The organism is Paracoccus thiocyanatus, assembly GCF_900156255.1.
Taxonomy (GTDB): Bacteria; Pseudomonadota; Alphaproteobacteria; order Rhodobacterales; family Rhodobacteraceae; genus Paracoccus; species Paracoccus thiocyanatus.
Genome location: NZ_FTMK01000021.1, coordinates 1 through 51,600, shown reverse-complemented (window position 1 = coordinate 51,600; position 51,600 = coordinate 1). Strand labels below are relative to the sequence as shown.

Annotated in this window: 64 protein-coding genes; 12 read left to right on the top strand and 52 right to left on the bottom strand. The window is 66.2% G+C overall.

The window, feature by feature from the left end:
* Positions 1-128: 128 nt before the first annotated feature.
* Positions 129-464 (top strand): STAS domain-containing protein, encoded by a 336-nt coding sequence (locus tag F3H32_RS14045; RefSeq protein ID WP_149766377.1) that lies wholly within the window; start codon positions 129-131, stop codon positions 462-464.
* Complete coding sequence (locus tag F3H32_RS14040) at positions 461-1,051, top strand: ATP-binding protein (protein WP_149766376.1); 591 nt, start codon at positions 461-463, stop codon at positions 1,049-1,051. Before F3H32_RS14045 ends, F3H32_RS14040 begins: the two co-directional genes overlap by 4 nt.
* Here F3H32_RS14040 and hspQ read toward each other — a convergent pair.
* The 5 genes from hspQ to F3H32_RS14015 form a co-directional block, all read right to left on the bottom strand.
* Complete coding sequence (gene hspQ, locus F3H32_RS14035; protein WP_149766375.1) at positions 1,024-1,356, bottom strand: heat shock protein HspQ; 333 nt, start codon at positions 1,354-1,356, stop codon at positions 1,024-1,026. The genes F3H32_RS14040 and hspQ overlap by 28 nt on opposite strands.
* A gap of 297 nt (positions 1,357-1,653) precedes the next feature.
* A complete protein-coding gene (locus tag F3H32_RS14030; RefSeq protein WP_149766374.1) occupies positions 1,654-3,282 on the bottom strand; it encodes a Na/Pi cotransporter family protein in 1,629 nt (542 codons plus the stop codon).
* A gap of 145 nt (positions 3,283-3,427) precedes the next feature.
* On the bottom strand, positions 3,428-4,156 hold the full coding sequence (locus tag F3H32_RS14025; protein WP_149766373.1) for a metallophosphoesterase: 729 nt from the start codon (positions 4,154-4,156) through the stop codon (positions 3,428-3,430).
* A gap of 52 nt (positions 4,157-4,208) precedes the next feature.
* Positions 4,209-5,798, bottom strand: coding sequence for a phosphoglycerate dehydrogenase (gene serA / locus F3H32_RS14020; RefSeq protein ID WP_149766372.1), 1,590 nt, complete (start codon positions 5,796-5,798; stop codon positions 4,209-4,211).
* Between the two features lie 115 nt (positions 5,799-5,913).
* A complete protein-coding gene (locus F3H32_RS14015; protein ID WP_149766371.1) occupies positions 5,914-7,068 on the bottom strand; it encodes a phosphoserine transaminase in 1,155 nt (384 codons plus the stop codon).
* Positions 7,069-7,261: 193 nt separating this feature from the next.
* On the opposite strand from F3H32_RS14015, the gene serB reads away from it, so the two are divergent.
* The 3 genes from serB (at position 7,262) to F3H32_RS14000 (ending at position 10,457) form a co-directional block, all read left to right on the top strand.
* The gene (gene serB / locus F3H32_RS14010) at positions 7,262-8,137 is read left to right on the top strand and encodes a phosphoserine phosphatase SerB (RefSeq protein WP_149766370.1); all 876 of its coding nucleotides are present in this window, start codon (positions 7,262-7,264) and stop codon (positions 8,135-8,137) included.
* Positions 8,138-8,241: 104 nt separating this feature from the next.
* The gene (locus F3H32_RS14005; RefSeq protein ID WP_115754160.1) at positions 8,242-8,934 is read left to right on the top strand and encodes a CDP-alcohol phosphatidyltransferase family protein; all 693 of its coding nucleotides are present in this window, start codon (positions 8,242-8,244) and stop codon (positions 8,932-8,934) included.
* 53 nt (positions 8,935-8,987) lie between these two features.
* Positions 8,988-10,457 carry an ABC transporter substrate-binding protein gene (locus F3H32_RS14000; protein ID WP_149766369.1) on the top strand — a complete coding sequence of 490 codons (1,470 nt, stop codon included), beginning with the start codon at positions 8,988-8,990 and terminating at the stop codon, positions 10,455-10,457.
* Between the two features lie 62 nt (positions 10,458-10,519).
* Here the strand turns inward: F3H32_RS14000 and F3H32_RS13995 are convergent, their stop codons facing one another.
* The 3 genes from F3H32_RS13995 to F3H32_RS13985 all read right to left on the bottom strand — a co-directional run bounded on the left by F3H32_RS13995 (position 10,520) and on the right by F3H32_RS13985 (position 12,925).
* A complete protein-coding gene (locus F3H32_RS13995) occupies positions 10,520-11,431 on the bottom strand; it encodes a lytic transglycosylase domain-containing protein (RefSeq protein WP_149766368.1) in 912 nt (303 codons plus the stop codon).
* Positions 11,432-11,473: 42 nt separating this feature from the next.
* Positions 11,474-12,067, bottom strand: a complete 594-nt coding sequence (locus tag F3H32_RS13990) for a hypothetical protein (protein WP_149766367.1) — start codon at positions 12,065-12,067, stop codon at positions 11,474-11,476.
* A gap of 114 nt (positions 12,068-12,181) precedes the next feature.
* Complete coding sequence (locus F3H32_RS13985; RefSeq protein ID WP_149766366.1) at positions 12,182-12,925, bottom strand: L,D-transpeptidase; 744 nt, start codon at positions 12,923-12,925, stop codon at positions 12,182-12,184.
* A 312-nt stretch (positions 12,926-13,237) separates the two neighbouring features.
* Between F3H32_RS13985 and F3H32_RS13980 the strand changes: the two genes are divergently transcribed.
* Positions 13,238-13,498 (top strand): GlsB/YeaQ/YmgE family stress response membrane protein, encoded by a 261-nt coding sequence (locus F3H32_RS13980; RefSeq protein WP_149766365.1) that lies wholly within the window; start codon positions 13,238-13,240, stop codon positions 13,496-13,498.
* A 59-nt stretch (positions 13,499-13,557) separates the two neighbouring features.
* Here the strand turns inward: F3H32_RS13980 and F3H32_RS13975 are convergent, their stop codons facing one another.
* Positions 13,558-14,859 (bottom strand): D-amino acid dehydrogenase, encoded by a 1,302-nt coding sequence (locus F3H32_RS13975; RefSeq protein WP_149766364.1) that lies wholly within the window; start codon positions 14,857-14,859, stop codon positions 13,558-13,560.
* 281 nt (positions 14,860-15,140) lie between these two features.
* Between F3H32_RS13975 and F3H32_RS13970 the strand changes: the two genes are divergently transcribed.
* From F3H32_RS13970 to F3H32_RS13955, 4 genes are read left to right on the top strand one after another with little or no spacing between them, the layout of a single operon-like run.
* The gene (locus F3H32_RS13970) at positions 15,141-16,775 is read left to right on the top strand and encodes an MFS transporter (protein WP_149766363.1); all 1,635 of its coding nucleotides are present in this window, start codon (positions 15,141-15,143) and stop codon (positions 16,773-16,775) included.
* 48 nt (positions 16,776-16,823) lie between these two features.
* On the top strand, positions 16,824-17,762 hold the full coding sequence (locus F3H32_RS13965; RefSeq protein ID WP_149766362.1) for an ABC transporter permease: 939 nt from the start codon (positions 16,824-16,826) through the stop codon (positions 17,760-17,762).
* On the top strand, positions 17,759-18,568 hold the full coding sequence (locus F3H32_RS13960; protein ID WP_149766361.1) for an ABC transporter permease: 810 nt from the start codon (positions 17,759-17,761) through the stop codon (positions 18,566-18,568). The genes F3H32_RS13965 and F3H32_RS13960 overlap by 4 nt, the downstream gene beginning before the upstream one ends.
* On the top strand, positions 18,565-20,187 hold the full coding sequence (locus tag F3H32_RS13955) for an ABC transporter ATP-binding protein (protein WP_149766360.1): 1,623 nt from the start codon (positions 18,565-18,567) through the stop codon (positions 20,185-20,187). Before F3H32_RS13960 ends, F3H32_RS13955 begins: the two co-directional genes overlap by 4 nt.
* 204 nt (positions 20,188-20,391) lie before the next feature.
* On the opposite strand, the gene F3H32_RS13950 is transcribed toward F3H32_RS13955, so the two are convergent.
* Entirely contained in the window at positions 20,392-21,312 is a 921-nt protein-coding gene (locus tag F3H32_RS13950) for an L-malyl-CoA/beta-methylmalyl-CoA lyase (RefSeq protein ID WP_223191459.1), read from the bottom strand.
* Positions 21,218-21,529 carry a hypothetical protein gene (locus F3H32_RS17945; RefSeq protein WP_223191460.1) on the bottom strand — a complete coding sequence of 104 codons (312 nt, stop codon included), beginning with the start codon at positions 21,527-21,529 and terminating at the stop codon, positions 21,218-21,220. The genes F3H32_RS13950 and F3H32_RS17945 overlap by 95 nt, the downstream gene beginning before the upstream one ends.
* On the opposite strand from F3H32_RS17945, the gene F3H32_RS13945 reads away from it, so the two are divergent.
* Positions 21,528-22,388: a D-amino-acid transaminase gene (locus F3H32_RS13945; protein ID WP_149766358.1), complete on the top strand. Its 861-nt coding sequence runs from the start codon at positions 21,528-21,530 to the stop codon at positions 22,386-22,388. The genes F3H32_RS17945 and F3H32_RS13945 overlap by 2 nt on opposite strands.
* An 87-nt stretch (positions 22,389-22,475) precedes the next feature.
* On the opposite strand, the gene F3H32_RS13940 is transcribed toward F3H32_RS13945, so the two are convergent.
* From F3H32_RS13940 to rpsJ, 40 genes are all read right to left on the bottom strand, one after another.
* Positions 22,476-23,408: a calcium-binding protein gene (locus F3H32_RS13940; protein ID WP_223191458.1), complete on the bottom strand. Its 933-nt coding sequence runs from the start codon at positions 23,406-23,408 to the stop codon at positions 22,476-22,478.
* A 156-nt stretch (positions 23,409-23,564) separates the two neighbouring features.
* Positions 23,565-24,332, bottom strand: a complete 768-nt coding sequence (locus tag F3H32_RS13935) for an amino acid ABC transporter ATP-binding protein (RefSeq protein ID WP_149766356.1) — start codon at positions 24,330-24,332, stop codon at positions 23,565-23,567.
* A gap of 12 nt (positions 24,333-24,344) precedes the next feature.
* On the bottom strand, positions 24,345-25,796 hold the full coding sequence (locus tag F3H32_RS13930) for an amino acid ABC transporter permease (protein WP_149766355.1): 1,452 nt from the start codon (positions 25,794-25,796) through the stop codon (positions 24,345-24,347).
* A gap of 1 nt (position 25,797) precedes the next feature.
* Positions 25,798-27,051, bottom strand: a complete 1,254-nt coding sequence (locus F3H32_RS13925) for an amino acid ABC transporter permease (RefSeq protein WP_149766354.1) — start codon at positions 27,049-27,051, stop codon at positions 25,798-25,800.
* 115 nt (positions 27,052-27,166) lie between these two features.
* Positions 27,167-28,192 carry an amino acid ABC transporter substrate-binding protein gene (locus F3H32_RS13920; RefSeq protein WP_115754144.1) on the bottom strand — a complete coding sequence of 342 codons (1,026 nt, stop codon included), beginning with the start codon at positions 28,190-28,192 and terminating at the stop codon, positions 27,167-27,169.
* A gap of 152 nt (positions 28,193-28,344) precedes the next feature.
* Positions 28,345-29,055, bottom strand: coding sequence for an ATP12 family chaperone protein (locus F3H32_RS13915; RefSeq protein WP_149766353.1), 711 nt, complete (start codon positions 29,053-29,055; stop codon positions 28,345-28,347).
* Complete coding sequence (locus tag F3H32_RS13910; protein WP_149766352.1) at positions 29,048-29,710, bottom strand: HAD-IA family hydrolase; 663 nt, start codon at positions 29,708-29,710, stop codon at positions 29,048-29,050. The genes F3H32_RS13915 and F3H32_RS13910 overlap by 8 nt, the downstream gene beginning before the upstream one ends.
* Positions 29,711-29,717: 7 nt before the next feature.
* Entirely contained in the window at positions 29,718-30,764 is a 1,047-nt protein-coding gene (locus F3H32_RS13905; protein WP_149766351.1) for an RluA family pseudouridine synthase, read from the bottom strand.
* The gene (crcB, locus tag F3H32_RS13900) at positions 30,761-31,135 is read right to left on the bottom strand and encodes a fluoride efflux transporter CrcB (RefSeq protein ID WP_149766350.1); all 375 of its coding nucleotides are present in this window, start codon (positions 31,133-31,135) and stop codon (positions 30,761-30,763) included. Before crcB ends, F3H32_RS13905 begins: the two co-directional genes overlap by 4 nt.
* Positions 31,132-32,460 (bottom strand): replication-associated recombination protein A, encoded by a 1,329-nt coding sequence (locus tag F3H32_RS13895; protein ID WP_149766349.1) that lies wholly within the window; start codon positions 32,458-32,460, stop codon positions 31,132-31,134. Before F3H32_RS13895 ends, crcB begins: the two co-directional genes overlap by 4 nt.
* Positions 32,461-32,521: 61 nt before the next feature.
* Complete coding sequence (locus tag F3H32_RS13890; RefSeq protein ID WP_115754138.1) at positions 32,522-33,112, bottom strand: acyl-homoserine-lactone synthase; 591 nt, start codon at positions 33,110-33,112, stop codon at positions 32,522-32,524.
* Positions 33,113-33,179: 67 nt separating this feature from the next.
* Complete coding sequence (locus F3H32_RS13885; protein ID WP_115754137.1) at positions 33,180-33,791, bottom strand: autoinducer binding domain-containing protein; 612 nt, start codon at positions 33,789-33,791, stop codon at positions 33,180-33,182.
* A gap of 346 nt (positions 33,792-34,137) precedes the next feature.
* Complete coding sequence (gene rplQ / locus F3H32_RS13880; RefSeq protein WP_115754136.1) at positions 34,138-34,560, bottom strand: 50S ribosomal protein L17; 423 nt, start codon at positions 34,558-34,560, stop codon at positions 34,138-34,140.
* Positions 34,561-34,669: 109 nt separating this feature from the next.
* A complete protein-coding gene (locus F3H32_RS13875) occupies positions 34,670-35,686 on the bottom strand; it encodes a DNA-directed RNA polymerase subunit alpha (protein ID WP_115754135.1) in 1,017 nt (338 codons plus the stop codon).
* Positions 35,687-35,807: 121 nt separating this feature from the next.
* On the bottom strand, positions 35,808-36,197 hold the full coding sequence (rpsK, locus tag F3H32_RS13870) for a 30S ribosomal protein S11 (RefSeq protein WP_011747123.1): 390 nt from the start codon (positions 36,195-36,197) through the stop codon (positions 35,808-35,810).
* Between the two features lie 12 nt (positions 36,198-36,209).
* A complete protein-coding gene (gene rpsM / locus F3H32_RS13865) occupies positions 36,210-36,578 on the bottom strand; it encodes a 30S ribosomal protein S13 (protein WP_149766348.1) in 369 nt (122 codons plus the stop codon).
* Positions 36,579-36,735: 157 nt separating this feature from the next.
* Positions 36,736-37,398 (bottom strand): adenylate kinase, encoded by a 663-nt coding sequence (locus F3H32_RS13860; RefSeq protein WP_115754133.1) that lies wholly within the window; start codon positions 37,396-37,398, stop codon positions 36,736-36,738.
* Positions 37,399-37,434: 36 nt separating this feature from the next.
* Positions 37,435-38,808 carry a preprotein translocase subunit SecY gene (secY, locus tag F3H32_RS13855; protein WP_149766347.1) on the bottom strand — a complete coding sequence of 458 codons (1,374 nt, stop codon included), beginning with the start codon at positions 38,806-38,808 and terminating at the stop codon, positions 37,435-37,437.
* Positions 38,809-38,913: 105 nt separating this feature from the next.
* Positions 38,914-39,411: a 50S ribosomal protein L15 gene (rplO, locus tag F3H32_RS13850; RefSeq protein WP_115754131.1), complete on the bottom strand. Its 498-nt coding sequence runs from the start codon at positions 39,409-39,411 to the stop codon at positions 38,914-38,916.
* 188 nt (positions 39,412-39,599) lie between these two features.
* On the bottom strand, positions 39,600-40,340 hold the full coding sequence (locus F3H32_RS13845; RefSeq protein ID WP_223191457.1) for a hypothetical protein: 741 nt from the start codon (positions 40,338-40,340) through the stop codon (positions 39,600-39,602).
* Between the two features lie 128 nt (positions 40,341-40,468).
* Positions 40,469-40,657 carry a 50S ribosomal protein L30 gene (gene rpmD / locus F3H32_RS13840; RefSeq protein ID WP_115754130.1) on the bottom strand — a complete coding sequence of 63 codons (189 nt, stop codon included), beginning with the start codon at positions 40,655-40,657 and terminating at the stop codon, positions 40,469-40,471.
* 12 nt (positions 40,658-40,669) lie between these two features.
* Positions 40,670-41,236: a 30S ribosomal protein S5 gene (gene rpsE, locus F3H32_RS13835; protein WP_115754129.1), complete on the bottom strand. Its 567-nt coding sequence runs from the start codon at positions 41,234-41,236 to the stop codon at positions 40,670-40,672.
* 117 nt (positions 41,237-41,353) lie between these two features.
* Positions 41,354-41,713, bottom strand: coding sequence for a 50S ribosomal protein L18 (gene rplR, locus F3H32_RS13830; RefSeq protein ID WP_115754128.1), 360 nt, complete (start codon positions 41,711-41,713; stop codon positions 41,354-41,356).
* A gap of 11 nt (positions 41,714-41,724) precedes the next feature.
* Positions 41,725-42,258 (bottom strand): 50S ribosomal protein L6, encoded by a 534-nt coding sequence (gene rplF / locus F3H32_RS13825; RefSeq protein WP_149766346.1) that lies wholly within the window; start codon positions 42,256-42,258, stop codon positions 41,725-41,727.
* Between the two features lie 11 nt (positions 42,259-42,269).
* Positions 42,270-42,668, bottom strand: a complete 399-nt coding sequence (gene rpsH / locus F3H32_RS13820) for a 30S ribosomal protein S8 (protein WP_115754126.1) — start codon at positions 42,666-42,668, stop codon at positions 42,270-42,272.
* A 9-nt stretch (positions 42,669-42,677) separates the two neighbouring features.
* Positions 42,678-42,983 (bottom strand): 30S ribosomal protein S14, encoded by a 306-nt coding sequence (rpsN, locus tag F3H32_RS13815; protein WP_149766345.1) that lies wholly within the window; start codon positions 42,981-42,983, stop codon positions 42,678-42,680.
* Positions 42,984-43,001: 18 nt separating this feature from the next.
* Positions 43,002-43,562 carry a 50S ribosomal protein L5 gene (rplE, locus tag F3H32_RS13810; protein ID WP_115754125.1) on the bottom strand — a complete coding sequence of 187 codons (561 nt, stop codon included), beginning with the start codon at positions 43,560-43,562 and terminating at the stop codon, positions 43,002-43,004.
* Complete coding sequence (gene rplX, locus F3H32_RS13805) at positions 43,562-43,867, bottom strand: 50S ribosomal protein L24 (protein ID WP_115754124.1); 306 nt, start codon at positions 43,865-43,867, stop codon at positions 43,562-43,564. Before rplX ends, rplE begins: the two co-directional genes overlap by 1 nt.
* The gene (gene rplN / locus F3H32_RS13800) at positions 43,867-44,235 is read right to left on the bottom strand and encodes a 50S ribosomal protein L14 (RefSeq protein ID WP_010400243.1); all 369 of its coding nucleotides are present in this window, start codon (positions 44,233-44,235) and stop codon (positions 43,867-43,869) included. The genes rplX and rplN overlap by 1 nt, the downstream gene beginning before the upstream one ends.
* 63 nt (positions 44,236-44,298) lie before the next feature.
* Positions 44,299-44,547, bottom strand: a complete 249-nt coding sequence (gene rpsQ, locus F3H32_RS13795) for a 30S ribosomal protein S17 (protein ID WP_115754123.1) — start codon at positions 44,545-44,547, stop codon at positions 44,299-44,301.
* Between the two features lie 12 nt (positions 44,548-44,559).
* Positions 44,560-44,766 (bottom strand): 50S ribosomal protein L29, encoded by a 207-nt coding sequence (gene rpmC, locus F3H32_RS13790; RefSeq protein WP_115754122.1) that lies wholly within the window; start codon positions 44,764-44,766, stop codon positions 44,560-44,562.
* Positions 44,767-44,958: 192 nt separating this feature from the next.
* Positions 44,959-45,372: a 50S ribosomal protein L16 gene (gene rplP / locus F3H32_RS13785; RefSeq protein ID WP_115754121.1), complete on the bottom strand. Its 414-nt coding sequence runs from the start codon at positions 45,370-45,372 to the stop codon at positions 44,959-44,961.
* Between the two features lie 12 nt (positions 45,373-45,384).
* Positions 45,385-46,101 carry a 30S ribosomal protein S3 gene (rpsC, locus tag F3H32_RS13780; protein ID WP_115754120.1) on the bottom strand — a complete coding sequence of 239 codons (717 nt, stop codon included), beginning with the start codon at positions 46,099-46,101 and terminating at the stop codon, positions 45,385-45,387.
* Entirely contained in the window at positions 46,101-46,496 is a 396-nt protein-coding gene (gene rplV, locus F3H32_RS13775; RefSeq protein ID WP_115754119.1) for a 50S ribosomal protein L22, read from the bottom strand. The genes rpsC and rplV overlap by 1 nt, the downstream gene beginning before the upstream one ends.
* A 5-nt stretch (positions 46,497-46,501) precedes the next feature.
* A complete protein-coding gene (rpsS, locus tag F3H32_RS13770; protein WP_010400236.1) occupies positions 46,502-46,780 on the bottom strand; it encodes a 30S ribosomal protein S19 in 279 nt (92 codons plus the stop codon).
* Between the two features lie 3 nt (positions 46,781-46,783).
* Positions 46,784-47,620: a 50S ribosomal protein L2 gene (gene rplB, locus F3H32_RS13765; protein WP_115754117.1), complete on the bottom strand. Its 837-nt coding sequence runs from the start codon at positions 47,618-47,620 to the stop codon at positions 46,784-46,786.
* Between the two features lie 95 nt (positions 47,621-47,715).
* Positions 47,716-48,012 (bottom strand): 50S ribosomal protein L23, encoded by a 297-nt coding sequence (locus F3H32_RS13760; RefSeq protein ID WP_115754116.1) that lies wholly within the window; start codon positions 48,010-48,012, stop codon positions 47,716-47,718.
* Entirely contained in the window at positions 48,009-48,629 is a 621-nt protein-coding gene (gene rplD, locus F3H32_RS13755; RefSeq protein ID WP_115754115.1) for a 50S ribosomal protein L4, read from the bottom strand. Before rplD ends, F3H32_RS13760 begins: the two co-directional genes overlap by 4 nt.
* Positions 48,629-49,366 carry a 50S ribosomal protein L3 gene (gene rplC, locus F3H32_RS13750; RefSeq protein WP_115754114.1) on the bottom strand — a complete coding sequence of 246 codons (738 nt, stop codon included), beginning with the start codon at positions 49,364-49,366 and terminating at the stop codon, positions 48,629-48,631. The genes rplD and rplC overlap by 1 nt, the downstream gene beginning before the upstream one ends.
* A gap of 10 nt (positions 49,367-49,376) precedes the next feature.
* Positions 49,377-49,685, bottom strand: coding sequence for a 30S ribosomal protein S10 (gene rpsJ, locus F3H32_RS13745; RefSeq protein ID WP_010400227.1), 309 nt, complete (start codon positions 49,683-49,685; stop codon positions 49,377-49,379).
* A gap of 272 nt (positions 49,686-49,957) precedes the next feature.
* Between rpsJ and F3H32_RS13740 the strand changes: the two genes are divergently transcribed.
* Positions 49,958-50,872, top strand: a complete 915-nt coding sequence (locus F3H32_RS13740; RefSeq protein WP_149766344.1) for a hypothetical protein — start codon at positions 49,958-49,960, stop codon at positions 50,870-50,872.
* Between the two features lie 31 nt (positions 50,873-50,903).
* Here F3H32_RS13740 and F3H32_RS13735 read toward each other — a convergent pair.
* A partial coding sequence (locus F3H32_RS13735; RefSeq protein ID WP_262494990.1) for an EF-Tu C-terminal domain-related protein occupies positions 50,904-51,600 on the bottom strand: 697 nt, incomplete at its 5' end.

Below are 51,600 nucleotides of genomic sequence, written 5' to 3'. Positions count from 1 at the left end.
GCCATGCGGTCCGAAAAGACCGATACATCCTTTGAGGCCATGATCTACGCTGTGGCAGCCCTGATCAACTCACGATGAATCTCAACAGACCCTAAAACGGATGCAGACCGAAACAGCGGAAAGCCAAGATGCAACTGACATTGCTGCCCCAGCCGGATGGGCTGACGATCCGCGTCGACGAAAAACGCCTCGACGCCGCCATTGCCACCGCCTTCAAGGACAGCGTGCGCAGCATGATTGCCGGCGGCGGGCCACAGGTGACGCTGGACCTGTCCGGGGTGGACTTCCTGGACAGTTCCGGCCTTGGCGCGGTGATCGCCATCTACAAGGCGATGCCGGCGGGGCGAACGCTGACGCTGGCCGGCCTGACGCCGAATGTCGAGCGGGTCTTTCAACTGACGCGGATGGATACGGTGCTGACCATCCGCAAGGCCGACCCCAGACAGCAGGACCCGCAAGGATGACCGCCGCCTCTGAACAGGCCGCAAAGCGGCTTCGCCAGCCGCCGCCCGGCCGCAAGCCGATGGTGCACCGCATCTTCCGCGCCGATCCCGCGACCGTGCGCGCCGCCTTGCAGTTCCTGCGCGAAAGATTCGACGGCAGCGCCGAGGACGAGGTGATCTCGAAGCTGGAACTGGCGCTGGCCGAGGTTCTGAACAATATCTGCGAACATGGCACCCGGCACGAGGCCGTGCGCCTTGGCGGCCGGCCCCATGCGCCGCTGATCCATCTTTGCGTGGCGCGCCACGTGGGCGGCATCGCCTGTGCGGTGACGGATGACGGCCGGCCGCTGCCGGCCTCTTGCCTGGAAAGCCACAGCCTGCCCTGGACCGGCCCGCCGCCCCAGGATGCCGAGGCGATCCTGCTGCTGCCCGAAGGCGGCTTCGGCTGGTTCCTGATCCAGGAACTGACCGCCTCGCTCAGCTATTTCCGCGAAGGGCGGCGCAATTTCCTGGCCTTCATCGTCCCCGTGACCGAGCCGCTGCTGACCGCCGGCGCAGCCCCGCAGCAGGGCGAAGGCGATCAGTTCAGCCCGAATTGCAGCGGATAGCGGCCATCCTGGAATTCGCCGAACATCTCGGTGACTTCAGGATGCTCCAGCGGCTCGCCGGAATGGTCGGCGACCAGGTTCTGTTCCGATACATAGGCGACGTAAAACGTGGCCTCGGTTTCGGCATAAAGATGATAAAAAGGCTGGTTGCGCGACGGGCGCGCATCCTCGGGAATGGATTCGTACCATTCCTCGGTATTGGCGAATTCCGGGTCCACGTCAAAGACCACCCCGCGGAACGGATGTTCGCGGTGGCGCACGACCTGGCCCAGATTGTATTTCGCGGTCTTGGACGGAATCCGCATCTCACCGTTCCTGTTTGGCGGGGCTCTTACAACCCTTGGACGCCACTGTCCACCGCCCGGCGGCAAACTGCCGGCACGGCACGAGCCGAAGGGGCATCAGTTCCCCCCGGACAGACCGCGCGCCCGCTGCATTTCTGCGCGGCCCCCCGGCGCGGCACCCTTGCGCCGCCCATCGGCGCGGAGCGGGCCGAATTGTCAGCGGCGCGGCCGGTGGACGCCCGGCATCCCGGCGTCTTCGTTGCGGCGGCGCGCATCACGTCCCGCCATCACCGGCGGATATGGCTGCGACGCAGCCGCCTAGCCGCTTTTCAGCCGGCTTTCGTTCAGCAGGTCGGCTTCGTCCAGGATCGGATGCGCGACCGAGGCGATATGCGCGTTCACCCGCTTCAGGTCGCGCAGGATGTCCAGATGCAGCGACGAGGTTTGCTGGCTTTCCGCGCGCCCCTCGCGCAGCCGCGTCAGGTGGCGCTGCGCCGACAGCCGCTCCAGCCGCCGGATCTCGACCTTTTCCTCCATCAATTGCCGCGCCAGGTCGCGGTCGCGGGTCATGAACACGGTCTGGGCAAGGCGCAGGTTCTCGATGGTCATCAGGAACAGCCCGTCCAGTTCGCGATAGCCCTCGTCGGAAAAGCGCAGCGACAGCGCCGCTTTCTTGCGGATCTCGGGGGCCAGCCCCTTGTCGATGATGTCGCCCACATGTTCCAGGTTGATCACATAGTCCAGGATGGTGATCGCTTGGCGGCGCTGATCCTCGCCCGCTTCGCGGCCCAGGCGGGACAGGAAGCTTTTCACCTCCTGCTGCATGCGATCCACGCGCTCTTCCAGGACCGCGACCTCGGCCAGGGGGGCATCGTCGCCGCGGGCAAAGGCGGTGCGGCCCTGGTGCAGCATCCGTTCGACAACGTCGCCGACCGCCAGCGCCGCGCGGCCGGCCCGCGCCAGCGCCACGGCGGGCGTGTCCAGCGCCTGACCGTCCAGAAGCTGCGCCTCGATCGGCGGCGGCGCCTCCTGCGGGGGCAGGATCAGCGCGGAAAGCCGGGTGATCAGCCCCGAAAACGGCCAGATCGCCGCGGCAAGCGCCAGGTTGAAGGCCAGATGCGCCTCGACCGCCAGCCCGGTCTCGGGCAGGGGGACGGCGGTCAGAAGCTGTGCCGCCTGGCCGGCCAGGGGCAAGGCGACAAGGCAGCCCAGGCCCCGCACGATCAGGTTGCCCAGCGCGACGCGGCGCGCCGGCATGCCCTGCCCCGCCGTCGCCAGCACCGGCGGAACCGCGCCGCCCAGATTGGCGCCCAGCACCAGCACCACGGTCAGCGCCGGCTCCACCCCCAGGGACAGGACCAGCATCACCACGGCAAGCGAGGAGGAACAGATCACCGCCAGCCCCGCCGCGATGGCCAGCGCCACCGGCCAGGCATCCCCCAGCATGGCCAGAAAGGCCGCCATGGCCGCCGAATCTCGCAGGGGCTGGGTCGCCTGGCCCAGCAGGCCCAGCGACATCAGCATCAATGCGATGCCGATCAACGCCAGCCCGCCGCCCGACCAGCCCCGGCCGTCGCGCCGGCGCATGCCATAGCCCGCCAGCAGCAGCACCGGCACCAGCGCCTCGATCCCCGAAGCGACGATCCAGGCGGTCAGCGCCGTGCCCAGGTTGGCGCCCAGCAACACGACCTGGGCCATCCGCGGCCGGATCATGCCGCGATCGACGAACGAGGCCGTCATCAGCGCCGTCGCGGTCGAGCTTTGCAGCCCCAGCGTCGCCACCAGCCCCGAGGCAAAGGCGCGCAGCCCGTTGCGCGTGCCCCGCCCCAGCACCATCTTGAGCTTGACCCCGAATGCGCGCACCATCCCGTCGCGCACCAGCCCCAGCCCGAACAGCAGCAACGCCACGGCCCCGGCCAGATGGAAGATGACGGAAAGCGACTGCACGGCACCCCACCCGCTGACGCGCCGCAGGGGCGCCTGGCCCGATATTCGGCCCGCCAAAGGCATCGGTCAATGGATGCCGGCGATCTAAGACATTTCCCGCTGATGCGGCGCGCCGGTTCAAGCCGGCCGGTTCAGGGCGGCCGGTTCAGGGCGCGGCGATGGGTTCGCGCCCGCTTTCGGTCAAGAGATGCAGCCCGTCCTCGTCAAAGACCACCGCGCTCAGCGGTCCGCCATAGGCCGCGCCGGTGTCGATCGCCAGGCGGTTGCCGAAATGCGTCACCTGCTTGACCGGGCTGTGGCCATGCACGACCAGCAGGCCGTGATCGCCGGCATGGTCCAGGAAACCCTTGCGGATCCAGACCATGTCGTGTTCGGACTGCTGCGACAGGTCGATGCCGGGCCGGATGCCGGCATGGACGAACAGCGCCTGCGGGGCCAGGTGCCACAGCGGCAACCCCTCCAGCCAGGACAGATGCGCCTCGGGCATGGCGCGCATCATGTCGGCATGGGTGCGGGCATGGTCGCGGATCTCGACCCCGTATGACGCCAGCGTCTCGGCCGCCCCCAGCAGCGGATGGTCAAGCCAATGCCGCCCCGAGGCCAGGCCGGGGTCGATCCAGTCCGGCTGCCGGGCAAAGCGCGGCGGATAGCGGTCGTGATTACCCTTGAGCACGATCCACGGCCGCCCCTGGGCCTGGCCGCGCAGCAGGTAATCCACCACGCCGCGCGAATCGGGCCCGCGGTCCACCAGGTCGCCGACATGGACCAGCGTGCCGCCGCCGCCCCGCGCCGCGTCGTCGCGGGCGATCAGGTCATGCACCGCCTTCAGCGGTTCCAGATAGCCGTGAATGTCGCCGATGGCATAGGTCCGCATGACGCCTCCGCAAATGAAAACCCCCGGAGCCTAGTCCGGGGGTTCGCCAGGTTCAAACCTCGAATTGCAGCGGCCGCACCTGAAGAAATTTGTCGGTGGCGCGAAGCGCCTCCAGCGCCTCGGGCTTCAGCGTCTCGTCCAGGTAAAGGATGGCGATGGCATCGTCCCCGGTCTTGGTCCGGCCCAGGGTGAAATTGGCGATGTTCACGCCCAGGTCGCCCAGCGTCATGCCCAGCGCGCCGATGACACCCGGCACGTCGCGGTTGCGGGTGTAAAGCATATGCCGGCCGATCTCGGCATCGACATTGATGCCGCGGATCTGGATGAAGCGCGGCTTGCCGTCGCTGAACACCGTGCCGGCGATGGACCGCTCGCGCGTCTCGGTGACCACGGTGGCCTTGATATAGCCGTCGAAGACCCCGGTCTTGGCCTGGGTGGTCGTCGCCACCTGCACCCCGCGCTCGGCAGCCATCACCGGGGCCGAGACCATGTTCACGTCCGGATTGGCGGCCTTCATCACCCCGGCGATCACCGCCGCATTCAGCGCCTTGAGGTTCATTTCCGCCGCGACGCCGTCGTAAAGCACGTTGATCGCCTGGATCGGCTCATCGGTCATCTGGCCGATAAAGGCGCCCAGATGCCCGGCCAGCTTGATCCAAGGGCCCATCACCGCCGCCTCCTCGGCCGTGACCGAGGGCATGTTCAGCGCATTCTGCACCGCGCCGGTCAGCAGGTAGTCCGACATCTGCTCGGCGACCTGCAAGGCGACATTCTCCTGCGCTTCGGTGGTCGAGGCACCCAGATGCGGCGTCACCACCACATTGGGCAGGCCGAACAGCGGGCTTTCGGTGGCGGGCTCGGTGGCAAAGACGTCCAGCGCCGCCCCGGCGACATGGCCCGATTTCAACAGATCGGCCAGCGCATCTTCGTCGATCAGCCCGCCGCGCGCCGCATTGACGATGCGCACGCCCTTCTTGGTCTTGCCCAGGTTCTCGCGCGACAGGATGTTGCGGGTCTTGTCGGTCAGCGGCACATGCAGGGTGATGAAATCGGCGCGGGCCAGCAACTCGTCCAGCTCGGCCTTTTTCACGCCCATTTCCTTGGCCCGCTCCTCGGACAGGAAGGGGTCATAGGCCAGCACCTTCATCTTCAGCCCCAGCGCCCGGTCGATGACGATGGAGCCGATATTCCCCGCCCCGATGATGCCCAGCACCTTGTTGAAGACTTCGACCCCCATGAAGCGGTTCTTCTCCCATTTGCCGCCATGGGTCGAGACGCTGGCCTCGGGCAATTGCCGGGCCACGGCAAACATCAGCGCGATGGCATGCTCGGCGGTGGTGACGCTGTTGCCGAAGGGCGTGTTCATCACGATCACGCCCTTTTTCGACGCGGCCGGAATATCGACATTGTCGACGCCGATCCCGGCGCGGCCGATCACCTTCAGGTTGGTGGCGTCCTCCAGCAGCTTGGCCGTCACCTTGGTCGCCGAACGGATCGCCAGCCCGTCATACTGGCCGATGATCTCGGCAAGCTTTTCCTTGTCCTTGCCGACATCCGGCAAGTAATCCACCTCGACGCCGCGGTCGCGAAAGATCTGGACGGCGGTTTCCGAAAGCTTGTCCGAAACAAGAACCTTGGGCATTTCTCTATCCTCTGGATATGCGGGGGCCGGCGGCGGGCACCAGAGGCCCATCCGGCTTTCACCGTTTCACAAATACTCCGGGGGGGGTGCGGGGGGCAGCGCCCCCCGTTCACCGTCAGGCGGCTTGCGCCTGCGCCTCGATCTCGGCCTCGAAGGCATGTTCGATCCAGGGCATCAGCGCCGCGACATCACCGGCCTCGACGGTCGAGCCGCACCAGATGCGCAGGCCGGGCGGCGCGTCGCGATAGGCGCCGGCATCCAGCGCCACGCCCTCTTTCTCCAGCCGCTTGGCGACGGCCTTGGCAAAGGCGGCGCCGTCCTTGATGCGCGGATCGGTGAATTTCAGGCACACGCTCGTGGTCGAGGCGGTGGCCGGATCTTCGGCCAGGTCGGCGATCCAGTCCTTGCCGGCGATGAAGTCGCGCACGGCCTTGGCATTCGCCTCGGCCCGCGCCACCAGCGCCTTGCGGCCGCCGATGGATTGCGCCCATTTCAGCGCCACCAGGTAATCCTCGACGCACAGCATCGAGGGCGTGTTGATGGTCTCGCCCTTGAAGATGCCCTCGATCAGCTTGCCGCCCTTGGTCATGCGGAAAATCTTCGGCAGCGGCCAGGCGGGAACATGGCTTTCCAGCCGCTCGACCGCGCGGGGCGACAGGATCAGCACGCCATGCGCGCCCTCTCCGCCCAGCACCTTCTGCCAGGAAAAGGTCACGACATCCAGCTTGTCCCAGGGCAGGTCCATCGCGAAGGCGGCCGAGGTGGCGTCGCAGATGGTCAGCCCGGCGCGGTCCGCGGGGATCGCGTCGCCATTCGGCACCCGCACGCCCGAAGTGGTGCCGTTCCAGGTAAAGACCACGTCATTGTCGAAATCGACCTGGGCGAAATCCACGATCTTGCCGTAATCGGCCTTGCGGACCGTCGCATCCAGCTTGAGCTGCTTGACCACATCCGTGACCCAGCCCTCGCCGAAGCTTTCCCAGGCCAGCATCTCGACGCGGCGCGCACCCAGCAGCGACCACAGCGCCATCTCGACGGCGCCGGTGTCCGAGGCGGGAACGATGCCGATGCGGTAATCCGCCGGCACGCCCAGAACCTCGCGGGTCAGGTCGATGGCTTCGGCCAGCTTGGCCTTGCCCACGGCGGCGCGATGCGACCGGCCCAGCGGCGCGTCGGCTAGCATGTCCAGCGAGAAATTGGGAATCTTGGCACAGGGGCCCGAAGAAAAGCGCGGATTGGCCGGCCGCGCGGCCGGAGCAGTCTTGCCCATGATGTTAGCCTTCCAGCTATAAGCGCCGCGTTGGGGCGGCGTGTCCCGCTGACGGCCTTAGCGCCCTGGGAAGATTCCCGCAAGAAAAATTTTCGGGTTCTGCATGCGACAGTTTTTCCGCATGAATCCGACTGATTGATCCCCCGCACCGCTTTGGCTAGTGCTGCGGGAAACAATCGCCAAGGGGGCCCGCATGTTCACCGTCACCATCCTTGCCGCGCCGGATCGCGCGGACCTGCCCGCGGCGCTGGTCGACGATCTGCGCCGCGCCTGGGATGGCGGCCACGCGCTGTGGCTGGCCCAGGGCATCGCCGCCGAATTTCCCCTTGCCGCCGAGCCGGGGGATTTCTGGCAGGCCTGGGAACGGCTCCAGGCCCAGGGTTTCGACCTGGCGATCCAGCCGACCCCGGGCCGGCGCAAGGCGGTGCTGCTGGCCGACATGGACTCGACCATGATCCAGCAGGAATGCATCGACGAGCTGGCCGATGTCGCCGGCGTGGGCGAGCGCGTCGCCGCCATCACCGCCCGCGCCATGAACGGAGAGCTGAATTTCCACGAAGCCCTGCTGGCCCGTGTCGGCCTGTTGGCGGGCCTGTCGGAAACCGCCATTCCCCAGGTGCTTGACCAGCGCATCACCCTGGCGCCGGGCGGCCGGCAACTGGTCGCCACCATGCGCGCACAGGGCGCCTATGCCGCGCTGGTCTCGGGCGGGTTCACCGATTTCACCGGCCCGGTCGCCGGCGCGCTGGGTTTCGACGAACATCGCGCCAACACGCTTTTGGCCGATGAAGGCGTGCTGACCGGCCATGTCGCCCTGCCGATCCTGGGCCGCGAGGCCAAGGTCCAGGCGCTGCGCGACATCACCGCCGCCCGCGGCCTGACCCCCGCCGACGTGCTGGCGGTGGGCGACGGCGCCAATGACCTGGACATGCTGAAACTGGCCGGGATGGGGGTGGCGCTGCATGCAAAGCCGGTGGTCGCGGCCCAGGTCAGCCTGCGAATCAACCATGGCGACCTGACCGCGCTGCTTTACCTGCAAGGCTATGCGGCCGAGGAATTTGCCCCCTAGCCGCTGCCTTCGCGGCGCCCGCTCCCCCGCGTCACCGCGCGGCAAAGGCGGGCGGCGCATCGCGCGAACTTGCGATCATGGCCGTTCGGTGACAGAAGCAGGGGATGAATCCGCGCCTCAAAGCCCTGACCGTCCACCTGCTGACCGCGACCGGAGCGGTGCTGTCCATGCTTGCCCTGCTGGCCGCCGTGCGGGGCGAATGGTCGCAGATGTTCCTGTGGCTGGTCGTCGCGCTGATCGTGGACGGCGTCGACGGCCCGCTCGCGCGGCGCTATCACGTCAAGACCAACTGGCCGACCTATGACGGCGTGTTGATGGACCTGATCATCGACTACCTGACCTATGTCTTCATCCCGGCCTATGCGCTGTTCATGTCGGGGCTCTTGCCGGGCTGGACCGGCTGGATCGCGATCATCGCCATCACCTATGGCAGCGTGATCTATTTCGCCGACACCCGGATGAAGACCCGCGACAATTCCTTTGCCGGCTTCCCGGCTTGCTGGAACATGGTGGTGCTGGTGCTTTTCGCGCTGAACCCGAATTTCTGGCTGACGCTTGCGGTCGTGGTGGCGCTGGCGCTGGCCATGTTCACCAATCTCAAGTTCATCCACCCGGTCAGGACGGAACGCTGGCGCCTGGTCTCGCTGCCCGTGACCGCGGCCTGGGTGGGCTTTTCGGTCTGGGCGGTGCTGGTCGATTTCCACCCCGAAAGCTTTGCCCGCTGGGGGCTTTTGCTAAGCTCGCTGTGGCTGGTCTTTGCCGGCCTGGTCCAGCAGGCGACCGAGCGGCGGGCTTGATCGCCGGGCATTTTGCCCGGAAAGTGCGCCCTGGACCAACCAAAGGGGCAGGAATGTTCGGAAAACTCATGCAGGCGGCCGCGGCGGCGGCCATGCTGGCCACGCCGGCGCTGGCAGCGCCGGATTCGATCACGCTGGCCATGGTGCTGGAGCCGCCGAACCTGGACCCGACCGGCGGCACCGCCGCCGCCATCGACGAGGTGGTCTATGCCAATCTCTTCGAGGGGCTGACCCGCATCGCCCCCGACGGCAGCGTCATCCCCGGCCTGGCCGAAAGCTGGAACAGCGACGACGGCCGGACCTACACGTTCCACCTGCGCCCCGGCGTGACCTTCCATGACGGCGCCGCCTTCGACGCGCAGGACGTGGTCTTCTCGCTCGACCGCGCCCGCGCCGCGGACAGCACCAATGCGCAAAAGGCCCTGTTCGAGGGGATCGAGACGGTCGAGGCGATCGACCCCCAGACCGTCCGCGTGACGCTCAAGTCCCCGGACGGCGGCTTTCCGTTCAAGATGGCCTGGGGCGATGCGGTGATGGTCGATCAGGCCAGCATCAAGGACATCGCCACCCATCCGGTCGGCACCGGCCCCTTCCGCTTTGGCGAATGGCGGCAGGGCGACCGCATCAGGCTTGACGCCTATGACGGCTATTGGGGCGAAAAGCCGGCGCTGAACACCGCGACCTTCCGCTTCATCTCGGACCCCAGCGCCGCCTTTGCCGCGATGATGGCGGGCGATATCGACGCCTTCCCGATCTATCCCGCGCCCGAAACCCTGCCGCAACTGCAAGCCGATCCGCGCTTCAAGGTGCTGGTCGGCACCACCGAGGGCGAGACGATCCTGGCCATGAACCACAAGCACCCGGCCCTGGCCGACGCAAAGCTGCGCAAGGCCATCGCCCATGCGATCAACCGCCAGGAAATCATCGACGGCGCCATGTTCGGCCATGGCACGCCCATCGGCACGCATTTCGCGCCGCACCATCCCGATTACGTCGACCTGACCGAAAAATCGCAATACGACCCCGAACTGTCCAAGCGGCTTCTGGCCGAGGCGGGGGCAAAGATCCCGACCCTGCGCCTGGCCCTGCCCCCCACCCCCTATGCCCGCCGCGGCGGCGAGATCGTGGCGGCCGAACTGCGCGCCGTGGGTATCCAGACGCAGATCACCAACATGGAATGGGCGCAATGGCTGGAACAGGTGTTCAAGAACGCCGATTACGACCTAACCATCATCAGCCATGTCGAGCCGATGGATATCGGCATCTACGCCCGCAAGGATTATTACTTCAACTACCGCAACCCGGCCTTTGACCAGGTGATGGCCCGGCTCGACGCCGCCACCGACGCGGCCGAACGCTCGGCCCTGCTGAAACAGGCGCAGGAAATCCTGGCCGACGACCATGCCAACGCCTTCCTGTTCCAGATGGCCAAGACCGGGGTCGCCAAGGCGGAGATCGAGGGGCTGTGGGAAAACGCCCCCATGCCGGCCAACGACCTGACCGCGGTGCGCTGGAAGGATTAGGGGGCGCCCGCTTTCACCGTTTCCCAAATACTCAAGAAACGCCGCCAGCCGCGCGGCGTTTTTCAGTTCTTCAGCACCAGGCAGCGGCCGCCCAGGCCGCGCAGCCGGTTGCAAAAGGCATGCGCCTCGGTCTTCGAGGAATAGCCGATCTGCGCGGTATAAAGCTTCTTCGGCCCGCCCGAAACGCGGCGGTGGACATAGCTCACGCGCTTGCCGCCCAGGATCGGCCGCATCTGCCGGTTCAGCCGCGCCACCTGCGCGCTGACGCCCGAGCGGCTGGGATGGGTGGCGACGATCACGCCCCAGGGCCAGGGATGGTCGGGGGTCAGGAACTCGCGCAGCTTGCGCGTGCCGGCCAGGTCGATGCAGGCGGCGCGGAACGGCCGTTCCTTGTCCAGCCGCACGTCCAGCCGCTTTGGCGGGTCGTCGCGCCAGATCCCGGCGGTCTGGCCGGTGATGGCCTGGACGTAATCCTGCGTCTCCCAGGGCAGGCCGCCGCCTTGCGCGACGAAGCGCGCGGCGCGGTTCTCGCCACCGTTATAGGCTACGGCGGCCAGCCCGACATTGCCGAAGCTCGCGGTCAGCGTCGCCAGGTAGCGGGCCGAGGCCGCGATGGCCTTGGCCGGGTTGAAGGGATCGTCCAGCCCGACCATCTCGGCGGTGCCGGGCATGAACTGCGCAATCCCCATGGCCCCGACAGGGCTGATCGCGCCCGGCTCGAACAGGCTTTCCTTCCACAAAAGCCGGGCAAGGAAATGCGGGTCCAGGCCGTGCTTGCCCGCCTCTTGCTCGATGGCGCCGCAAACATCGGGCACATAGCTTTCCAGCGAGATGCAGGTCAGCCCGTCATCCGTGCAGCGCAGCCGGTCCGAGGCGCGCGGCACCGGCCGGTCCGACAGCGCATCGGACGCCTCATCGGCGGGGGCCGCGGTCGCGGCCAGGGCGGTGGCAAGGGCCAGAAGCAAACGGCGCATGGGCGGGACTCGGGGGCGAAGGGTGGGACGGCGGCGGCGGGATCAGCCCGCCTGCTTGTTCCGGCCGGGCTTGCCGCCGCCCTTGCCGTTCCCCTTGCCGTCGCCCTTGCCGCCCTTGTCCATGCGCGCTGCCCCGTCATCGTCGCGGCGGCCGGGCTTGACGGCCTGGTCGGCGGGTTTCGCGGCGGCGGATCGGGCGGCCTTGCGCTCGGCCTTGGCGGCGTCCTTCGCGGCCTGTTTCGCGGCCTTGCGTTCGGCCTTCTCGTCTTCCTTCAGGCGCTTGCGCTCGGCTTTCTCAGCCTCTTTGATGCGCTGCCGTTCGGCCTTGCCGGGCTTGGCCGCGCCCGGACGCACCGCGTCCGCATCCGGCGGCGCAGCGTCGGGGTCGGCCGCGGGGACGGGCATCTGGTCCTGCGCCTTGCGGCTGCGCTTTTCGGCGGCGGCGCGGCGCATGGCCTGGGCCAGCGCCTTGCCTGCCGCGTCGTCCTGGGGACGGGCCTTCATGGCGCGAAGGTCACGCTGCAACGCATTCAGCGCCGCCGTTTCCAGAAGGCGCAGCCCCGCGAGCTTGGTCTGTTCGACCAGCGCGTCAAGGTCGCGCAAGGCGATGTCGGTTTCGTCGGCGGCCTTGGCCATGGCATTCCCCCTTAAGCGCGCGTTGCGCGGGAATTTGCCACGAGCCGCGCCCGCTGACCAGAGAAGAACACCCGGCCGCACCCGGCCGGCTGCACAAATGCCGATAGGCCGGGCTTATTGCACGGGTTCGGCGGCGGCGGTCTCGACCTCGCCCGCGGGCGCCAGGTAGCCGTTGGGCAGTTCGACCAGCGGCCCTTCCAGCGCCAGGCTTTCGGCGCGGGTGCGGACCTTGACCGGCGCGCCCTTGGGGATCTGCTCGAAAAGGTCCATGATGTCCTGGTTGAACAGGCGGATGCAGCCCGCCGATGTCGCCTTGCCGACCGAGGACGGGTCCATGGTGCCATGGATGCGATACATGGTGTCGCGGCTGCCCTTGTAAAGATAAAGCGCCCGCGATCCCAGCGGGTTGTCCACCCCGCCCGGCAAGCCGCCCCGAAGCGGGCGGTAAAGTTCGGGCTGGGTGCGGACCATGTTCGCGGTGGGCGTCCAGCTTGGCCAGGCGTGTTTCCGGCCGATGGTCGCGGTGCCCTGGAAGTTCTTGCCCGCCTGGCCGACCGCGACGCCGTAGCGCATCGCCTCGCCATTGCCCAGCACGTGATAAAGGAAACGGGCATAGGGATCGACGACGATGGTGTCCGCCGCTTCCGGCCCGTTATAGGGCACGCGCTGGCGGCGGTTGCGCTCGGTCAGATAGGCGGTGCGGACGGCGTTGATCTCGATCGGCTCGCCGTTCGGGCCGGTGTCGGTCCGCGCGCCGTAATGGCCCTGGCCAAGCGGCGACGGGGTCGAGGTCTGGGGCGTGGGCCCGCAGGCGGCAAGGCCAAGGCCCATCGCCAGCAAAAGCGAAGCAAGGCGCATCAATATTTCCCTTCGTAGCGCGCCGCGCCCTGGGACGCGGCTGTGGCAGCTTGTGAACATGCGTCCAAGGACGCGCCCGGCCCGAGCAGGGGGCGGGCTGGGGTTGCAACGCTTTATCAGCCCGTCCGGTTCTGCGCCGTCAAGCCTTTGGGACCGCGCCACAGCGCAATCGTTGCCGAACTGTTACGCAAAGGCGGGTTTTTCCGCAGGGGCGGCGACAAAACCAGTCGGTTCGGAACCCGCAACCGGCGGGCGACGTTGCCTTGCCGCATCGGCCAAGTGCCGCAACCCCGCAAGGAAAGGAAGCTTTTCATGACCCTGACCGCCTTGCTTGTCACTCTTATCATCGGCGCGATCGCCGGCTGGCTTGCCGGCCTGATCGTCAAGGGCCACAGCCAGGGCCTGCTGATGAACATCGTCGTCGGCATCCTGGGCGCCGTCATTGCCGGCTGGCTGTTTCCCATGCTGGGCCTGGGCATGGGCGCATCCGCGCCGATCCTGGGCACGATCATCTTTGCCACCATCGGCGCGGTGATCCTGCTGGTGGTGCTGCGGCTTATCCGGCAGGCGTGAGGAAACCAACGCAAAAAGGGGCCGCCAAGGCCCCTTTTTCCCATGCCTTGCGCCTTTCGTCAGGCGCGCGCCGCCTGCGCCCCCGTCAGGGGCGCCGCCCTGGCGCCGCGCAGATAGCGGGCATAGCCCAGATCCTCGGCCGCGATATCGGGTCCGCGCCCGGAAATCAGATCGGCGATCAACCGCCCCGAACCCGCCGACATGGTCCAGCCCAAGGTGCCGTGCCCGGTGTTGAGATACAGGTTCGGAATCGGCGTCGCGCCGACGATCGGGGTGCCGTCCGGCGTCATCGGCCGCAATCCGGTCCAGAACAGCGCCTGCCGCGCATCGCCTGCGCCCCCGAACAATTCGTCCACCGATTTCGCCAGCGTATCCCGCCGGCGCGGGTTCAGGCTCAGGTCATAGCCGGCGATCTCGGCCAGCCCGCCCACGCGGATGCGGTCGCCCAGCCGGGTGATCGCGATCTTGTAGGTTTCGTCCATCACCGTCGAGACCGGCGCGCGGCTTTCGTCGCGGATGTCGATGGTCAGCGAATAGCCCTTGAGCGGATAGATCGGCAGGCGGATACCCAGATGCCGCACCATCTGCGGCGAATGGGGACCCATGGCCAGCACATAGCGATCGGCGGTCAGCCGGCCGCGGTCGGTGCGCAGGGCGGCGATGCGGCCGCCCTCGGCCTCCAGCGCCTCGACGGTAACGCCCCAGCGGAAGGTCACGCCCGCCGCCTGCGCCATCTCGGCCAGGCGGGTGGTAAACAAGAAGCAATCCCCCGTCTCGTCCCCCGGCAGGCGCAGCCCGCCGACGATGCGGTCGCTCGCATGTGCCAGTCCCGGCTCGGCCCGGATGCAGCCGTCGCGGTCCAGGACCTCGAAAGGAACGCCGTCGGCCTTCAGCACCTCGATATCCTTGCCCGCGGCGTCAAGCTGCTGCTGCTTGCGAAAGAGCTGAAGCGTGCCCTGGCTGCGTTCGTCATAGCGGATGCCGGTTTCGGCCCGCAGTTCGGCCAGGCAATCGCGGCTGTATTCGGCCAGCCGCACCATGCGGCTTTTGTTCACCGCATAGGCCGAGGCGGTGCAGTTGCCCAGCATCCGCGCCATCCATGCGACTCGCGGCCAGTCCAGCCGCGGCTGCAAGACCAGCGGCGCATGGCGCTGGAACATCCATTTCAGCGCCTTCAGCGGCACGCCCGGCGCCGCCCAGGGCGAGGAATAGCCGGGAGAAATCTCGCCGGCATTGGCAAAACTGGTTTCCAGCGCCGGCCCCTGCTGCCGGTCGATCACCGTGACCTCGTGCCCGGCCTTGGCCAGATACCAGGCCGAGGTGACGCCCAGCACCCCGGCTCCAAGAACGATGACTTTCATTATTCGCGCGCCCCCCTGATCAAGTCGGGCACCAAAATACCAGCCAGTTCAGAAATGAAATCCCGATTTCGTGCTTGCAATGGCCGAATGATGGAAGAAACCTGCGATAATATGCGCCACTGTCGAATAAACATCGGCGTTTGGCTATAAAAGCGGAAGAACTGCGCCATCTGGAAAGAATCGCCCCGCCCCGATTGCAGCCGGGCGGGGCTGTGTCCTAAGCTCGCCCTCACCCCCCAGACGCGCCGCGTGCCTGCGCGCGCGCCCCCAGGTTTCAGGTCATGCCCATCCCTGCCCGCAAAAGCCCCTTCGCCCCGCTGCGCCGCCCCGACTTCCGCCTGCTGTGGTCGGCCACGCTGATTTCGAATTTCGGCGGGCTGGTCCAGGCGGTGGGCGCAGCCTGGATGATGACGCAACTGACCGATTCCGCCACGCTGGTTGCGCTGGTGCAGGCGTCGAACACGCTGCCGATCATGCTGTTCGCCCTGCTGTCGGGGGCCATGGCGGATATTTTCGACCGCCGCACCCTGTTGCTGGGGGCGCAGATCTTCATGGCCCTGGTCTCGGTCCTGCTGGCGGTTCTGACCTGGCAGGGCTGGATGACGCCGCTGCTGCTTTTGTCGTTGACCTTCCTGATCGGCGTCGGACAGGCGATCTACAACCCGCCATGGCAGGCAAGCATGCAGGACCTGGTCCCGCGCGAGGACCTGCCGGCGGCGGTCACGCTGAACTCGGTCGGCTTCAACCTGATGCGCTCGGTCGGGCCGGCGGTGGGCGGCATCATCACCGCCGCCTTCGGCGCGGCGGCGGCCTTTGGCCTGAATGCGCTGAGCTATGCCCCGCTTTTGGGGGCGCTGTTGCGCTGGCGGCCGGTCACGCCGGCCCGCACCACGACGCCCGAGCCCTTCGTCGCCGCGGTCGGCGCCGGGCTGCGCTATGTGGCGCTGTCGCCGAACCTGGTGCGGGTGCTGTCGCGCGGGGCGCTGTTCGGGTTTTCCGCCATCGTCGTGCTGGCTTTGCTGCCGGTGGTGGCCAAGCAGAACCCTTCGGGCGGATCGTTGCTGTTCGGGCTGCTGCTGGGTTGCTTTGGGCTGGGCGCCATCCTGGGCGCGGTGATCAATCCGCTGGTGCGCGAGCGGCTGGACAATGAAAACGTGGTGCGCGTCGCCTTTGCCGCCTTCGGCGGCTCGGCGCTGATGCTGGCGCTGACCGAAAGCACCTGGCTGCACGGGCTGGCCCTGCTGCCGGCGGGCGCAAGCTGGGTGCTGGCGCTGTCGCTGTTCAACGTCACCGTCCAGCTTTCGACGCCGCGATGGGTGGTGGCGCGCGCCCTGGCGCTGTACCAGACGGCGGTCTTCGGCGGCATGGCGGCGGGAAGCTGGACCTGGGGCGCGGTCGCCAACAGCTATGACCTGGACACGGCGCTGGTCGCGGCGGCGCTGCCGCTGTTTCTGGGCGCGGTGCTGGGGCACTGGCTGCGCATCCCGGAATTCGCCACCCTGGACCTGGACCCGCTGAACCGCTTCCGCGAGCCGGAACTGGCGCTGGACCTGCGCGGCCGCTCGGGGCCGATCATGATCATGGTGGATTACGAGATCGACCAGAAGGACGTGCCGGACTTCTTGCGCCTGATGGCGCTGCGCCGCAATGTGCGCCGCCGCGACGGGGCGCGCAACTGGGCGCTGCTGCGCGACCTGGAACACCCCCGGCACTGGACCGAAAGCTATCATATCGCCACCTGGGACGAATATGTGCGCCACAACCTGCGCCGCACCAAGGCCGATTTCCAGAACTTCGAGGATCTGAACCGGCTGCATCGCGGCCTTGCCCCGCCCACCGTCCACCGCATGATCGAGCGCCACACCGTCAGTCTGGACGACGACGTGCCGCTGATCGGCAAGATCGAGGTGCCCTGACGGCCAAAGCCGCTTTACCGGCGCGGCAAGCCACACTAGCGTCTGCCCATGCTGCGCTATGTGATCCGCCGCCTGATCTCGCTTGGCCTGAGCCTGCTTCTGGCCTCGGCGCTGATCTTTTCGGTGGTGGAGCTGGTGCCGGGCGACCCGGCCAGCTTCATGCTGGGCACAGGCGCGCAGCCCGAAACCCTGGCGGCGCTGCGCCAGCAGATGGGCTTGGACCTGCCCTTGCCGCTGCGCTACCTGCATTGGCTGGGGGGCGTGGCGACGGGCGACCTGGGCCACAGCTTCACCTACAAGACGCCCGTGGCGGGGATGATCCTGGACCGGATGCAGGTATCGCTGCCGCTGGCGCTGCTGGCCCTGGTGCTGGCGGCGGCGGTCGCGCTGCCCATCGGCATGTTCGCCGCCGCAAGGCGCGGGCGGGCGGGCGACACGGCGGTCATGGCGACGGTGCAGATCGGCATCGCGCTGCCGAATTTCTGGTTCGCCATGCTGCTGGTGCTGCTGTTCGCGGTGAACCTGCGCTGGCTGCCCGCCGGCGGCTTTCCCGGCTGGGACCATCCCGCCGCGGCGCTGAAATCGCTGCTGCTGCCCGCCGCGGCGCTGGCCCTGCCGCAGGCGGCGATCCTGGCGCGCGTCCTGCGCTCGGCCCTGGTGGACACGCTGGGCCAGGACTATATCCGCACCGCCCGCGCCAAGGGGCTGAGCGCGGGGCAGGCGCTGCGCCGCCATGCGCTGCGCAACGCGCTGATCCCCGTGCTGACCATCCTGGGGATGCAGTTTTCCTTTCTGCTGGCCGGGGCGATCATCATCGAGAACGTGTTCTACCTGCCCGGCCTTGGCCGGCTGATCTTCCAGGCCATCACCCAGCGCGACCTGATCGTGGTGCAGGGCGCGGTGCTGGTGCTGGTCGCGGCGGTGATCCTGGTCACGTTCCTGGTCGACCTGTCCTATGCCCTGGCCGATCCCAGGCTGCGCGCATGAGGGCGGCGCTGATCCTGGGCGCGCTGCTGTCCGGGCTGGCGCTGATCGGGGCGCTGGTTTCGTTCCTGTGGACGCCGGCGGACGTGACCCAGCTTGCCATCGCGCAAAAGCTGCTGCCGCCCTCGGGCCAGCATTGGCTGGGCACCGATCATTTCGGCCGCGACATGCTGTCGATGATCATGGTCGGCGCGCGCATCTCGATCGCGGTGGCGCTGGTGGCGGTCGGCATCGGCATGGGCTTCGGCGTGCCGCTGGGCCTGCTTGCCGCGGCGCGTGGCGGCTGGCTGGACGAGGTGGTCATGCGCGGCAACGACCTGGTCTTTGCCTTTCCCAGCCTGGTCATCGCCATCCTGATCACCGCGGCGCTGGGGCCGTCGGCGCTGAACGCGATCATCGCCATCGGCATCTTCAACATCCCGGTCTTTGCCCGCGTCACCCGCGGGGGCGCACTGCCGATCTGGACGCTGGACTATATCCGCGCGGCGCAGGTCGCCGGCAAGGGCGCGACCCGGATCAGCATCCAGCACATCCTGCCCAATATCGCCAACCTGCTGATCGTGCAGGGCACCATCCAGTTCAGCCTGGGGATTTTGGCCGAGGCGGGGCTGTCCTATGTCGGCCTGGGCGCGCAGCCGCCGACGCCAAGCTGGGGCCGGATGCTGGCCGAGGCGCAGACCATGGTGGCGCTGGCCCCGCATGTCGCCATCATCCCCGGCCTGGCCATCGTCGTGACGGTGCTGGGGCTGAACCTTTTGGGCGACGGGTTGCGCGACGCGCTGGACCCGCGGCTGCGCAGGTCGCCATGATCCAGGCGCGCGACCTTTCGGTCGAGATCGGGGCGCATGACATCCTGCGCGGCATCGACCTGGCGCTGCCGCCCGGCCGGATCACCGGGCTGGTCGGCGAAAGCGGCTCGGGCAAGTCGATGGCGGCGCTGGCGATCATGGGCTTGCTGCCCCAGGGCATGCGGGCCAGCGGGCGGGTGGACCTGGACGGCCAGAACCTGCTGGACCTGCCCGAGCGCGCGCTGTGCCGCATCCGCGGCAGGCGCATCGGCATGATCTTCCAGGAACCGATGACGGCGCTGAACCCGCTGATGACCATCGGCGACCAGGTGGCCGAGGTGCTGCGCATCCACCAGGGCCTGGACCGCCGGGCGGCGCTGGATCATGCCCGCGACCGGCTGGACCGCGTCGGCCTGACCACGCCGCGCTTTCCGCTGACGCTTTATCCGCATCAGCTTTCCGGCGGCCAGCGCCAGCGCGTCGCCATCGCTCTGGCGATCGCCCTGCGCCCCGACCTGCTGATCGCGGACGAGCCGACGACGGCGCTGGACGTGACCACGCAGGCCCGCATCCTTGACCTGCTGCGCGGGCTGGTCCGGGACGAGGGGATGGCGCTGCTGCTGATCACCCACGACCTTGCGGTGGTCGCCGGCATCGCCGACCAGGTGGCGGTCATGCAGCGCGGCGCCATCGTCGAGCAGGGCCCGACCGAGCAGGTCTTCCGCCAGCAGCGCCACGCCTATACCCGCGCGCTGTTCGCCGCCTCGACCCACCAGCCGCGGCTGGTGCTGCCCAGCACCGAACCGCGGCCGCTGTTGCAGGTCACGGGGGCGGTGCGCGAATACCCCCTGCCCCGCCGCGGCCTGACCGGGCGGCGCGAAAGCCTGCGGGCGGTGGACGGCGTCAGCTTTCGCATCGACGCCGGGGAATCGGTTGGGCTGGTCGGCGAATCCGGCTGCGGGAAATCGACGCTGACGCGGGCGATCCTGAGCCTTGACCCGCTGCAAGGCGGCGGCATCCGCTTCGAGGGACAGGATATCCGCGCCGGCCGCACCATGCCGCGCGCCTTGCGCGCCCGCATGCAGGCGGTGTTCCAGGACCCGTTCGGCAGCTTCGATCCGCGCTGGCGGGTCGAGCGGCTGCTGGCCGAGCCCTTTCACCTGACCGGCCGGCCCCGCGACTGGCGCGAACAGGTGGCCGAAGCCCTGTTCGAGGTCGACATCCCCGGCGATGCCCTGCACCGCCACATCCATGAATTTTCCGGCGGCCAGCGCCAGCGCATCGCCATCGCCCGCGCGCTGATCATCAAGCCGAGGCTGATCGTTCTGGACGAGGCGGTCAGCGCGCTGGACGTGCGGGTGCGGGCGCAGGTGCTGGACCTGCTGGCGCAGTTGCGGCGCAGCCACGGGCTGGCCTATCTGTTCATCAGCCACGACCTGTCGGTGGTGCGCCAGATCACCGACCGGGTGATGATCATGCAAAAGGGCCGCATCGTCGAAAGCGGCCCCACCCATGCGGTCCTGGACCGCCCGCAGCATCCCTATACGCAAAGCCTGCTGGCCGCGGCCCCGCGCATCCCGGCCGAATGGCAGGCACCGGCCCAGGCGGACAAGACCGCTGCCACGCCCGCGCCGTCATAGCGGCCGGTTGCGCGCATCCCGCGCGCGGGCCTGAAGCATTCGCGAATCCGGGCCGGTCAGCCACCGCCCGCCAAGGCGCTGGCGCCGAATGACAACAGGCCCTGCGCAGCCGCAGGGCCTGTTGCTCCTCCCCTGGCATGGCGGCCTGCCTCCCCGCATAGCCGCCCAGGTATCTCATGTGCCGGTCTGGCGTGTTCGATCTGCTCAGGCGCTGATCAATTCTGCCTGACGCACGATCACTTCTGCCTGACGAATCGACGCGATGTCAACCAGTCTACCTTTGTATACCGTCGCGCCGGCGCCGGTCCGCTTGGCTTCCTCCATCGCCGCCAGGATCTCGCGCGCCTCGGTCACGGCCTTTTCGCTGGGCGAGAAGACCTCGTTGGCCAGCGCCACCTGCTTGGGATGGATCGCCCATTTCCCGACCATGCCCAGCGTGGCCGAGCGGCGGGCCTGCGCCCGGAAGCCCTCGTCATCGCTGAAATCGCCAAAGGGGCCGTCCACCGGCAGCACGCCATGGGTGCGGCAGGCGGCGACGATGGCGGTCTGCGCCCAATGCCAGGGATCGGACCAGTATTTCGCGCCCTCATGCAGCATGTAATAGCTTTCCTGGGTGCCGCCGATGCCGGTGGTGGCCATGCCCATGCTGGCGGCGAAATCGGCCGCGCCCAGGCTCATCGCCTGCAAGCGGGGCGAGGATGCCGCGATCTCTTCGACATGGGCGATGCCGGCGGCGGATTCGATGATCACCTCCAGCCCGATGCGCTTCTCGCGCCCCTTGGCCGCCTCGACGGCGCTGACCAGCGCGTCCACGGCATAGATGTCGGCGGCATTCCCGACCTTGGGGATCATGATCTGGTCCAGCCGCTCGCCCGCCTGTTCCAGCAGGTCCACCACGTCGCGATACCACCAGGGCGTGTCCAGCCCGTTGATCCTGACCGACAGGGTCTTGCCCCCCCAGTCGATGTCGCCGATGGCCTGGATCACGTTCTTTCGCGCCTGCGCCTTGTCATCGGGCGCCACCGAATCCTCAAGATCCAGGTTGACGACATCGGCAGCCGAGCCGGCCATCTTTTCGAACAGCGCCGCGCGCGAACCGGGTCCGAATAGCTGGCAGCGATTCAGGCGGGCGGGCGCGGGCGGTTGCGGACGGAAGGACATGGCTTGCCTTTCGGTAAGGATGTTTCAAAACGATGCTGGGAAACTGATAGATAATTGCTGCGCCTGCATCAAGCTGATTTTGCAGCCGCGAAAACCGCGTCATCCCCAAGCCCGTCTTGACGACCTGCGGCTTTCGGCGCAGGACCGCCTTGGCAAGCCCCTGGGACAGGAGAAACGACATGACCCGCACCGTCTATCTGAATGGCGACTACGTGCCGGAAACCGAAGCCAAGGTCTCGATCTTCGACCGCGGCTTCGTGATGGGCGACGGCGTCTATGAAGTGACGAGCGTGCTTGACGGCCGGTTGCTGGATTTCCCCGGCCATGTGACCCGGCTGACCCGGTCGCTGGCGGAACTTGGCATGGACAACCCGCTCAGCGACGAGGAATGGCTGGCCGCGCATCGCAAGCTGCTGGAACTGAACGACGTGACCGAAGGCATGGTCTATCTGCAAGTCACCCGCGGCAATCCCGGCGACCGCGACTTCGCCTATCCGCCGCAAGGCACGCCGCAGACCGTGGTCATCTTTACCCAGTCCAAGCCCGGTCTTGCCGACAATCCGCAGGCGAAAACCGGCATCCGGGTGATCTCGATCCCCGACCTGCGCTGGCACCGGCGCGACATCAAGACGGTGCAACTGCTCTACCCCTCGATGGCCAAGATGGAGGCCAAGCGCCAGGGCGTCGACGACGCCTGGTTCACCGAGGACGGCCTGGTGACCGAAGGCACCTCGAACAACACCTATATCGTCAAGGGCGGCCGCATCATCACCCGGCCGCTGTCCAACGACATCCTGCACGGCATCACCCGCGCCTCGCTTCTGCGCTATGCCGCCGAGGCGCAGATGCAGATCGAGGAACGCCCCTTCACCATCGCCGAGGCACAGGAGGCGGACGAAGCCTTCTCCACCTCGGCCTCGGCCTTCGTGATGCCGGTGGTCGAGGTGGACGGCGCCACGCTGGGCGATGGCCGGCCCGGCCCGGTCGCGACGCGGCTGCGCGAAATCTACCTGGAAGAATCGCGCAAGACCGCGATCTGAACCGCTTTCGGCCGGAAAAGACCCGCAAGGGGCGCGCAGGCCAGGCCCGCGCGCCCTTTTTTTTCCAAGGCCGCAAGCCGCGAAAGATCAGGACGCGGCGGCTTCGCGCAGCAACTCGATGCTGCCCACATTCTCGACCAGGACGTCGCGCAGGATGGCCAGGTCCTGGCCATCCAGGACGATGCGCACATCGTCGCCATCCTGGACAAGTTCATAGCTTTCCGCGCCGTCGTAATCCTCGGCCAGGGTAATGGTGATGCCATCGGCGCCGTCATGGACGATATCGGCGGCGCCGCCGGCATCGCTGCGCAGCATGATCGCATCGGCCCCCTCGCCGCCATCGACGATGTCGCCCGCGCCGGCATGGATGGTATCCTCGCCCTCGCCGCCCAGCAGCGTGTCGGGCCGCTCGGCGTCGGACGCGTCGGGCGACAGGATCAGGTCGTCGCCCTCTCCGCCGTCGATATGGACGGCACCGCCGTGATCCTCGATCCGGTCGTCGCCCAGCCCGCCCAGGATCGAATGCCCGCCCAGGTTGGTGACGATGGTGTCATCGCCCGAGCCGCCGTCGATCGTATCCGCCCCCTCGTCGGCGCCAAGGTCATAGGCGCCGTAAAGATCGTCATCCATGCCAAGATAGACCTCGTCGTCGCCCGGATCGGCGCTGACCGTATCCTCGCCGCGGCCGGTATAGATCAGGTCGTCGCCCGTCCCGCCATCCACTTGGTCGTTGCCGTTCCAGGTGTGGATGCCATCGTCCCCGGCGCCAGCCCGGACCGTATCGTTGCCGCCCGGCTCAATCCTCTTGTCTTCGTCCTGACCGTCCGCGAAGATGCTGTCGCCGTCATCCGTGCCCGATATGTCGTCGGCCTCCGCGCCGCCCTCGATCATATTGCCCCCCTCAAGCCGGGGATCAAGCGGTTCCCCCTCGGGCGCCTGGTCGTCATCGTTGCTCGCTACAACCGAGCCGATGCCGGCAATCGCCAGAAGGCCGAGCACAAGGAAAATGGTCTGGTTCATCGTAAAATCTCCGAAGCGGTCCGCGGCAGGATAGACCGGCGCTGCCGCAGCCCGCAACCGCCCCCTTGCGCATCTTCCGTGAAGAAATATCCCGCAGGGGGGGCCGCCGCGCCAGCGGCGGCGGGGGGACGCGAAGTCCCCCGGCGACCGCGCCGTTCAGTGCCCCAGGATCTGGGACAGGAACAGCCTGCTGCGCTCCGACTGCGGATTGTTGAAGAATTCCACCGGGGTGTTCTGCTCGACGATCTGGCCCTGGTCCATGAAGATCACCCGATGCGCGACCGCCTGGGCGAAGCCCATCTCATGGGTGACGCAGATCATGGTCATGCCTTCCTCGGCCAGGGCGATCATCGTGTCCAGGACCTCCTTGATCATCTCGGGGTCCAGCGCGCTTGTCGGCTCGTCGAACAGCATGATCCGCGGCCGCATGCACAGCGCCCGCGCAATCGCCACCCGCTGCTGCTGGCCGCCCGACAACTGGCCGGGATATTTATGCGCCTGGTCGGGGATGCGCACCTTTTCCAGGAAATGCATCGCGGTCTCCTCGGCCTCGCGCCGGGGGACCTTGCGCACCCAGATCGGTGCCAGGGTGCAGTTCTCCAGGATGGTCAGATGCGGGAAGAGGTTGAAATGCTGGAAGACCATGCCGACTTCGGACCGCACCTTGTCGATATTCTTCAGGTCATGGGTCAGTTCGGTCCCGTCCACGATGATCTTGCCGGACTGGTGTTCCTCCAGCCGGTTGATGCAGCGGATCAGCGTCGACTTGCCCGAGCCGGATGGCCCGGCGATGACGATACGCTCGCCCCGCCGCACCGTCAGGTCGATGTCGCGCAGGACGTGGAAGGTGCCGTACCATTTGTTCAGCCGGACGATTTCGATGGCGGCATCGGATTCGATGGCGGGGATCGCGGTTGTCTGCATGCTCACGCCTCCTTAACGGTGGTCATGCTTCAGCCGCCGTTCCAGATACATGGAATAGCGCGACATGCCGAAGCACAGGACGAAGAAGATCGCGCCGACGAAGATATAGGGCTCCCAATAGGCGCCCTTCCATTCGAAGCTGGCGCGGATGGTGTCGGACATGGCCTTGAGCGGGTCGTAAAGCCCGACAAAGACCACCAGCGTCGTGTCCTTGAACATGCCGATGAAGGTCGAGACGATGCCGGGGATGCTGATCTTCAGCGCCTGCGGCAGGATGATCAGCCGCTGCGCCTTCCAATAGTCCAGGCCCAGGGCGTCTGCGGCCTCGTATTGGCCCTTGGGCAGGCCCGCCAGCCCGCCGCGGATCACCTCGGCCATATAGGCGGCGGCAAACAGCGTCACCATGATGATCACCCGCAGGATAACGTCGAAATTCGTCCCCGGCGGCAGGAAATAGTTCAGCAGCAGCGAGGCTACGAACAGCAGCGTGATCAGCGGCACGCCGCGGATGAACTCGATGAACATCACCGCCAGCACCTTGATGACCGGCAGGTCCGACCGCCGCGCCAGCGCCAGGATCACCCCCAGCGGCAGCGAGAGCGCGATGCCGGCGACGCCGATGGTGATCGACAGCACGAAGCCGCCGAACTGGTCCGACGAAACCGGCTGCAAGCGCAAGGGCAGCACCCCCGCCAGCGCGGCGGCGAGAGGACCGGCCAGCAGCAGCCACCAGGCCGCGGCCGCCACGACCGCCAGGGCAAAGGCGAAAAGCCCGAACCGCGCCAGCCCGCGCCAGACCACGAAGCCCATGGCAAAACCGGCCAGCGCCATCGCCTCGGTCCATAGCGAGCCGCCCCAAAGCAGCCAGGCCGCGGCAAAGGGATAGACCAGGCTGGCCAGCAAGGCCGGGCGCGGCCGCGCCTCGACCAGCGCGGCCCAGCCCAGCATCGCCACCGCCATGCCGGCAAGCGCCGGCCCCGGCGCATCCAGCACCGCCGACACGACCAGCGTCAGCACCAGGGCCAGGCCCAGCACCACCCGCCGCGCCCTGGCGCTTTCGGAAAACAGCAGCGGGGCCAAAGCCAGGAACAGCAGGCCAAAGGCCAGGACCGGGCGCCAGTAAAGCGCCTGCGGATAGAAGCCGAACAGGAACTGGTTCCAGCGATGCTTGACCAGCGCGAAACAGGCGCCGGTGGCGCCCTGCCCCCAGGTCTCGGCGACGATCTGGCGGCATTCGGCCATGCTGCCGGCGTTCCAGACCGAATGCGTGAGCCACGGCCCCACGGCGCCGACCAGCAGCCAGACGATGCCCAGCCCGACCAAGGTCAGCGCGATGTTCAGCGGCCCCGAGAACAGGTTCTCGCGCAGCCACCTGATTGCGCCCGATTGCGCCAGCGGCGGCGGCTGGGGCGGCAGCATGGTTTCGCGCATGAAGGCGACGGTTTCGGAATGCGTGTCGCTCATCTCACCGCTCCTTCAGCCTGACGCGGACGTTGAAGATGTTCATCCCGGCCGAGATGATCAGGCTGAGCGCCAGATAGACCGCCATCATCAGCACCATCGCCTCCATCTCGCGGCCGGTCTGGTTCAGCGTCGTGCCGCCCAGCGTGCCGCGCAGGTCCATGTAGCCGACGGCGATGGCAAGCGAGCTGTTCTTGGTCAGGTTCAGGTATTGCGAGATCAGCGGCGGCACGATCACCCGCAGCGCCTGCGGCAGGATCACCAGCGACATGGTGCGGCGCGGGCGCAGGCCCAGGGCAAAGGCGGCCTCGGACTGGCCGCGGCTGACGGCCAGGATGCCGGCGCGCACGATCTCGGCGATGAAGGCGCCGGTGTAAAGCGTCAGCGCCAGCCACAGCACCACCAGCGCATTGTCCAGGTTGATGCCATCGGCAAAGTTGAAGCCGCGCAGCACCGGCGGGATCAGGTGCAGGCCGAAATACCAGGTCAGCAGCAGCACCGGCAGCGCGAACATCGCCAGGCTGATCCACCAGGTCGTCGGCCGCTTGCCGGTCTGGTCCTGCACCCGCCGCGCCCAGGACCGCAGCAGGCGGCGCCCGGCTAGGGCCGCGGCGATGACCACGGCAAAGGCGATGAACGCCCAACTTATCCCCTCGCGCCCCAGCGCCAGGGTGCCGGGCGGGTTGGTCATGCCGATCGAGGGGATGGCGGTATAGCGGTTGGTCGGCGCGACCATGTCGAACAGGATCATGCCGGCCGCCGGATTTTCGCCGCGATAGGCATTGGGGGGCGGCATGATCTCGGTAAAAAGCGCCAGGCAGACCAGGATCCACAGCAACAGCGGGATGTTGCGAAAGACCTCGACATAGACGGTCATCAGCCGGGCGATCAGCCAGTTCGAGGACAGGCGCAACACCCCCGCCACCACGCCCAGCACGGTGGCCGCGATACAGCCCAGCACCGAGACCAGAAGCGTGTTCAGCAGCCCGACCACGGCGGCGCGCAGATGCGTGTCGTCCGAGTTATAGGGGATAAGCTGCTGGGGAATATCGTATCCGGCCCGCCGGAACAGAAAGTCGAAGCTAAGCGTCTTGCCCAGGTCGGCCAGGTTTTTCAGCGTGTTGTCGATGATCCAGCTTGCCGCCAGCATCACCAGGATAAAGACGATGGCTTGCAGCGTCAGCGACCGATAGCGCCGGTCATAGATCAGCATCGACAAGCGGAACGGCGGATCAACCGCCCCCGTATAGGTGACCATGTATCAACCCCCTGTGTCCGGCACATGGATCGGGCCTTGGGCCTCTGGCTTGCCGGTTTTCGTTCTGGGGGCGCGGGGGCATGCGCCCCCGCATGCCCTTTCTTTTCAGTCGCGATTACCGGAAAGGCATCGCATACATCAGCCCGCCCTGGGTCCATTGCGCGTTCAAGCCGCGCGCCAGGCCGATGGGCGTCTGCTCGCCGATGGTGGCGGCGAAGATTTCTCCGTAATTGCCGCTGGCCTTGATGGCGCGGCGCGCCCATTCGGCGTCAAGCCCGATCATCTTGCCCAGCTCGTCGGTGGTGCCCAGCAGGCGCTGGACCTCGGGGTTGTTCGAGGATTTCGCCAATTCGTCGATATTGGCCGAGGTGACGCCGTATTCCTCGGCCGCGATCAGCGCGTAAAGCGTCCAGCGCGCGATGTCGCCCCAGTTGTTGTCGCCATGGCGCACCGCCGGCCCCAGGGGTTCCTTGGAAATGATCTCGGGCAGGATGATGTGGTTTTCCGGGTCGGCAAAGCTTGCCCGCGTCGCCGCCAGCCCCGAGGCGTCGGTCGTATAGGCGTCGCAGGCGCCGGCCATGTATTGCTGTTCGCCCTCGGCATTGCTGTCGATATTGACGGGCTGGTATTCCATGTTGTTGGCCTTGAAGTAATCGGCCAGGTTCAACTCGGTCGTGGTGCCGGTCTGGATGCAGATCGTGGCGCCGTTCAGTTCCTTGGCCGAGGAAACGCCCAGGTCCTTGCGGACCATGAAGCCCTGGCCGTCGTAATAGTTGATGCCGATGAAATCCAGCTTGAGATCGGTGTCGCGCTGAAAGGTCCAGGTCGAGTTGCGCGCCAGCACGTCCACCTCGCCCGAGGACAGCGCGGTAAAGCGGGTCTGGCCCGTCACCGGCACGTATTTGACCTTGGTGGCATCCCCCAGAACCGCCGCCGCCAGCGCCTTGCAATAGGACACGTCGAAGCCCGACCAGTTGCCATTGGCATCGGGGGCGGCAAAGCCGATCAGGCCGGTATTCACGCCGCAATTCAGCGCGTCGCGGGCCTTGACCTCTTTCAACGTGTCGCCTTCCGCGGCCAGCGCGCCCGAAGCCGCCAGCGCGACGGCGGTCACAGAGCCGAAGAATACAGATTTCTTCATTGATTTCCCCACTGTTGTAGCCGGTCTCGCCCAGAATGGGCCGTCGGAGGGACTGCCGGTGAGCCCGCATGAACAAGGGGCAATGCGCGCCCCCATCAGCGGTATTGTGCCGATAGGGGGCCATGCGTCAAGAAAGAACCCCGCGGCCGCTTTCACGCGCGGCTGAGATGCCAAAACCGTTCCGAATCGCGCAGCGCGGCCAGACGGTTTGCGGCGGCCTGGTCGGCCTCGTCGTCGCGGCCCCAGCGTTGCGCCTGAAATTCCTCGTCAATCCGGGACAGGGCATGGGCTGCGGCGGCGTCGATCCGGCCGCGAATGACCGCCAGCCCCAGGATCAAAGAGCCGGGGATCGTCACCAGGTCGTGCAGGGCAGTCAGGCCGAACGCGTCCAGGGCTGCGACTTCTGCGCGCAGTTTCAGCAGCATGGCGGCGTCCTGCGGCACCGGGATCACCCCATGGGTGATGCGCAGGGGGGCGCGAAGCACGGTCGCGGCCCAGTCGATCAGCGGATCCCAGCCCTCGGCCTGGGCGCGCACCAGCGCCTCGGGCGCATCGGCGCGATAGCACAGCAGGTCGGTGCCGCCATATTCGGCCAGGCTGTCCGCCACCGCGTCGATTTGCGGCGCGACCTTTTCCAGGGCCGAATTGGCGGCGCGGGTCAGCGGCATGGCGCCGGGGTCGATCACCTGGGGCGCCGCCTGCCATTCGTCCGCCACCGCCTGGGCCAGCGCCTGGGTCGGCAGGATCAGCGGCCGCTTGCCCGGCGTGCGCAGGGGGCGATCGTCCAGCAGCACGCCCCAGCCGCCCTGGTCGGCGCGGACCGTGGCGCGGGTCCAGAACCGCCTTGCCTTCCATTCACTCATCGGCCCACTCCAGCAGCGCGCGGGTCAAGGCGGGATAATCCGGCGCGATCATCTGCGCCCCGGCGGCATGCAGCTGTTCGACCGGGCAAAAACCCCAGCCGACCCCGAAACCGGCAACCCCGGCCGCCCGCGCCATTTCCATGTCAAAGGTGGAATCGCCCACCATGACCGCGCGCCCCGCCGCCACCCCGGTTTCCAAAAGCGCACTTTCCAGCATCGCCGGATGCGGCTTGGAGGGATGGCCGTCGGCCGATTGCCGGGTGACGAAGCGCCCGGTCAGCCCGTGCGCATCCAGGACCGCCGCCAGCCCGCGCGCCGGCTTGCCGGTGGCGATGCCCAAAAGCAGCCGGTCCCGCGCGGCCAGCGCATCCAGGCAATCCAGCGCGCCGGGATAAAGCGGCGGCAGCAGCCCCGCCGCGCGCGAGGCGATGAAGGAATCGCGATAGCCGGCCACGACGCGCTCGTGCAGGTCCGGTCCCGCCCCCGGCAAAAGCTGCGCCACCGCCACCGGCAGCGACAATCCGACGATGGACAGGATGCGCGCCGGCTCCATCTCGGGCAGGCCGGCGGCCAGCACGGCCTGGTTCATGGCCTGGGTGATTTCCTGCTGGCTGTCGACCAGCGTGCCGTCGATGTCGAAGATGACCAGTTTCATGACGGGGCTATGCGGTCTCGGCAAAGGGGTCTTCGGGCACGTCGTTTTCCGACCAGCCCAGCGTCTTCCAGGTGCGCGTCATGTGATCGGGCAAGGGCGCGGTGATCGAGACCGGCTTCTTGGTGATCGGATGCTCAAAGCGGATCATGCGCGCATGCAGGTGCAGCTTGCGGCTGATCTCGCCGCCCAATTGCGCGCCCCAGCCATCGCCCAGGTTTTCCTGGCCCGAGCCGCCATATTTGCCGTCGCCGACGATGGGGTGGCCGATCTCGGCCATATGGGCGCGCAGCTGATGGGTGCGGCCGGTGACGGGCACCATCGCCACCCAGGAAACGCGGCCCCCCAAGGCATCCAGCACGGCATAATCGGTATGGGCGCGCTTGGCCCCTTCGGTCGTCGCCAGGGCCGAGGGGTGGACGGCGATCATCTTCTCGCCCTCGCCGCCCCGGCCGCGGCCCGGCGCCTTGACCAGCCCGTATTTGATCGAACCCATGCGCGGATGCGGCACGCCGGCCACGGCGGCCCAATAGATCTTGCGGGTCAGCCGGTGGCGGAACGCCTCGGACAGCGCCCGCGCGATGCGGTCGGTGCGCGCCAGCAGCAGCACCCCCGACGTGTCCTTGTCCAGCCGATGCACCAGCTTCGGCCGGTCCTTGTAGCCGAACATCAGGGCCGCGGTCAGCCCGTCCACATGCCGGTCGCCCTGTCCCGAGCCGCCCTGCGAGGGCAGGCCCGGCGGCTTGTTCAGCGCGATGATATGCTCGTCGCGCCACAAGACGCAGGACTGGATCATCTCGGCATCGGACTGCTTGACCGAGGCTTTCGGCTTGGCAGGGGGCGGCGCGCCTTCGGGCAGCGGCGGCACGCGCACCTCTTGCCCGGCCTCGATGCGGGTATTGGCCTTGACCCGGCCGCCATCGACGCGCAACTGCCCGGTGCGGCACATCTTTTCCACCGCGCCCTGGGTCAGCTGCGGGAACCGCTTCTTCAGCCAGCGGTCGATGCGCTGCTCGCCCTCGTCCGCGCCGATGCGGATGGTCTGCACGCCGCTCATGCGAAAAGCCCCCGGCCCAAAGCCAGACCGGCCATCACCGCCGCCAGCGACAAAAGGACCGAGCCCGCGACATAGCCAAGCGCGGTGGCGGCGGCGCCGCGTTCCCACAGCGTCAGGCTGTCCAGGGCAAAGGCGGAAAAGGTGGTGAATCCGCCCAGGACCCCGGTCAGCAAAAAGGGCGCCAGGTGCTGGCCGCCCCGATGCGCCAGCGCCGCGGCCAAAAGCCCCATGGCCAGGCAGCCGGCGATGTTCACGGCCAGCGTGCCCAGGGGAAAGCCGGGGCTTAGCCGCCCGGCCAGGATATTGACCCCATGGCGCGCCGCGGAACCCATCGCCCCGCCCAATGCGACCTGAAGGAAAATCTGTGTCATGCTTTGTCCTCTGCCCGCCGCTTCTGACGCAGCCCGGCGAACCATTCAACGCGCTTTTTCAGATCACGCTCGAATCCGCGTTCGACGGGCAGGTAGAAGACCGGGCGCTTCATGCCGTCGGGGAAATAGTTCTGGCCGGAAAAGGCGTCCTCGGCATCGTGGTCATAGGCGTAGCCCGCGCCATAGCCCTGATCCTTCATCAGCCCGGTCGGCGCGTTCAGGATATGCGCCGGCGGCATCTGGCTGCCCGAACGCCGCGCCAGGTCGCGCGATGCCTTGTAGGCGGCATAGCCGGCATTCGACTTGGGCGCCAGCGCCAGATAGATCGTGGCCTGGGCCAGCGCCAATTCCCCCTCGGGCGAACCCAAGCGTTCGTAAAGCGCCCAGGCGTCCAGGCAATGGCGCTGCGCCGCCGGATCGGCCAGGCCGATATCCTCGATCGCCATGCGGGTCAGGCGGCGGGCCAGGTAGCGCGGATCCTCGCCCCCCTCCAGCATCCGCGACAGCCAGTAAAGCGCCGCGTCCGGGTCGCTGCCGCGCACCGATTTGTGCAGCGCCGAGATCAGGTTGTAATGCTCGTCCCCGGACTTGTCGTATTTCGCCGCCCGCCGCATCAGCCGCTGCGCCAACTGATCGGGGTCAAGCTTGCCCTTGACCTTCCAGGCCATCACCTGCTCGATCAGGTTCAGACAAGCGCGGCCGTCGCCATCGGCCATCTCCAGCAGCCGGTCGCGGGCCTCGCCGGTCAGCGGCAGGGCGCGGCCCAGTTCTTGCTCGGCGCGCTGCGCCAGGCGTTCCAGGTCGGCAAGGCTCAGCCGCTCCAGCACGATGACCTGGGCGCGGGACAGAAGCGCGGCGTTCAATTCGAAACTGGGGTTTTCCGTGGTGGCACCGACCAGGGTGATGGTGCCGTCCTCCATATGCGGCAGGAAGCTGTCCTGCTGCGCCTTGTTGAAGCGATGGATCTCGTCCACGAACAGCAGCGTGCCGCGGCCCTGGCTTCGGCGCAGGCGCGCGGCCTCGAACACCTTGCGCAGTTCGGGCACGCCGGAAAAGATCGCCGAGATCTGCACGAAGGCCAGTTCGGTTTCCTGCGCCAGCAGGCGGGCGATGGTGGTCTTGCCGACCCCCGGCGGTCCCCAGAGGATCAGCGAGGACAGGCTGCCCGCGGCCAGCATGGCCCCCAGCGGGCCATCGGGGCCAAGCACCTTGCCCTGACCCACGACATCGGCAAGCCGCGCCGGACGGATCCGGTCGGCCAAAGGGCGCGCCGCGGCGCGCGAAGATTCGCCCGAAGCGGGCGCGGAGTCAAAAAGATCAGCCATGCGGGCGACATGTTACGCCGCCCGCATCACCTGTGAAAGGCCCCCCTCCCCTGGCGGGGCATCAGTGCATCTTGCTGGCCAGGTTGATCGACACGCATTGGAAATAGCCGTCGTCGATCCAGACCACCGGGCCCATGGCCTGTGCGTCCAGCCCGCAGGGGCTAAGCCAGCGCGGCCAGGTCGAGGCGACCAGGCACAACAGCCGCGATGCGCCCAGCTCGCGGGCCGAATTGGTCATCTCGGCCACCAGGTTCACATGCACGCGGCGGCGTTCGCGCTGTGGGATGGTGTGGTCGACGAACAGGCGGCTGGCTTCCCAGGTGCCCGGCTCGACCGGCGCCGGCTCGTCCAGCAGGTTCTGCGGGATCGAGCCGCCCAGCAGGTCAAGCTGGGCGTCGCGGATCATATAGGAATACATGCCGCAGCGCGCGGTGGTCGGCGTCAGCCGGACCCCGGCCAGCACCCGGCCGGTCTGGTGGATGGCGACCCAGCGGCTCATGGGCGTGTCGTATTGATCGAACTCCATGTCGTCGGTCTGGGGCAGGTCCCAGCGCTTCTGGACGATGAAGCTTTGCTTGCGGGCGCGAAAGATGTTCGCGAACAGTTCGCCATGAATATGAAGGTTGGCAAAGGAAAGTGTGGTGGTCTGCATGGTCTTCTCCTGGGGTTCGTGGTGGTGGTGGCCCCCCAGGCATGAACCGCAGCGGCGGACGGTCCAGTTACAGCAAGCGGTAATCCTTGGCCCGTTGCAGCGCCTCGGCCGTCGTGCGCGCCATAAGTCGTTCGCGTGCCGAGATGAGACGTGCCTTGAATGCGCTTTCCGTTATACCAAGTTTGGCAGCCGCCGCTGCATGGCGATCCCCCTCTGCGATGCACCGAAGGGCCTCTTGCTGAGCCTTGGTCAGGCTCTCCGGCGGCTCCGTGATTTCGTGAAGCCGTCGTAGCGTTGCCGAGATCACCTCGATCTCGTCATCCGTGAATTCCCGCTTGTCATGGGCGAAAGCCGCGATGGTGCGCGACTTGATCGGCCCGTGCGCCACGACCAGCCCGTAATGCAGGCCGTGGTCGGCCGCGTCCTGAAGGATGGAAAACGGGTCGGGTATAGGCAAAACGCTCCACCGGCAGGCGCCGGTGGTCGAGAAGCCCCAGGCGATGGTGGGATCGCGCAAGGCATAGGCGCGTTCCGAATAGCGTTGCGCCCATTCCTTGTTATAGGTCTGGAACTGCATCAGCGGCGCCGCAAAGCGGATATGCAGCCCGATGAAATAGCCTGCCGGGGCCAGCTTTTTCAACCTGGCGAGTGCTGCATTGATTTCCGCGCGAGATGACATGGCTTTTTGGACAGATTGCGTTTCTACGGGTTACCAGGAAAAATGGCATGGATCACAGTCTATTCAAGCAATACCGTGACCGCGAGCGACGTTTTTCAAGCTGCCGTAAGGTAAACCTGCCGGCGACGCAAGTTCTGCGGCTTGGCCGTCTTTGGCCCCTGGACGCCTCCTTCCTGCAATTTCCATGAGTTTTCGGGGTGCGGCTACAACCATACCGCGAAAACTGGCCAGATGGCGCAGGCCGAACAGGACAAGAACGGCGCGGCACTGTTGCAAAAAAGCCCGCAACCCCAAAGGCGGTTGCGGGCTTATACGATCAGTTAACCCTAAGAAAGGGTTAAACTTCTTACGATTCGTCGGCTTCCGATTCGGCTTCCAGCCGGGCACGGTCGCCGGCGCCCTTGGCGCTGGTGTCGCGTTCGACGAATTCGATGATCGCCATCGGCGCCATGTCGCCATAGCGGAAGCCGGCCTTCAGGATCCGGACATAGCCGCCCTGCCGGTCCTTGTAGCGGGCACCAAGCACCTCGAACAGTTTGGCGACATGGCTGTCCTGCTTCAACTGCGAAGCCGCCTGGCGGCGGGCGTGCAGGTCGCCGCGCTTGGCCAGCGTGATCAGCTTTTCGACGATGGGGCGCAGTTCCTTGGCCTTGGGCAGGGTGGTCTTGATCTGCTCATGCTCGATCAGCGAGCCGGCCATGTTGGCGAACAGCGCCTTGCGGTGTTCATGGGTGCGGTTCAGACGGCGATAGCCGCGGGCGTGACGCATGATGTATCTCCTTTACGTCTTTTGCTTTGTCCGGCGGCCCATGCGTGCGGGCCGCTCTCCTTGGGGCGGGATATGCCCGGTCATGCGGGGGCGTCGCCGCCCCCGAAACTCAGAACTGGTCGTCGAAACGCTTGGCCAGGTCCTCGATGTTTTCCGGCGGCCAGTCCACGACGTCCATGCCCAGGTGCAGCCCCATGCCCGACAGCACTTCCTTGATCTCGTTCAAGGACTTGCGGCCGAAGTTCGGCGTGCGCAGCATCTCGGCCTCGGTCTTCTGGATCAGGTCGCCGATATAGACGATGTTGTCGTTTTTCAGGCAGTTCGCCGAACGCACCGACAGTTCCAGCTCGTCCACCTTCTTCAGCAGGCGCGGGTCGAATTCCAGCCCGTCCTCGGCATCCGAGCGGGTGGCGGTTTCCGGCTCGTCGAAGTTGACGAAGACCGAAAGCTGGTCCTGGATGATGCGCGCGGCATAGGCCACGGCGTCTTCCGGGGTCAGCGAACCGTCGGTTTCGACCTTCATGGTCAGCTTGTCATAGTCCAGCACCTGCCCTTCGCGGGTGGGCGTGACTTCGTAGCTGACGCGCTTGACCGGCGAAAAGATGGCGTCGATCGGGATCAGGCCGATGGGCGCGTCCTCGGGACGGTTCTTGTCCGCCGCGACATAACCCTTGCCGTTGGCGACGGTCAGTTCCATGTGCAGTTCCGCCCCCTCGTCGAGATGGCAGATGGCGTGGTCGCGGTTCAGGATGGTGATGCCGGCGGTTTCCTGAATGTCGCCGGCCTTGACCTCGCCCGGACCCTTGGCCGACAGCGTCAGCCGCTTGGGGGCGTCGACATCCATCTTCAGCGTCACGCCCTTGAGGTTCAGGACGATATCGGTCACGTCCTCGCGCACGCCGGGGACGGACGAGAATTCGTGCAGCACATTGTCGATCTGGACCGAGGTGATCGCCGCGCCTTGCAGGGACGACATCAGAACCCGGCGCAGCGCGTTGCCCAGCGTCAGGCCGAAACCGCGCTCCAGCGGTTCCGCCACGACGGTGGCCACGCGCGACGAATCGGCGCCCGGCTTGATTTCAAGCTGGGTCGGCTTGATCAGTTCAGCCCAATTCTTATGGATCATGCGTTTGCCTCCATACCAGTTGCCGACCCATGACCGATGGTCGGAAACGCCCGAGGTGAAATGCGAAAAGCGCGCCCCGCACGGGACAACCCCGCGCGGAACGCGTCAAAAACGTAACCGATCAGACCCGGCGGCGCTTCGGGGGGCGGCAGCCGTTATGGGCGATCGGCGTCACATCCCGGATCGCCGTGATGTTGAACCCGACGGCCGCCAGCGCGCGCAAAGCCGATTCGCGGCCCGAGCCGGGGCCCTGCACTTCGACTTCCAGTGTGCGGACGCCATGTTCCTGGGCTTTCTTGCCAGCATCCTCGGCGGCCATCTGGGCGGCATAGGGGGTCGATTTGCGCGAACCCTTGAAGCCCATGGTGCCGGCCGACGACCACGAGATCGCATTGCCCTGCACGTCCGAGATCAGGATCTTGGTGTTGTTGAAGGACGAGTTCACATGCGCCACGCCGGTGGCGATGTTCTTGCGTTCCTTGCGCTTGATACGGGTTTTATCGCGTGCCATGTCCGTTTCCCCTTATTTCTTCTTGCCGGCGATGGGCTTCGCCGGGCCCTTGCGGGTGCGGGCATTGGTATGGGTACGCTGACCGCGAACCGGAAGGCCGCGGCGGTGGCGCAGGCCACGATAGGACCCCAGATCCATCAGGCGCTTGATGTTCATCTGCGTCTCGCGGCGCAGGTCGCCTTCGACGGTGTGGTTGGCGTCGATGTATTCGCGGATCTTCAGAACTTCGGCATCCGACAGTTCGTTGACGCGACGGCTCGGCTCGATGCCGACGGCCGCCACGATTTCATCGGCGAATTTCGTGCCGATGCCGTGGATATAGGTCAGGGCGATCGGGACACGTTTCCCGGTCGGAATGTTGACGCCAGCAATACGAGCCACGCGTGTTTCCTTTTCCTTGTTGCGGTTCCGTAGTCCCGGAACCTTTTTTCACAACCAAAGACCCGAAAGCCATGCCTTCGGGCCTTGAAGCGACGCCCGGACCATCCAGGCGATTCTCTTGCGAGATGCTGCGGCTTACGGGATTCGCCGGCTGGGGTCAAGACCAGCGGGGAATCTTGTCCAGAACCTTGCCGATCTGCGCCCCGACCACGTCGATCTGGGCCAGGCCGTCGACCGGGGTCAGGTTGCCCTTGACGTAGTAATAGCCGATCAGCGGCGAGGTCTTCTTGTAATATTCCATCAGCCGGGTCTTGAGGCTTTCGGCATTGTCGTCGGCGCGGCGGCGCAGGTCGGTCGAGCCGCAGACATCGCAGACGCCCGGCTTCGCCGTCGGCTTGGTCGCGTCGTGATAGACCTCGCCGCAATTGCCGCAGGTAAAGCGGCCCGAGATGCGTGCAACCAGCGCCGCATCGTCCACCCGCATCTCGATCACGGCATCGACGCGCTGCCCCATCTCGGCCATCAGCGCCTGAAGGGCGTCGGCCTGCGCCAGCGTGCGCGGGAAGCCGTCAAAGATAAAGCCGTTGCCGCCCTGCCCCAGCTTTTCCCGGATCAGGCCGATGACGATCTCATCCGTCACCAGCTCGCCCCGATCCATCACCTCGGCCACGCGCTTGCCCATCTCGGTGCCCGAGCTGCGGGCCTCGCGCAGCATGTCGCCGGTCGAAAGCTGCACCAGCCCGCGCTCTTCGATCAGCCGCCGGGCCTGGGTGCCTTTGCCTGCGCCGGGGGGGCCCAGCAGAATGATGTTGATCGCCATGTCGTCCCTCTCCTACCCTATGTGCGGGTCTACCCTTTAACGGCGCGCCGGCGCCTTGCGGGGCTTGGCCGCCCCGGCCTTCCCACGCTTGCCGCGCAGCTGCGATTTCTCGATCAGACCTTCGTATTGATGGGCCAGCAGATGGCTTTGCACCTGGTTGATCGTGTCCATGACGACGCTGACCACGATCAGCACCGACGTCCCGCCGAAATAGAACGGAATCGCCAACTGGGCGCGGATGATCTCGGGCAGCAGCGACACAAAGGCCAGATAGGCCGAGCCGATCACCAGCACCCGCGTCACCACATAGGACAGGTAATCCTCGGTCCGCTTGCCCGGCCGGATACCGGGAATGAAGCCGCCCTGGTTCTTCAGGTTCTCGGCCACGTCCTCGGTCTTGAAGCTGACGTTGAACGTATAGAAATAGGTGAAGAACACGATCATGGCGCCGAAGAACAGCAGGTAAAGCGGCTGTCCGGGGCCGAAATAGGCCAGGACCGTGGACATGATCGGGCCGGTCTGGTTGCCCGAGAAGGTCGAGATCGTCACCGGCAGAAGCAGCAGCGAGCTGGCAAAGATCGCCGGGATGACGCCCGCCGGGTTGACCTTGATCGGCAGGTGCGACGATTGGCCGTCATAGACCTTCATCCCGACCTGGCGGCGCGGATACTGGATGTGGATCTTGCGCAGCGCGCGTTCCATGAACACCACGAAGGCGATGATCGCGATGACCATGACGATCACCCCCAGGATCACCGGCGTCGAGACGGCGCCCGAACGGCCCTGGGCCAGGAACTGCGCCAGGCTGCCCGGAATCTCGGCCACGATGCCGACGAAGATGATCAGCGAAATGCCGTTGCCGATGCCGCGCGCGGTGATCTGCTCGCCCAGCCACATCAGGAACATGGTGCCGCCGACCAGGGTGATCACCACCGAGGCGCGGAAGAACATCCCCGGCTCATGCGCCAGGTTGCCATGTTCCAGGCTGACGGCCAGGCCCCAGGCCTGGAACAGCGCCAGCGCCACCGTGCCGTAGCGGGTATACTGGTTGATCTTCTTGCGGCCCTGCTCGCCCTCTTTCTTGATCTGCTCCAGCGCCGGCACCATCGACGCCAAAAGCTGGACGATGATCGAGGCCGAGATATAGGGCATGATCCCCAGCGCAAAGACGCCCATCCGCCCCAGCGCGCCGCCGGTGAACATGGACAGGATGCCGCCGATGCCGGCCTGGGCTTCCTCCATGAAGTTGCGCAGGCTGGCGCCGTCGATGCCGGGCACCGGGATATAGGTGCCAAGGCGATAGATGATGAGAAGTCCGAGCGTGAACCAGATCCTTTGGCGCAACTCGGTCGCCTTGCCGAGCGCGCCCCAGGAAAGGTTCGCGGCCATCTGTTCTGCGGCTGACGCCATGCTTCGTGCCCCTTCGTGGCAGCGCCGCCGGATCGTTCCCCGATCCCGCGGCGCCTGGAAAACTTGGAAAGCTATTTATGGGGCGCGGGCGCGCCCTTCAACAGCTTATTCGGCCGCAGAGGTCTCGGTGGTTTCTTCTTTCACCGGACGGGTCACGGTGATCTTGCCGCCGGCCTTTTCGATCGCCTCCACGGCAGCCTGCGAGGCGCCGGCGACGGTCAGGTTCAGCGCGGCCTTGAGATCGCCCTTGGCCAGCACCCGCACACCGTCGCGCTTGCGGCGGATGACGCCCGACGCGACCAGCGCGTCTTCGGTGACATCGGCTTTGGCGTCCAGCTTGCCCGCATCGACAAAGGCTTGCAGCTGGCCCAGGTTCACCACGGCGAATTCCAGGCGATTCGGCTTGGAAAAGCCGCGCTTGGGCAGGCGGCGATACAGCGGCATCTGGCCGCCTTCGTAACCGTTCAGCGCCACGCCCGAACGCGAGGTCTGGCCCTTGATGCCGCGGCCGGCGGTCTTGCCCTTGCCCGAGCCGGGACCGCGGGCGACGCGCTTTTTCTTGCGGTTGGCGCCGGGATTGTCATGAAGTTCATGCAGTTTCATATCGCTTCTCCTTGGCCGGAAGCGCCCCATGAAGCGAAGGGGGCGAACGCGGCGTTTCTTGCTTGTTCGAGTCGGTGTCACGAAAGACACCGGCGGCTTCTATCGGCTGTCCCGCGCCGGGTCAAGCTGACACGGGCCTGCCCCCGCATCCGGCAAAGCGCATCCGCGGCGGCACCGGGGGATGCGGCTTAGAACTCCACCCACAAGCCCAGTTTGGCCGCGCGTTCGCCCGGCCCCGAAAGCGGCGCGATCAGCCCCAGTTCCAGCTTGAGCGGGCCAAGCAGATCGCGCACCGCCGAAACCGCGATCTTGCTGGCAAATCCGGTATCCTCGCGATCCTCCAGCCGAAGCTGGTGGACCAGCATCAGCGCCTCGGCCATGTGCCAGCCCACCGTCACCTCGGCCTTGGCAGTCGCCTCTGGCGTCAGATACCGAAGCGAGCTGGCGCCTTGGGCGGCCAGCGCGGCCATCTCTTCCTCGTCCTTCAGGGCACCGACCACCTTATAGCGCAACTCTGCCGACACCCAGCCCCCGCCCCGCGCGCGCCGCAGCACCGGAAGGCTGTCGAAGGTGCGGCCCCAACCCAGCGCGACCTGCGCCAGCGGCATGGCCTGGCCGTCACGTTCCACCGCGCCCAGCCCGATCGCCGCGGCCCAGCGATCCGGTCCCCTGCCCCGGTCCAGCGCGCGTTGCAGCCAGACCAGGCTGCTGGTTTCCCCGGCGCTGGAGCGGCCCAGTTCTACGCCCATGGTCAGCCGGGGTCGGCGCCCCACCTCGCCGTAAAGCCCGGTATAGCTGTGGCCGGCGGCATCGCGTTCGACCGACAAGGCCAGGAACACCCCCTTGACCGCCCGCGGCCAGGGACTGGCCGAAGCGGGGCCGGCCAGCAACAGGAAGACCAGCAAAAGGCAGCGGATCGGGCGCGGCAACTGTGGCTCCTTCCTGGGGTTCGGTCCTAGCAGCCTAGGAGCAAGCCGTTAGCAAACGGTTAACGCACCACCAAAAAACGCCCCGGATAGGCTCCGGGGCGTTTCAATGAACAGGATGCGAGGCTGGATCAGCCGCGCTCTTCCACGATGATCGCGAGATGCGGGATCTTTGCGACCATGCCGCGCACGGCCGGGGTATCTTCCAGCTCGCGGGTGCGGTTCATCTTGTTTAGGCCCAGGCCCTTCAGCGTCTCGCGCTGGACGGCCGGACGACGGATCGGCGAGCCGATCTGCTTCACGACGATGGTTTTAGCCATATGCCTGTCTCCTTACGCTTCGACGGCGGCATCGGCCGGCTTGTCGTTGGACGGCAGGATCTCGGCCACCTTCTTGCCGCGACGCTGCGCGACGTTGCGGGGCGAAGCTTCGCGCTTCAGCCCGTCGATGGTGGCGCGGATCATGTTATAGGGGTTTTGCGAACCCTGCGACTTGGCCACCACGTCCTGGACGCCAAGCATCTCGAACACGGCGCGCATCGGACCGCCCGCGATGATGCCGGTCCCCGGAACGGCGGTGCGCATGATCACCTTGCCGGCGCCGTGGCGCCCCTCGATGTCGTGATGCAGGGTGCGGCCGTCGCGCAGCGGCACGCGGATCAGCCCGCGCTTGGCTTGTTCGGTCGCCTTGCGGATCGCCTCGGGCACTTCCTTGGCCTTGCCCTTGCCGAAGCCGACGCGGCCACGCTGGTCGCCCACGACCACCAGAGCGGCGAAGCCGAAGCGCTTGCCGCCCTTGACGGTTTTCGACACGCGGTTGATCGCCACCAGGCGGTCGGCGAATTCCGGGGTTTCCTCGCGCTCTTCGCGGCGGCCCCGGCGGTTGTCACGTTCTGCCATCAGGCATTCCTTTTACGTTGGCGCGCGTCCCGCGCCGTTGGTCCAATCCTGGTGGGCCGCCGACGGATCGAACGGCCCCCGGATCATCGGGGCGGCGCGAACGCCGCCCGCATGGGATCAGAACTTCAGACCGCCTTCGCGGGCCGCATCGGCCAGCGCCTTGATCTTGCCGTGGAACAGGAAGCCGCCGCGGTCGAAGATCACCTCTTCGACACCGGCCTGCTTGGCACGTTCCGCAATGGCGGCGCCGATCTTGGCGGCTGCTTCGACGTTGTTCTTGCCGACCACGCCCAGATCCTTTTCAAGCGACGAGGCGGCGGCCAGCGTGACCCCCTTTACGTCGTCGATCACCTGGACGCTGATGTTCTTGGAAGAACGGTGAACGGAAAGCCGCGGACGGCCGTCCGTGATCTTCCGCAGCTTGTTGCGCACGCGAAGGCGGCGCTTCTGGAACAGCTCTCTTTTCGTCAGTGCCATTTTTGCGCCCCTTACTTCTTCTTGCCTTCCTTGCGGAAGACGACCTCACCCTTGTAGCGGATGCCCTTGCCCTTGTAGGGTTCGGGGCGGCGCCACTCGCGGATGTTCGCGGCGACCTGGCCGACCAATTGCTGGTCGACGCCTTCCACCACGATCTCGGTCTGTTTGGGAGCCGAGATGGTCACGCCTTCCGGCGTTTCGAAGTTCACGTCATGTGAATAGCCCAGCGACAGCTTGAGCGTCTTGCCCTGCATCTGGGCGCGATAGCCGACGCCCTGGATTTCCAGCTCTTTCTTGAAGCCTTCGCTGACGCCGACGGTCAGGTTCTCGACCATCGAGCGGGTCATGCCCCATTGCTGGCGGGCGCGTTTCGACATGCCGCGGGGGGTCACCTTGACGGTGCCTTCCTCGATGGCCAGCGTCACGTCATCCGTCGCGGTAAAGCTGCGGCTGCCTTTCGGACCCTTGACCTCGATGGTCTGGCCCTTGATCTCTGCGGTCACGCCCTTGGGGAGGGCAACCGGCTTTTTACCAATCCGAGACATCTCTGCCCTCCTTAGAACACGGTGCAGAGGACTTCGCCGCCGACATTGGCGCTGCGAGCCGCTGCATCAGACATGACGCCTTTCGGCGTCGAGACGATGGAGACACCCAGGCCATTGCGGACCTGCGGCAATTCCTTGACCGAGGCATAGACCCGGCGGCCAGGCTTGGACACCCGCGCCAGTTCCCGGATGACCGGGGTGCCTTCGTAGTATTTCAGGCTGATTTCCAGCTCGGTATGGCCCGAGGGGGTATCAACCTGTTCATAGCCGCGGATATAGCCCTCGGCTTTCAGCACGTCGAGCACCCAGGCGCGCAGCTTGGAGGCGGGCGTGCGGACGGTCGATTTGCCGCGCATCTGCGCGTTGCGGATGCGGGTCAGCATATCGCCGAGAGGATCGTTCATCGACATATTGCCCCCTTACCAGCTGGATTTGACCATGCCGGGGATCTGGCCGAACGAGCCAAGCTCGCGCAGCATGATCCGCGACAGTTTCAGTTTACGGTAATACGCGTGCGGACGGCCGGTCAGTTGGCACCGGTTGTGCAGACGCGTGGCCGAGGAATTGCGCGGCAGTTCAGCCAGTTTCAGGCTGGCCTTGAAGCGCTCTTCCATCGGGCGGGACTGATCGTGGACGACCTCGTTCAGCGCGGCGCGCTTGGCGGCGTATTTCTGAACCAGACGCTCGCGCTTCTTCTCGCGCTCAACCATGGATTTCTTAGCCATATCTTCTTCCCTCCGCGATCAGCTGTTGAAAGGCATGTTGAATGCCTTCAGCAGAGATTTCGCTTCCGCGTCGGTCCTCGCGGTGGTGCAGATGATGATGTCCATCCCCAGGACTTCGTCGACCTTGTCGAAGTTGATTTCCGGGAAAACGATGTGCTCTTTCAGGCCCATGGCATAGTTGCCGCGGCCGTCGAAAGCCGTGCCCTTGACGCCGCGGAAGTCGCGGACGCGGGGCAGCGCGATGTTGATCAGGCGGTCCAGGAATTCATACATCCGGTCGCCGCGCAGCGTGACCTTGCAGCCCAGCGGCATCTCTTCGCGGACGCGGAAGCCGGCGATCGACTTCTTGGCCTTGGTGATGACGGCCTTCTGACCCGCGATCAGCGACAGCTCTTCGGCGCCCTGCTTGACCTTCTTGGTGTCCTTGACGGCCTCGCCGATGCCCATGTTCAGGACGATCTTGTCCAGGCGCGGGATCTGCATGTCATTCTTGTAGCCGAACTCTTCCTTGAGGGCGGCGCGAATGGTTTCGCGATACTGCGCTTTCAGGCGCGGCGAATAGGTGGCTTGGTCCAGCATCAGATCACGTCTCCCGTGGTCTTGGCGTAGCGGACTTTCTTGCCGTCCTCGATGCGGAAGCCGACGCGGGTCGCTTTGCCGTTCTTGTCCATCAGCGCAAGGTTCGACAGGTCGATCGGCATGGCCTTCGGCACGCGGCCGCCCTGGCTTGTCTGGGTCTGGCGCTGGTGACGGATGGCGATGTTGACGCCATCGACCACGGCCTTGTTCTCTTTCGGGAACACGGCGGCGATCTCACCCTGCTTGCCCTTGTCCTTGCCGGCCAGCACGACGACCTTGTCGCCCTTTTTCAGCTTGGCAGCCATCACAGCACCTCCGGCGCAAGCGAGATGATCTTCATGAAGTTCTTGGCCCGCAGCTCGCGTACGACCGGCCCGAAGATACGGGTGCCGACCGGCTCGCCCTGGTTGTTCAGGATGACGGCGGCGTTGCGGTCGAAGCGGATCGAGGTGCCGTCCTCGCGCTTCACTTCCTTGGCGGTGCGCACGACGACGGCCTTGCGGACGTCGCCTTTCTTCACGCGGCCGCGCGGAATGGCCTCCTTGACGGAGACGACGATGATGTCGCCCACCGACGCATAGCGACGGTGCGAACCACCCAGGACCTTGATGCACTGCACCCGGCGAGCGCCGGAGTTGTCAGCGACATCCAGATTGGTCTGCATCTGGATCATTTGGTTACTCCCGACCTTTGGGGACCGGCACCACCGGCCCCAGGGTATCGATTAAACTGGCGATCAGGCCGAGGCCTCGGCGGCTTCGGTCAGAACGGTCCAGCGTTTGGTCTTCGAGATCGGCGCGCATTCGACGATGCGAACGATGTCACCGACCTTGAACTGGTTTTGCGCGTCATGCGCGCGGTATTTCTTGGACGACCGCACGATCTTGTGCAGCAGCGCATGCTTGAAGCGACGCTCGACCAGAACGGTGACGGTCTGTTCGTTCTTGTCGCTGACGACCTTGCCTTGCAGGATGCGTTTGGGCATGGACCGGGCTCCTTAGTTCGACGCCGCGGCTTGCGCCGCTTTCTGGTTCAGAATGGTTTTCACACGGGCGACATCGCGGCGGATGTTGCGCATGCGGGCGGTCGATTCGAGCTGGCCGGTGGCCTGCTGGAAGCGCAGGTTGAACGCTTCCTTCTTCAGCGCCAGCAGCTGTTCTTTCAGCTGATCGGGCGACTTTTCTTTCAGTTCCTGCGCTTTCATGCGCCTGTTCCTTTCAACATCACCGGAGAGCCCCTGCCGTGCAGGGCCACCCTGATTCCCGGTGGAGTTTCATGATGAAGGCTTGCCCATACAGGCATCGCCGGCTTTTGGCAACCCCGATCGTCCGGGGCCGATGAAAAGCGATGCCCCGCCACGATTGCGGCGGGGCACTTGTCTTGATGCGCTGGTGAATTACCAGTCTTCGCGCGCGACGATGCGGGTCAGCACCGGTAGCTTCTGCGCGCCCAGGCGCAGCGCCTCGCGGGCGATGACATCGTTCACCCCGTCGATCTCGAACATGATCCGGCCGGGATGGACGCGGGCGGCCCAGAAATCCACCGAGCCCTTGCCCTTACCCATCCGCACTTCGGTCGGCTTCGAGGAAACCGGCACATCCGGGAAGATGCGAATCCACACCCGCCCCTGGCGCTTCATGTGGCGGGTGATCGCACGGCGCGCGGCCTCGATCTGGCGAGCGGTGACGCGCTCGGGCTCGATGGCTTTCAGCGCGTAGGAGCCGAAGTTCAGGTTGAACCCGCCCTTGGCTTCGCCGTGGATGCGGCCCTTGTGCTGTTTGCGGAACTTGGTCCGTTTCGGTTGCAGCATTGCTTGTTCTCCTTAGCGCGCGTCGCGGTCGCGGCGCGGGCCGCGGGGCGACGGGCCATCCTGCGCTTCGGTGGCGCGGCGGTCGCGGGCCTGCGGGTCGTGCTCCATGATCTCGCCCTTGAAGATCCAGACCTTGACCCCGATGATCCCGTAGGGAGTCGTCGCCTCCGACAGCGCATAGTCGATGTCGGCGCGCAGCGTGTGCAGCGGCACCCGGCCTTCGCGATACCATTCGGTGCGGGCGATCTCGGCGCCGCCCAGGCGGCCCGCCACGTTCACCCGGATCCCCAGCGCGCCCATGCGCATGGCGTTCTGCACCGCGCGCTTCATGGCGCGGCGGAAGGACACCCGACGCTCCAGTTGCTGGGCGATGGATTCGGCCACAAGCTGCGCGTCCAGTTCGGGCTTGCGGACCTCGACGATGTTGAGGTGCAGTTCCGAAGCGGTGTAATTCGCCAGCTTCTTGCGCAGGGTCTCGATATCGGCGCCTTTCTTGCCGATGATGACACCCGGACGTGCGGCATGGATCGTCACCCGGCACTTCTTGTGCGGCCGCTCGATCACGACGCGGCTGACGCCGGCCTGCTTGGCTTCCTTGTGGATGAAGTCGCGGATCTTCAGGTCTTCCAGCAGCAGATTGCCGTAGTCCTTGTCATCCGCATACCAGCGGCTGTCCCAGGTGCGGTTGACCTGGAGACGCATCCCGATGGGGTTTACCTTCTGACCCATTACGCGCGCTCCCCGGCTTCGATGGCCTCGACCTGACGGACCTTGATGGTGATTTCCGAAAACGGCTTCATGATCTTGCCGTAACGACCACGGGCGCGCGGACGACCACGCTTCATGACCAGGTTCTTGCCCACCCAAGCCTCGGCGACGACCAGGTTGTCCACGTCGAGATTATGGTTGTTCTCGGCATTGGCGATGGCCGATTGCAGGCATTTCTTGACGTCGCCCGCGATGCGCTTGTGCGAAAAGGTCAGGTCGGCCAAAGCCTTCTCGACCTTCTTGCCGCGGATCATCGCCGCAACCAGGTTCAGCTTCTGCGGCGAGGTGCGAAGCATCTTGGTCTTCGCAAACGCCTCGTTCTCGGCCACGCGGCGCGGATTCTGTTCCTTACCCATGACGCTTACTTCCTTTTCGCTTTCTTGTCGGCCGCGTGCCCGTAATAGGTCCGCGTCGGCGAGTATTCACCGAACTTCTGGCCGATCATCTCTTCGGTCACCGACACCGGGATATGCTTCTGGCCGTTGTAGACGCCGAAGGTCAGGCCGACGAATTGCGGCAGGATGGTCGACCGGCGCGACCAGATCTTGATGACGTCCGACTTGCCGGACTCGCGGGCTTTCTCGGCCTTGCGAAGCACATAGGCGTCGACAAAGGGGCCCTTCCAAACAGAACGTGCCATGGATTAACGCCCCTTCTTAACGTGACGCGACCGCAGGATGTACTTGTCGGTCGATTTGTTCGAGCGGGTCTTGGTCCCCTTGGTGCCCTTGCCCCAGGGGGTGACCGGGTGACGGCCGCCCGAGGTCCGACCCTCACCACCACCATGCGGGTGGTCGATCGGGTTCATGGCAACGCCGCGCACGCTGGGGCGGATGCCCTTGTGGCGGTTGCGTCCGGCCTTGCCGAAATTCTGGTTCGAGTGGTCCGAGTTCGACACCGCCCCGATGGTCGCCATGCATTCCTGGCGCACCAGGCGCAGCTCGCCCGAGGACAGGCGGATCTGGGCATAGCCGCCGTCGCGGCCGACGAACTGGGCATAGGTGCCGGCCGAACGGGCGATCTGGCCGCCCTTGCCGGGCTTCAGCTCGACGTTGTGGACGATGGTGCCGATCGGCATGCCGCTGAAGGGCATGGCGTTGCCGGGCTTCACGTCCACCTTGGTGCCGGCTACGACCTTGTCGCCGACAGCAACACGCTGCGGGGCAAGGATATAGGCCTGCTCGCCGTCTTCATACTTGATCAGCGCGATGAATGCGGTGCGGTTGGGATCGTATTCGATCCGCTCGACGGTCGCCGAAACATCGAACTTGGTGCGCTTGAAATCGACGATGCGATAAAGACGCTTCGCCCCGCCGCCCTTGCGGCGCATCGTGATCCGTCCGGTGTTGTTCCGGCCGCCATGCTTGGTCAAACCCTCCGTGAGGGACTTGACCGGGCGCCCTTTCCAAAGCTCCGAACGGTCGATCAGAACCAGCCCACGCTGGCCAGGCGTCGTCGGCTTATACGACTTGAGTGCCATGCTTTCTGTCTTCCGTTGCTTTGGACCAAAGCTAGGTCCGTTTCAGTCAAAAGGCGACGGCCCCGCTGCCGGGGCCGTCGATTCGCAGGCTTTTATCAGAGGCCGGTGGACACGTCGATGCTGTTGCCAGCTTCCAGCGTCACATAGGCCTTCTTCACGTCCGAGCGGACGCCGGGACGGCCGCGGAACCGCTTGGCCTTGCCCTTGGTGATGGTGGTGTTGACCGCCTTCACCTTGACGTTGAACAGCGCCTCGACGGCTTGCTTGATCACCGGCTTGGACGAATCCTTGGCCACCTGGAACACATAGGCGTTGGCTTCGCCCGCGAGGGTGGCTTTTTCGGTGATCACCGGCTTGACGATGACATCGTAATGTTCGGGTTTCACGCTCATTTCAGGCGAGCCTCCAGAGCTTCGACACCGGCGCGCGTCAGCACGAGCGTATCGCGACGCAGGATGTCATAGACGTTGGCGCCCATCGAGGGCAGCACATCCACGCCTTCCAGGTTGCGGGCGGCACGGGCGAAATTCTCGTTCACCTCGGCGCCGTCGATCACCAGGACGCGCTTCCAGCCGTTTTCCCGGACCGCCTTGGCGACGGCCGCGGTCTTGGCTTCGGCGATGTTCAGGCTTTCGATGATCACCAGCTCACCCGCCGCGGCCTTGGCCGACAGCGCATGCCTCAGGCCAAGCGCTCGAACCTTCTTGGGCAGGTCAAAGGCATGCGACCGCGGGGTCGGACCCTTGTAGACGCCGCCGTGACGGAAGGTCGGCGCCTTGCGGGAACCGTGGCGGGCGCCGCCGGTGCCTTTCTGGCGATAGATCTTCTTGGTCGAATAGCTGACATCCGACTTGCCCAGCACCGAATGGGTGCCCGCCTGCGCCTTCGCGCGCTGCCAGCGCACGACACGATGCAGCAGGTCCGCACGCGGCTCGAGCCCGAAGATGTCATCGCTCAGGTCGATATCACCGGCCTTGCCGGCGTCGAGCGTGATAACGTCGAGTTTCATCAGTTGTCTCCTTCGGGCGCGGCGGCCTCGGCAGGGGCAGCAGCCTCGGCCTGGGCAGCTTTCGAGCGGATCGCAGCCGGGAAAACGGTGCTTTCGGCCAGCGGCTTCTTCACGGCGTCCTTGATCGTGACCCAGCCGCCCTTGGAACCCGGAACCGAGCCCTTGACCATGATCAGGCCGCGCTCGGCATCGGTCTTGACGACTTGCAGGTTCTGGGTGGTGACGCGCACGGCACCCAGATGGCCGGCCATCTTCTTGCCCTTGAACACCTTGCCCGGATCCTGGCACTGGCCGGTCGAACCATGCGAACGATGGCTGATCGACACGCCGTGCGAGGCGCGCAGGCCGCCGAAATTATGCCGCTTCATCGCACCGGCAAAGCCCTTGCCGATCGAGGTGCCGGCGATGTCGACATACTGCCCTTCGAAGTAATGGTCGGCGACGATTTCCTCGCCCACCTCCACCAGGTTCTCGGGCGAGACGCGGAATTCCGCGATCTTGCGCTTGGGGGCGACATTCGCCTTGGCGAAATGGCCGCGCAGGGCGGCGGTCGTGCGCTTGGCTTTCGCCTCGCCCGCGCCCAGCTGCAGCGCCACATAGCCGTCTTTTTCAGCGGTGCGCTGAGCGACGACCTGCACGTTGTCCACGTGCAGCACGGTGACGGGCACCTGACGCCCGTCTTCCAGGAACAGCCGGGTCATGCCCAGCTTCTTGGCGATAACACCAGTCCGCAGCATGCTGGCCTCCTTACACCTTGATCTCGACATCCACGCCGGCGGCGAGGTCGAGCTTCATCAGGGCATCAACGGTCTGGGGGGTCGGATCGACGATGTCCAGCAGACGCTTATGCGTGCGGATTTCCCACTGGTCGCGGGATTTCTTGTCGATATGCGGACCGCGCAGGACGGTGAATTTCTCGATCTTGTTGGGCAGCGGAATCGGGCCGCGGACCTGCGCGCCGGTGCGCTTGGCGGTGTTGACGATTTCCTGCGTGCTGGCATCCAGGACGCGGTAATCGAACGCCTTCAACCGGATGCGGATGTTCTGGCTTTGCATTCTCATCCCTCTTGCGGGGAGTGCAAGTTGAGAGGCTGACGACACACCACGCATCGCCAGCGTCGAACCGTATAAACAACAGCAGGCCGCCTTGCGTGGCGGCCCGACTGACAAGCCGATTCTTGGCAAACCGGCGATGATTGCGGGGATTTATCCGCTTCGTGCCACGCGGTCAAGCTGCTTTCGCGCCCGCCCTGCCTGGATTGCGCGAACCGTGAAAGCGTTCTATCCGTCGCCTGCCGGCCTGACCTTTTAGACAAAACGGAATTCCGATGCCAAGCATCCTGACGAAAGCGATCCGCGCCAACCCGCGGCTGCAAGCCGCCCTAAGCCGCGCCAGGGTGGCGCTGCTGTCCCCCCTGCCCAGTTCGGATCGACGGCCGGACAAGGTAGGCCCCACGACAGATTGGGCCGATGCGCGGCCGGGAATCCAAGTGCCCCAAGCCCAGGTTTTCCGCGACATTCGCATCGTTCCGACGCGCAGGTTCGCCTATCGCAACAAGATCGCCGATGGCGGCCCGGTCTGGCCCGACTTCGAGACGAATACAGTGGTCCGGCACCTTAATCATCGCCAGTTCGTCGACTCGAACGCCGTTCCCTGGCAATTCAGCGGCCCCAAGCTGCGCGGCCCGATGGTTTGGGGCGGCCGTTGCCTGTTCCATTTCGGACATCTCGCCGCCGAGCATATGAACCGCCTGCCGGCCTCGTTGTATCAGCATCCCCGGGCGCCGGTCGTCTTTGCCTTGCCGCCGCACCAACTGATCCGCGACGTGCCGGGCTATTTCTGGAAAATCGCCGCGTGGTTCGGTGCCGCGCCGCAGCAGGTCCACTTCATCACCCGGCCCTTTATCGCCGAGGAACTGTATGTCTCACCGCAGGTCGAGGAGTTCAGCCCGATCCCGTCGCCGGACTGGTATCTTGACCTGCTTGATGAATTGCCGCGACTGAACGGCATCGAGCCGATCCCTTACGACGCCCTCTATGTTCATCGCCTGGGCTTTGTCGGCATCGGTCAGGGCGGACACGCCCCTTTGCCGACACACTGTCCCGTGGCGCCGCGCGCCGGTCCGCCCCCGCCCCGCTGGCCCGGCCGGCCGCCAATCCCGAGCGCACCAAGCAAAAAAGCCCGCCCCTTGCGGGACGGGCCTTGCTGTCATGATATCCGTCTTCGGATCACCCGACGATGATGCGCGGGCGGGACCATGCCCGCCCTGCCGATCACTTCAGGATCTTCGACACCACGCCGGCGCCGACCGTGCGGCCGCCTTCGCGGATGGCGAAGCGAAGCTTCTCTTCCATCGCGATCGGCGCGATCAGCTCGACCTCGAACTTCAGGTTGTCGCCCGGCATCACCATCTCGGTGCCCTCGGGCAGCTTCACCGTGCCGGTCACGTCCGTGGTGCGGAAGTAGAACTGCGGACGATAGTTCGCGAAGAACGGCGTGTGGCGACCGCCCTCTTCCTTGGTCAGGATATAGGCCTCGGCCTCGAACTGCGTGTGCGGCTTGACCGAACCCGGCTTGCACAGCACCTGGCCGCGCTCGACGCCGTCGCGATCCACGCCGCGCAGCAGCGCGCCGATGTTGTCGCCGGCTTCCCCGCGATCCAGAAGCTTGCGGAACATCTCGACCCCGGTGCAGGTGGTCTTCTTGGTGTCGGGGGTGCCCACGATCTCAAGCTCGTCGCCCACGTTCACCGCGCCGCGCTCGACCCGGCCCGTCACCACCGTGCCCCGGCCCGAGATCGAGAACACGTCCTCGATCGGCATCAGGAACGGCAGGTCCACAGCACGCTCGGGCGTCGGGATGTATTCGTCAACCGCGGCGATCAGCGCCCGGATCGAATCCTCGCCAATTTCCTGGTCGCGGCCTTCCAGCGCGGCAAGCGCCGAGCCCTTGATGATCGGAACGTCGTCG

What these genes read in the sequence shown, in the direction of transcription:
- rplO (WP_115754131.1), bottom strand. Translation starts at nt 39,411, where the DNA reads ATGAAACTGCATGAACTTCATGACAATCCCGGCGCCAACCGCAAGAAA.
- rplP (WP_115754121.1), bottom strand. Translation starts at nt 45,372, where the DNA reads ATGCTGCAACCGAAACGGACCAAGTTCCGCAAACAGCACAAGGGCCGC.
- rpsN (WP_149766345.1), bottom strand. Translation starts at nt 42,983, where the DNA reads ATGGCTAAGAAATCCATGGTTGAGCGCGAGAAGAAGCGCGAGCGTCTG.
- F3H32_RS13945 (WP_149766358.1), top strand. Translation starts at nt 21,528, where the DNA reads ATGACCCGCACCGTCTATCTGAATGGCGACTACGTGCCGGAAACCGAA.
- rplV (WP_115754119.1), bottom strand. Translation starts at nt 46,496, where the DNA reads ATGGGTAAGGAACAGAATCCGCGCCGCGTGGCCGAGAACGAGGCGTTT.
- F3H32_RS13970 (WP_149766363.1), top strand. Translation starts at nt 15,141, where the DNA reads ATGCCCATCCCTGCCCGCAAAAGCCCCTTCGCCCCGCTGCGCCGCCCC.
- F3H32_RS14045 (WP_149766377.1), top strand. Translation starts at nt 129, where the DNA reads ATGCAACTGACATTGCTGCCCCAGCCGGATGGGCTGACGATCCGCGTC.
- F3H32_RS13940 (WP_223191458.1), bottom strand. Translation starts at nt 23,408, where the DNA reads ATGAACCAGACCATTTTCCTTGTGCTCGGCCTTCTGGCGATTGCCGGC.
- F3H32_RS14025 (WP_149766373.1), bottom strand. Translation starts at nt 4,156, where the DNA reads ATGCGGACCTATGCCATCGGCGACATTCACGGCTATCTGGAACCGCTG.
- rpmD (WP_115754130.1), bottom strand. Translation starts at nt 40,657, where the DNA reads ATGGCTAAAACCATCGTCGTGAAGCAGATCGGCTCGCCGATCCGTCGT.
- hspQ (WP_149766375.1), bottom strand. Translation starts at nt 1,356, where the DNA reads ATGCGGATTCCGTCCAAGACCGCGAAATACAATCTGGGCCAGGTCGTG.
- F3H32_RS13910 (WP_149766352.1), bottom strand. Translation starts at nt 29,710, where the DNA reads ATGAAACTGGTCATCTTCGACATCGACGGCACGCTGGTCGACAGCCAG.
- F3H32_RS13895 (WP_149766349.1), bottom strand. Translation starts at nt 32,460, where the DNA reads ATGGCTGATCTTTTTGACTCCGCGCCCGCTTCGGGCGAATCTTCGCGC.
- F3H32_RS13860 (WP_115754133.1), bottom strand. Translation starts at nt 37,398, where the DNA reads ATGGCGATCAACATCATTCTGCTGGGCCCCCCCGGCGCAGGCAAAGGC.
- F3H32_RS13975 (WP_149766364.1), bottom strand. Translation starts at nt 14,859, where the DNA reads ATGAAAGTCATCGTTCTTGGAGCCGGGGTGCTGGGCGTCACCTCGGCC.
- F3H32_RS13905 (WP_149766351.1), bottom strand. Translation starts at nt 30,764, where the DNA reads ATGAGCGGCGTGCAGACCATCCGCATCGGCGCGGACGAGGGCGAGCAG.
- serB (WP_149766370.1), top strand. Translation starts at nt 7,262, where the DNA reads ATGTTCACCGTCACCATCCTTGCCGCGCCGGATCGCGCGGACCTGCCC.
- F3H32_RS13985 (WP_149766366.1), bottom strand. Translation starts at nt 12,925, where the DNA reads ATGCGCCTTGCTTCGCTTTTGCTGGCGATGGGCCTTGGCCTTGCCGCC.
- rpsJ (WP_010400227.1), bottom strand. Translation starts at nt 49,685, where the DNA reads ATGCAAAGCCAGAACATCCGCATCCGGTTGAAGGCGTTCGATTACCGC.
- rpsK (WP_011747123.1), bottom strand. Translation starts at nt 36,197, where the DNA reads ATGGCACGCGATAAAACCCGTATCAAGCGCAAGGAACGCAAGAACATC.
- secY (WP_149766347.1), bottom strand. Translation starts at nt 38,808, where the DNA reads ATGGCGTCAGCCGCAGAACAGATGGCCGCGAACCTTTCCTGGGGCGCG.
- rplE (WP_115754125.1), bottom strand. Translation starts at nt 43,562, where the DNA reads ATGCTGGACCAAGCCACCTATTCGCCGCGCCTGAAAGCGCAGTATCGC.
- F3H32_RS13955 (WP_149766360.1), top strand. Translation starts at nt 18,565, where the DNA reads ATGATCCAGGCGCGCGACCTTTCGGTCGAGATCGGGGCGCATGACATC.
- F3H32_RS13965 (WP_149766362.1), top strand. Translation starts at nt 16,824, where the DNA reads ATGCTGCGCTATGTGATCCGCCGCCTGATCTCGCTTGGCCTGAGCCTG.
- F3H32_RS13760 (WP_115754116.1), bottom strand. Translation starts at nt 48,012, where the DNA reads ATGAGCGTGAAACCCGAACATTACGATGTCATCGTCAAGCCGGTGATC.
- serA (WP_149766372.1), bottom strand. Translation starts at nt 5,798, where the DNA reads ATGCCCAAGGTTCTTGTTTCGGACAAGCTTTCGGAAACCGCCGTCCAG.
- rplB (WP_115754117.1), bottom strand. Translation starts at nt 47,620, where the DNA reads ATGGCACTCAAGTCGTATAAGCCGACGACGCCTGGCCAGCGTGGGCTG.
- rplR (WP_115754128.1), bottom strand. Translation starts at nt 41,713, where the DNA reads ATGGCACTGACGAAAAGAGAGCTGTTCCAGAAGCGCCGCCTTCGCGTG.
- F3H32_RS14015 (WP_149766371.1), bottom strand. Translation starts at nt 7,068, where the DNA reads ATGGGCAAGACTGCTCCGGCCGCGCGGCCGGCCAATCCGCGCTTTTCT.
- F3H32_RS14000 (WP_149766369.1), top strand. Translation starts at nt 8,988, where the DNA reads ATGTTCGGAAAACTCATGCAGGCGGCCGCGGCGGCGGCCATGCTGGCC.
- F3H32_RS13930 (WP_149766355.1), bottom strand. Translation starts at nt 25,796, where the DNA reads ATGAGCGACACGCATTCCGAAACCGTCGCCTTCATGCGCGAAACCATG.
- rplC (WP_115754114.1), bottom strand. Translation starts at nt 49,366, where the DNA reads ATGCTGCGGACTGGTGTTATCGCCAAGAAGCTGGGCATGACCCGGCTG.
- F3H32_RS13995 (WP_149766368.1), bottom strand. Translation starts at nt 11,431, where the DNA reads ATGCGCCGTTTGCTTCTGGCCCTTGCCACCGCCCTGGCCGCGACCGCG.
- rpsQ (WP_115754123.1), bottom strand. Translation starts at nt 44,547, where the DNA reads ATGCCCAAACGCATCCTGCAAGGCAAGGTCGTCAGCGACAAGAACGAA.
- F3H32_RS13990 (WP_149766367.1), bottom strand. Translation starts at nt 12,067, where the DNA reads ATGGCCAAGGCCGCCGACGAAACCGACATCGCCTTGCGCGACCTTGAC.
- rplD (WP_115754115.1), bottom strand. Translation starts at nt 48,629, where the DNA reads ATGAAACTCGACGTTATCACGCTCGACGCCGGCAAGGCCGGTGATATC.
- rpmC (WP_115754122.1), bottom strand. Translation starts at nt 44,766, where the DNA reads ATGAAAGCGCAGGAACTGAAAGAAAAGTCGCCCGATCAGCTGAAAGAA.
- rplQ (WP_115754136.1), bottom strand. Translation starts at nt 34,560, where the DNA reads ATGCGTCACGCCCGCGGCTATCGCCGTCTGAACCGCACCCATGAACAC.
- crcB (WP_149766350.1), bottom strand. Translation starts at nt 31,135, where the DNA reads ATGACACAGATTTTCCTTCAGGTCGCATTGGGCGGGGCGATGGGTTCC.
- rpsE (WP_115754129.1), bottom strand. Translation starts at nt 41,236, where the DNA reads ATGGCAGAACGTGACAACCGCCGGGGCCGCCGCGAAGAGCGCGAGGAA.
- F3H32_RS17945 (WP_223191460.1), bottom strand. Translation starts at nt 21,529, where the DNA reads ATGTCGTTTCTCCTGTCCCAGGGGCTTGCCAAGGCGGTCCTGCGCCGA.
- rplF (WP_149766346.1), bottom strand. Translation starts at nt 42,258, where the DNA reads ATGTCTCGGATTGGTAAAAAGCCGGTTGCCCTCCCCAAGGGCGTGACC.
- F3H32_RS13960 (WP_149766361.1), top strand. Translation starts at nt 17,759, where the DNA reads ATGAGGGCGGCGCTGATCCTGGGCGCGCTGCTGTCCGGGCTGGCGCTG.
- F3H32_RS14005 (WP_115754160.1), top strand. Translation starts at nt 8,242, where the DNA reads ATGAATCCGCGCCTCAAAGCCCTGACCGTCCACCTGCTGACCGCGACC.
- F3H32_RS13890 (WP_115754138.1), bottom strand. Translation starts at nt 33,112, where the DNA reads ATGCAGACCACCACACTTTCCTTTGCCAACCTTCATATTCATGGCGAA.
- rpsC (WP_115754120.1), bottom strand. Translation starts at nt 46,101, where the DNA reads ATGGGTCAGAAGGTAAACCCCATCGGGATGCGTCTCCAGGTCAACCGC.
- rpsS (WP_010400236.1), bottom strand. Translation starts at nt 46,780, where the DNA reads ATGGCACGTTCTGTTTGGAAGGGCCCCTTTGTCGACGCCTATGTGCTT.
- F3H32_RS14040 (WP_149766376.1), top strand. Translation starts at nt 461, where the DNA reads ATGACCGCCGCCTCTGAACAGGCCGCAAAGCGGCTTCGCCAGCCGCCG.
- F3H32_RS13935 (WP_149766356.1), bottom strand. Translation starts at nt 24,332, where the DNA reads ATGCAGACAACCGCGATCCCCGCCATCGAATCCGATGCCGCCATCGAA.
- rplN (WP_010400243.1), bottom strand. Translation starts at nt 44,235, where the DNA reads ATGATCCAGATGCAGACCAATCTGGATGTCGCTGACAACTCCGGCGCT.
- F3H32_RS13885 (WP_115754137.1), bottom strand. Translation starts at nt 33,791, where the DNA reads ATGTCATCTCGCGCGGAAATCAATGCAGCACTCGCCAGGTTGAAAAAG.
- F3H32_RS13875 (WP_115754135.1), bottom strand. Translation starts at nt 35,686, where the DNA reads ATGATCCATAAGAATTGGGCTGAACTGATCAAGCCGACCCAGCTTGAA.
- rpsH (WP_115754126.1), bottom strand. Translation starts at nt 42,668, where the DNA reads ATGTCGATGAACGATCCTCTCGGCGATATGCTGACCCGCATCCGCAAC.
- rplX (WP_115754124.1), bottom strand. Translation starts at nt 43,867, where the DNA reads ATGGCTGCCAAGCTGAAAAAGGGCGACAAGGTCGTCGTGCTGGCCGGC.
- F3H32_RS13920 (WP_115754144.1), bottom strand. Translation starts at nt 28,192, where the DNA reads ATGAAGAAATCTGTATTCTTCGGCTCTGTGACCGCCGTCGCGCTGGCG.
- F3H32_RS13915 (WP_149766353.1), bottom strand. Translation starts at nt 29,055, where the DNA reads ATGAGTGAATGGAAGGCAAGGCGGTTCTGGACCCGCGCCACGGTCCGC.
- F3H32_RS13925 (WP_149766354.1), bottom strand. Translation starts at nt 27,051, where the DNA reads ATGGTCACCTATACGGGGGCGGTTGATCCGCCGTTCCGCTTGTCGATG.
- F3H32_RS13740 (WP_149766344.1), top strand. Translation starts at nt 49,958, where the DNA reads ATGCCAAGCATCCTGACGAAAGCGATCCGCGCCAACCCGCGGCTGCAA.
- F3H32_RS13980 (WP_149766365.1), top strand. Translation starts at nt 13,238, where the DNA reads ATGACCCTGACCGCCTTGCTTGTCACTCTTATCATCGGCGCGATCGCC.